This is a genomic window from Flavobacterium pectinovorum, assembly GCF_022802975.1.
In the GTDB taxonomy this organism is placed as follows: domain Bacteria; phylum Bacteroidota; class Bacteroidia; order Flavobacteriales; family Flavobacteriaceae; genus Flavobacterium; species Flavobacterium pectinovorum_B.
Genome location: NZ_JAFEVZ010000018.1, coordinates 1 through 55,147, shown reverse-complemented (window position 1 = coordinate 55,147; position 55,147 = coordinate 1). Strand labels below are relative to the sequence as shown.

Annotated in this window: 40 protein-coding genes and 1 tRNA gene; 15 read left to right on the top strand and 26 right to left on the bottom strand. The window is 34.5% G+C overall.

The features are described 5' to 3' along the window. Positions 1-892 precede the first annotated feature (892 nt). From mnmE to FLV_RS18945, 3 genes are all read right to left on the bottom strand, one after another. Positions 893-2,281, bottom strand: a complete 1,389-nt coding sequence (mnmE, locus tag FLV_RS18955; RefSeq protein ID WP_243236287.1) for a tRNA uridine-5-carboxymethylaminomethyl(34) synthesis GTPase MnmE — start codon at positions 2,279-2,281, stop codon at positions 893-895. Between the two features lie 166 nt (positions 2,282-2,447). Then, on the bottom strand, positions 2,448-4,712 hold the full coding sequence (gene katG / locus FLV_RS18950) for a catalase/peroxidase HPI (RefSeq protein ID WP_243236286.1): 2,265 nt from the start codon (positions 4,710-4,712) through the stop codon (positions 2,448-2,450). 309 nt (positions 4,713-5,021) lie between these two features. Then, a complete protein-coding gene (locus tag FLV_RS18945; RefSeq protein WP_243236285.1) occupies positions 5,022-7,382 on the bottom strand; it encodes a TonB-dependent receptor in 2,361 nt (786 codons plus the stop codon). Between the two features lie 200 nt (positions 7,383-7,582). On the opposite strand from FLV_RS18945, the gene FLV_RS18940 reads away from it, so the two are divergent. Both FLV_RS18940 and FLV_RS18935 read left to right on the top strand, forming a co-directional pair. Beyond that, a complete protein-coding gene (locus tag FLV_RS18940) occupies positions 7,583-8,686 on the top strand; it encodes a PepSY-associated TM helix domain-containing protein (RefSeq protein WP_243236284.1) in 1,104 nt (367 codons plus the stop codon). A 128-nt stretch (positions 8,687-8,814) separates the two neighbouring features. Then, positions 8,815-8,887: transfer RNA gene (locus tag FLV_RS18935), tRNA-Met, on the top strand. Between the two features lie 188 nt (positions 8,888-9,075). Here FLV_RS18935 and FLV_RS18930 read toward each other — a convergent pair. The 15 genes from FLV_RS18930 to FLV_RS18860 form a co-directional block, all read right to left on the bottom strand. Further along, entirely contained in the window at positions 9,076-9,246 is a 171-nt protein-coding gene (locus tag FLV_RS18930) for a hypothetical protein (protein WP_243236283.1), read from the bottom strand. A 1,093-nt stretch (positions 9,247-10,339) separates the two neighbouring features. Beyond that, complete coding sequence (locus FLV_RS18925) at positions 10,340-10,801, bottom strand: protein-disulfide reductase DsbD domain-containing protein (protein ID WP_243236282.1); 462 nt, start codon at positions 10,799-10,801, stop codon at positions 10,340-10,342. A 6-nt stretch (positions 10,802-10,807) separates the two neighbouring features. Beyond that, positions 10,808-12,031, bottom strand: coding sequence for a TlpA family protein disulfide reductase (locus tag FLV_RS18920; protein WP_243236281.1), 1,224 nt, complete (start codon positions 12,029-12,031; stop codon positions 10,808-10,810). Positions 12,032-12,050: 19 nt separating this feature from the next. After that, positions 12,051-13,283 (bottom strand): TlpA disulfide reductase family protein, encoded by a 1,233-nt coding sequence (locus FLV_RS18915; RefSeq protein ID WP_243236280.1) that lies wholly within the window; start codon positions 13,281-13,283, stop codon positions 12,051-12,053. A 27-nt stretch (positions 13,284-13,310) separates the two neighbouring features. Next, a complete protein-coding gene (locus tag FLV_RS18910) occupies positions 13,311-14,375 on the bottom strand; it encodes a TlpA disulfide reductase family protein (protein ID WP_243236279.1) in 1,065 nt (354 codons plus the stop codon). Positions 14,376-14,438: 63 nt separating this feature from the next. Further along, the gene (locus tag FLV_RS18905; RefSeq protein WP_243236278.1) at positions 14,439-16,403 is read right to left on the bottom strand and encodes a protein-disulfide reductase DsbD family protein; all 1,965 of its coding nucleotides are present in this window, start codon (positions 16,401-16,403) and stop codon (positions 14,439-14,441) included. 26 nt (positions 16,404-16,429) lie between these two features. Next, positions 16,430-16,879: a protein-disulfide reductase DsbD domain-containing protein gene (locus FLV_RS18900; protein WP_243236277.1), complete on the bottom strand. Its 450-nt coding sequence runs from the start codon at positions 16,877-16,879 to the stop codon at positions 16,430-16,432. A gap of 228 nt (positions 16,880-17,107) precedes the next feature. Beyond that, positions 17,108-19,912 (bottom strand): M16 family metallopeptidase, encoded by a 2,805-nt coding sequence (locus FLV_RS18895; RefSeq protein WP_243236276.1) that lies wholly within the window; start codon positions 19,910-19,912, stop codon positions 17,108-17,110. 170 nt (positions 19,913-20,082) lie between these two features. Continuing rightward, positions 20,083-21,471 (bottom strand): TlpA family protein disulfide reductase, encoded by a 1,389-nt coding sequence (locus FLV_RS18890; RefSeq protein ID WP_243236275.1) that lies wholly within the window; start codon positions 21,469-21,471, stop codon positions 20,083-20,085. Between the two features lie 167 nt (positions 21,472-21,638). Continuing rightward, positions 21,639-22,829, bottom strand: a complete 1,191-nt coding sequence (locus FLV_RS18885; protein ID WP_243236274.1) for a TlpA family protein disulfide reductase — start codon at positions 22,827-22,829, stop codon at positions 21,639-21,641. A 25-nt stretch (positions 22,830-22,854) separates the two neighbouring features. Then, positions 22,855-24,048: a peroxiredoxin family protein gene (locus tag FLV_RS18880; protein ID WP_243236273.1), complete on the bottom strand. Its 1,194-nt coding sequence runs from the start codon at positions 24,046-24,048 to the stop codon at positions 22,855-22,857. 432 nt (positions 24,049-24,480) lie between these two features. Next, positions 24,481-25,929 (bottom strand): RagB/SusD family nutrient uptake outer membrane protein, encoded by a 1,449-nt coding sequence (locus FLV_RS18875; RefSeq protein WP_243236272.1) that lies wholly within the window; start codon positions 25,927-25,929, stop codon positions 24,481-24,483. 20 nt (positions 25,930-25,949) lie between these two features. After that, complete coding sequence (locus tag FLV_RS18870; RefSeq protein WP_243236271.1) at positions 25,950-29,420, bottom strand: SusC/RagA family TonB-linked outer membrane protein; 3,471 nt, start codon at positions 29,418-29,420, stop codon at positions 25,950-25,952. Between the two features lie 262 nt (positions 29,421-29,682). Beyond that, a complete protein-coding gene (locus tag FLV_RS18865) occupies positions 29,683-30,861 on the bottom strand; it encodes a FecR family protein (protein ID WP_243236270.1) in 1,179 nt (392 codons plus the stop codon). Positions 30,862-31,003: 142 nt separating this feature from the next. Next, positions 31,004-31,546: an RNA polymerase sigma-70 factor gene (locus tag FLV_RS18860; RefSeq protein WP_243236269.1), complete on the bottom strand. Its 543-nt coding sequence runs from the start codon at positions 31,544-31,546 to the stop codon at positions 31,004-31,006. Positions 31,547-32,505: 959 nt separating this feature from the next. Between FLV_RS18860 and FLV_RS18855 the strand changes: the two genes are divergently transcribed. The 11 genes from FLV_RS18855 to FLV_RS18805 all read left to right on the top strand — a co-directional run bounded on the left by FLV_RS18855 (position 32,506) and on the right by FLV_RS18805 (position 42,010). After that, complete coding sequence (locus tag FLV_RS18855; RefSeq protein ID WP_243236268.1) at positions 32,506-33,138, top strand: hydrolase; 633 nt, start codon at positions 32,506-32,508, stop codon at positions 33,136-33,138. 126 nt (positions 33,139-33,264) lie between these two features. Continuing rightward, entirely contained in the window at positions 33,265-34,581 is a 1,317-nt protein-coding gene (locus FLV_RS18850; protein WP_243236267.1) for an alginate export family protein, read from the top strand. Between the two features lie 196 nt (positions 34,582-34,777). Beyond that, on the top strand, positions 34,778-35,059 hold the full coding sequence (locus FLV_RS18845) for a hypothetical protein (RefSeq protein WP_243236266.1): 282 nt from the start codon (positions 34,778-34,780) through the stop codon (positions 35,057-35,059). A gap of 18 nt (positions 35,060-35,077) precedes the next feature. After that, positions 35,078-36,964 carry an amidohydrolase gene (locus FLV_RS18840; protein WP_243236265.1) on the top strand — a complete coding sequence of 629 codons (1,887 nt, stop codon included), beginning with the start codon at positions 35,078-35,080 and terminating at the stop codon, positions 36,962-36,964. A 10-nt stretch (positions 36,965-36,974) separates the two neighbouring features. Further along, positions 36,975-37,409, top strand: coding sequence for a DoxX family protein (locus FLV_RS18835; protein WP_243236264.1), 435 nt, complete (start codon positions 36,975-36,977; stop codon positions 37,407-37,409). A gap of 187 nt (positions 37,410-37,596) precedes the next feature. Then, on the top strand, positions 37,597-38,070 hold the full coding sequence (locus tag FLV_RS18830) for a Dps family protein (protein ID WP_243236263.1): 474 nt from the start codon (positions 37,597-37,599) through the stop codon (positions 38,068-38,070). Between the two features lie 7 nt (positions 38,071-38,077). After that, entirely contained in the window at positions 38,078-38,743 is a 666-nt protein-coding gene (locus FLV_RS18825; protein ID WP_243236262.1) for a YoaK family protein, read from the top strand. A 272-nt stretch (positions 38,744-39,015) separates the two neighbouring features. After that, positions 39,016-40,371, top strand: coding sequence for a sigma-54-dependent transcriptional regulator (locus tag FLV_RS18820; RefSeq protein WP_243236261.1), 1,356 nt, complete (start codon positions 39,016-39,018; stop codon positions 40,369-40,371). 111 nt (positions 40,372-40,482) lie between these two features. Beyond that, positions 40,483-40,773, top strand: a complete 291-nt coding sequence (locus FLV_RS18815) for a GNAT family N-acetyltransferase (protein WP_243236260.1) — start codon at positions 40,483-40,485, stop codon at positions 40,771-40,773. Between the two features lie 272 nt (positions 40,774-41,045). Next, complete coding sequence (locus FLV_RS18810) at positions 41,046-41,663, top strand: alpha/beta hydrolase (RefSeq protein WP_243236259.1); 618 nt, start codon at positions 41,046-41,048, stop codon at positions 41,661-41,663. Then, a complete protein-coding gene (locus FLV_RS18805) occupies positions 41,660-42,010 on the top strand; it encodes a hypothetical protein (protein WP_243236258.1) in 351 nt (116 codons plus the stop codon). The genes FLV_RS18810 and FLV_RS18805 overlap by 4 nt, the downstream gene beginning before the upstream one ends. Before the next feature lie 27 nt (positions 42,011-42,037). On the opposite strand, the gene FLV_RS18800 is transcribed toward FLV_RS18805, so the two are convergent. Continuing rightward, positions 42,038-43,621, bottom strand: a complete 1,584-nt coding sequence (locus FLV_RS18800; RefSeq protein ID WP_243236257.1) for a sigma-54 interaction domain-containing protein — start codon at positions 43,619-43,621, stop codon at positions 42,038-42,040. Positions 43,622-43,931: 310 nt separating this feature from the next. Between FLV_RS18800 and FLV_RS18795 the strand changes: the two genes are divergently transcribed. After that, positions 43,932-44,870, top strand: coding sequence for a ring-cleaving dioxygenase (locus tag FLV_RS18795; RefSeq protein ID WP_243236256.1), 939 nt, complete (start codon positions 43,932-43,934; stop codon positions 44,868-44,870). A 102-nt stretch (positions 44,871-44,972) separates the two neighbouring features. Continuing rightward, the gene (locus tag FLV_RS18790) at positions 44,973-45,791 is read left to right on the top strand and encodes an alpha/beta fold hydrolase (protein WP_243236255.1); all 819 of its coding nucleotides are present in this window, start codon (positions 44,973-44,975) and stop codon (positions 45,789-45,791) included. A gap of 90 nt (positions 45,792-45,881) precedes the next feature. Here the strand turns inward: FLV_RS18790 and FLV_RS18785 are convergent, their stop codons facing one another. From FLV_RS18785 to FLV_RS18755, 7 genes are all read right to left on the bottom strand, one after another. Beyond that, the gene (locus FLV_RS18785) at positions 45,882-47,945 is read right to left on the bottom strand and encodes a histidine kinase dimerization/phosphoacceptor domain -containing protein (RefSeq protein WP_243236254.1); all 2,064 of its coding nucleotides are present in this window, start codon (positions 47,943-47,945) and stop codon (positions 45,882-45,884) included. A 443-nt stretch (positions 47,946-48,388) separates the two neighbouring features. After that, complete coding sequence (locus FLV_RS18780) at positions 48,389-49,519, bottom strand: DUF4861 family protein (RefSeq protein WP_243236253.1); 1,131 nt, start codon at positions 49,517-49,519, stop codon at positions 48,389-48,391. 71 nt (positions 49,520-49,590) lie between these two features. Then, positions 49,591-50,373, bottom strand: coding sequence for a gluconate 5-dehydrogenase (locus tag FLV_RS18775; RefSeq protein ID WP_243236288.1), 783 nt, complete (start codon positions 50,371-50,373; stop codon positions 49,591-49,593). Positions 50,374-50,396: 23 nt separating this feature from the next. Then, complete coding sequence (locus FLV_RS18770; RefSeq protein WP_243236252.1) at positions 50,397-51,878, bottom strand: sulfatase; 1,482 nt, start codon at positions 51,876-51,878, stop codon at positions 50,397-50,399. 11 nt (positions 51,879-51,889) lie between these two features. Further along, positions 51,890-53,452, bottom strand: coding sequence for a DUF4955 domain-containing protein (locus FLV_RS18765; protein WP_243236251.1), 1,563 nt, complete (start codon positions 53,450-53,452; stop codon positions 51,890-51,892). Between the two features lie 180 nt (positions 53,453-53,632). Next, positions 53,633-54,757 (bottom strand): glycoside hydrolase family 88 protein, encoded by a 1,125-nt coding sequence (locus tag FLV_RS18760; RefSeq protein ID WP_243236250.1) that lies wholly within the window; start codon positions 54,755-54,757, stop codon positions 53,633-53,635. 166 nt (positions 54,758-54,923) lie between these two features. Further along, a partial coding sequence (locus FLV_RS18755) for a RagB/SusD family nutrient uptake outer membrane protein (RefSeq protein WP_243236249.1) occupies positions 54,924-55,147 on the bottom strand: 224 nt, incomplete at its 5' end.

Genomic DNA, 55,147 nt, shown 5'->3' with positions numbered 1-55,147 from the left:
TTCTATTTAACAAAATCTACCTCCGAAAAAACATACCATAGCAACGATAGAAGCCTAAATCATTTTCTACAGGGGTTCGGCACTAAAGATTCTAGCACATAGAGGGAGTAAGCTTCTTATTAAATTCCAAATTACAATCTTAAAAAAAAAATTAGACTTCCCTGTGCAGGACATCATCTACCTTAAAATGATTTTTTTTCTCCTTTAATATATTATAGTATAATTTTCTAATCATAACCTGTTAGGTGAAATTGATTAAAAAGATTGATTTGATTATAAAAAGTATAAAAAATAGAAGTGATACATCATTTATAACTTAAGGAATTGATGTCATCCTGAGCCCATTCGTCTTCGCTCAGGATAAACTTAGTCGAAGGCTTTTGAACACGAAAGGGCTTCGACTCCGCTCAGCCTGACACTCATTTTTAATTTCACCCAACGAGTTAATTATAATATAGGAGTTAATTATAATATAGTAGGTATAAAAAACAACCTCAATCTACAAAATGGCGAAGAGACGATGAAAATCATAAATCCACAAAGTGTAACACTGAATTTTTCAAATTACCGACAAAATCAAAACACAAAGCAATCATACATGTTTTATCTACTGCGCCATATATAAAGCTTAAACAGCTAAAACAACGAGCAAACAAAATTATTTTACCATAAAAGCTTAAATAAAATTAACAGTATTATCAAAACCTATTAACTGCAATACAAATATGATGTTTTTGAGAAATACAAGTTGTTAACAAAGTAAACATCAGGCAAAATGTTTGGTATCTTTTTTACATAACATAAGTCATTAAAGTTATGCATTTTAAAATATCTAAGCTTTTGTATCCAAAATTCTGTAATACAAATGGGTACAAATGTTTTTTTGTTTTCTTTACTTTCCGATACAGAAATTAGCAAAAATATTCCCCAGTAGTTCATCATTTGAAACCTGACCGGTAATCAATCCAAATTGGTATAAGGCTTCACGAATGTCTAGTGCAATCAAATCACTTGAGAGATTTGTTTCAAGACCAAATTTTACTTTCTGTATTTCATCTAAAGCTTTAAGCAATGAGTCATAATGCCTCGTATTCGTAACAATTGTTTCATTATTCCGTAAAGCCCCTGTGTTTACAAATGAAAGAAGTTGATTTTTTAATTCTTCAACTCCAATATTTTCTTTTGCCGAAAGCATTAAAATTTCCGGTATCTCAGATTTTAAGTTTATGATTTCACTTTCAGTCAGTTTATCAGACTTGTTACCAATGATTACCAATGGTTTTAAAGGAAATTGATTTTTGATTTTCTCTAGTTCTACTTTTAATTTTAAACCTGAAACCTTAAATTCAGAACTGTCAAATAAAAAAATAACCACTTGTGCCTGTTCGATTTTTTCAAAAGTTTTTTTGATTCCGATACTCTCAACGACATCTTTTGTTTCGCGAATTCCTGCTGTATCAATAAATCTAAAACCAATTCCGCCAATAACTAACTCATCTTCAATAGTATCACGTGTAGTACCTGCTATATCAGAAACAATAGCACGTTCTTCATTTAATAATGCATTTAATAAAGTCGATTTACCAACATTTGGTTCTCCAACAATAGCTACCGGAATTCCGTTTTTAATAACATTTCCAACTGCAAACGAATCTATTAATCGTTTCAGTACAAATTCAATTCGGTTTAATAACTCATAAAATTGTGTTCTGTCAGCAAATTCTACATCTTCTTCGGCAAAATCCAATTCGAGTTCAATTAAAGAAGCAAAATTTAAAAGCTCTTCTCTTAATTTGGCTATTTCGTTACTAAATCCTCCACGCATTTGCTGCATTGCAATTTGGTGTGAAGCTTCATTATCAGATGAAATTAAATCTGCAACCGCTTCTGCCTGTGACAAATCCAGTTTTCCATTTAAGAAAGCTCTCAAGGTAAACTCTCCCGCATCAGCCATTCGACAACCTTTTCGCAATAATAACTGAATTATTTGCTGTTGAATATAAGTTGATCCGTGGCAGGAAATTTCGATAGTATTTTCGCCGGTGTACGAATTAGGTCCTTTAAAAACAGAAATCAATACTTCATCAAGTGTTTTATTATCATCAACAATATGACCTAAATGCAAAGTATGTGTTTTTTGCTTTGTTAAGTCTTTATTTTTTATGGATTTAAAAACCGAATTTCCGATAGTAATAGCCTCTGAACCTGAAATTCGAATGATTGCGATAGCTCCTGCTCCCGACGGTGTAGCCAAAGCCACAATAGAATCTTGATTTATCATACGGCAAAGGTATAAAAAAGGGACAAATTTACTAACAGAATATCTATTCTGAAAAAACTGGTAATTTAAACTTAGCAGACTAAAAAAATATTTTTTTATAATAAAAAAAGGAGCCATCAAATCTGGCTCCTTAAGTATTCTTATGAATATTGAAATCAATATTTTTTTAAACTAAATCAAATCGATCGAGATTCATTACTTTATCCCATACAGAAACAAAATCATTTATAAATTTTTCTGTCGCATCACTGCTTGCATAAACCTCCGCAAGAGCCCTTAACTCTGAATTAGATCCAAAAACAAGATCTGCACGTGTTCCTATCCATTTCGGCTGACCGGTAATACGATCATTTCCTGCATAAAGTTCTTTATCATCTGATAAGGCTTGCCATTTTGTATTCATATCAAGTAAATTGACAAAGAAATCATTAGTAAGCTGGCCCGGACGATGTGTAAAAACACCATTTTTACTTCCGTCAGTATTGATATCCAGCACACGCAATCCTCCTAAAAGCACAGTTAATTCTGGTGCTGTAAGTGTCAGTAAATTTGCTTTATCAATAAGAAGTTCCTCTGTAGAAACTGACGATTTTGTTTTTCGGTAATTACGGAATCCGTCTGATTTAGGTTCCAGATATCCAAATGATTCAGCATCTGTTTGTTCTAAAGAAGCATCCATACGACCCGGAGTAAAAGGAACTATAACTGAATATCCTGCTTCTTTGGCAGCTTGCTCCACTCCTGCACTACCAGCTAAAACTATTAAATCTGCGAGTGAAACTTTTTTTCCACTTTGTAAAAATTCAGTTTGGATACTTTCAAGTTTATCTAAAACCAGTTTAAGCTGAACCGGATTATTTACCTGCCAGTCTTTTTGCGGCGCTAATCTTATACGTGCTCCATTGGCACCTCCGCGTTTATCAGAACCTCTAAAAGTAGAAGCCGATGCCCATGCAGTTCCTACCAATTGTGAAATACTTAAACCTGAATTTAGTATTTTTTCTTTTAATTGAGCTGTTTCGTTCTCATCAATTAACGTATGGTTTACCTCTGGAATAGGATCCTGCCATAATAATTCTTCCTGAGGAACATCAGCTCCGAGATAACGGGAGCGTGGCCCCATGTCCCTATGTGTAAGTTTAAACCATGCACGTGCAAAAGCATCTGCAAAATCATCCGGATTTTCAAGAAATCGGCGTGATATTTTCTCATAAGCCGGATCTAGTCTTAATGATAAATCAGTGGTAAGCATGGTTGGTAAATGCTTTTTCGAACTATCAAAAGCGTCAGGAATAATAGGTTCTGCATTTTTAGCCACCCATTGGTGTGCACCGGCAGGACTTTTAGAAAGTTCCCATTCAAAACCAAATAAGTTTTCGAAGAAATTATTACTCCATTGTGTAGGTGTTTTTGTCCAGGTAACCTCCAGTCCGCTTGTAATGGTGTCCGGGCCTTTCCCTGAACCAAAACTATTTTGCCAGCCAAATCCCTGCAATTCAATTCCAGATGCTTCCGGCTCATTACCTACATGGTCAGATGAAGCTGCCCCATGCGTTTTTCCAAATGTATGTCCGCCGGCAATTAAAGCTACGGTTTCTTCATCATCCATAGCCATTCGTCCAAAAGTATCTCTTATATCTTTGGCTGCCTTAATAGGATCCGGATTACCATCTGGTCCTTCAGGATTTACATATATCAATCCCATTTGTACTGCTGCCAGAGGTTTTTCAAGGTTTCTGGAATGAACATCACCGTTAGCATTATCATCAGATGAGACAACACCATGGTCTTTTGGCACACCATCTGATCCATCATTATAACGGTCGTCTCCCCCAAGCCAAGTAGTTTCAGCTCCCCAATAAACAGATTCATCAGGCTCCCATACATCAGCTCTTCCTCCTGCAAAACCAAATGTTTTAAAACCCATAGATTCTAAGGCTACATTTCCGGTTAATATCATTAAATCTGCCCAAGAGATTTTTTGTCCGTATTTTTGTTTGATTGGCCATAAAAGTCTTCTTGCTTTATCAAGACTTACATTATCAGGCCAGCTGTTAAGCGGAGCAAAACGCTGCTGACCTGCACCTGCGCCACCACGTCCATCATGAACACGATAAGTTCCTGCACTGTGCCATGCCATTCTAATAAACAGACCTCCATAATGACCAAAATCAGCTGGCCACCAATCCTGTGAATCTGTCATAAGTTCATGCAAATCTTTCTTTACAGCTTCAAGATCAAGACTTTTAAAAGCTTCCGCATAATCAAATTTATTCCCCATTGGGTCTGATAATGGAGAATTCTGTCTCAGGATATTTACTTTTAACTGATTAGGCCACCAGTCTCGATTTTTTGTACCTGAAGCTGCTTCTTTGTCTATACTGCCATTATGAAAAGGGCATTTACTAATGTCATTTGATTGATTTTCCATATTTTACTTTTTTGATTTTTATTATTTAACCGAAATACTAAATTACAAAGTCAACAAAGAAACTTTATATATAATCAATATTATATCAACTTACTCTCATAGATAAAATCTATTATTTCGAAAACGAACAAAAAAAATAAATTTTAAGTCAAAAGAGAAAAAATTATTCTACTAAAAAATAACTAGTGTAATATACAAAAAATATTTTTTTTTATCAGTTGATGTATTCAAAACAGAAATGGCATTATAAAACAAAAAGACCTCTATTTTTTTGAAATAGAGGTCTTTTTTGTTTCTGCTAAAACTAAATCAAAACTTAAACGTCAGACTTGCTAAAACTGTTGTAGGTGCTTGTGGTGCACCCCATGTACTCCAGTATCTTTCATTAGTTAAATTATCTATCTTCACTCCAGCTCTCCATGTTGGCTGCTCATAAAATACTGTAGCACTACAAATAGTATAAGACGGAATGTAGTATATATTATCACTTGACATATAGCTTTCGTCTACGTAATTTACTCCAAAACCTGCACCTAAGCCTTTCAACTTATTTTGCAACTTATAAGAAGCCCAAAAATTCACCACATTTTCAGGTGCATCTGCAGCTTTTTTACCATCAATAGATTTAATAGTGGTTCCGGAAACAGTTGTTCCTTTTATATAACTATTATCATTATATGCATAACCTGCAACTATATCTAAACCTTGAACAGGATTAGCAATAAATTCAAATTCAACCCCTTTACTTTCCTGCTCACCACCTTGTGAAGAATCTATAAATGCACCGTTAGCAAACCTTAATACAGCATTATCGACTGTAATATTATAATAACTAATGGTAGCACTTAATTTTTTGTTGAATAACTCTGCTTTTATACCACTTTCAAATTGATCTGCATAAATTGGGTCTAAAACTAACTGTTCACCAGTACTGGGTTGAATAACAGGAGCTAAATTTTGAAAACCGTTCATATAATTCCCAAAAATAGAAACCTGATCTTTCACTATCTGATACACTACTCCCACTTTAGGTGAAACAGATGTTTGTTTATATGCCGCTACAGTTCCACTTTGCTTACGATCAAAATCATCTAAACGCAAACTTGTCATAATGTGCAGCCTGTCAGCAATGCCTATTACATAAGATGCATACGTACTAATTGTATGTTCGTCCCTTCCTGCTCTGATAAGCGGATTTCCTAATAAAGCATCAATTTCTTTTTTTCGAATTGGATTAAAATTTGTTGTTACATCTATTGTTCTAACCACCCCGGTAGTTTGAGTAGATGAAAAAGTATCTGAATAATATCTATAATTTAGCCCTGCGACTAATTTGTGCGTTAAGATTCCTGTTTTAAACTCGCCATTAATATTTTCCTGAAGATTGGTATAGTTACTGGATATAGGTCCAAAAACGGTAGCACGTGTGGAAACTGTAGTTGGAGAAGTCCAGGTAGGTAAAACCTGATAACTGTACTCAACGTTCTCACCAACATAAGAGAATAAAGTAGTCGATTTCCAGTTGTCTGACATTTGATATTCAGACTGAACAAAAGCTTTGGAAGATGTAGATTTTGCATCGGCATCATCATGAACCAACGATTTTTTATAATCTAATTTTACATCGGCCGGGTTTGTTATTCCTGATGTCGCAGATGCCCCTGGATATAAAGGTTTAGTACTTTTAGCATTATATAATTCTGCATCGATATTGAATGTAAGTTTATCAGTGGCTTTAAAAGTTAGGCTTGGAGTAAAAGACAATGTATTAGAATAACCATAATCAAGAAAACTTTTTGCTTTGTTTACCCCAACATTAAGTCTGAAAAGCACTTTTTTATCTTTGGTAAGCGGTGAATTTATATCTGCAGTAAGCTGATGTGTTCCATAACTTCCTGCAGTATATCCTATTTCTGTAGCGTTAGTTTCAAACGGTTTTTTAGTAACTAAATTGACTACACCTCCAAATGAAGAAGCTGTAGAACCAAATAAAGTTCCCGAAGGGCCTTTCAAAATTTCAATTCGTTCAATATTTGCAATTCCTACTGAAGAACGGCCTGATAAAGTTTCCATTCCGTTTCTGGCATTAATTCCAACAGTAAATCCTCTAAAAATAAGAGCAAAACCTCCTGATGGGTAATTAAGCGGTACCACACCTGGCGCATTTCTCATGGCAGTCGTAATATCAATTGCTAACTGTTCCTGAAAAAGTTCTTTATGTATTACATTATATACTTGTGGATTTTCAAGGTTTTTCAGAGGCATTCTGGCAATCGTTTCTGTTTTTTTAGATAATAAGCTTTTTCTGTTATTAATTACAACCTCTTGTAATTCTTTATTAGAAACTTTTAATTGCAAATTAATTGTTGCTGTTTTATTTTCTTCGACAGTAACATCTAGTTCAGATGTTTCATAGCCTTCTAAAGATATCTGAAGCGTATAAGTATTGGCTTTAACTCTATTTATTTCAAAAACTCCATCATCATTCGTAAAAGTTCCATATTTTGAATTTTTAAGAATAATGTTTACATCCGCTGCAGGTTCTCCGTCAGAAGTTGTAATTTGTCCCTTTATCTTTCCAAGATTTTGTTGTGAAAAAGAAGAAATTGCTATAAATAAAAAGCTAATCGTAAATAAAATATGTGATGTTCTTAAACTAAGATATTTCATTGATTTTTAAATTTGGTTAAATATTTTGTTTTTATTTATTCTGAATAAAAACAAAGCAAAATTAAAAATTAATACTTGTTTAACAAGTAAATATACAGACTTATTTAGATTCGCAATAAAACATTTAAAATTTAGTCTAAATAAGTATAGATTTGCAGAAATAATTTGAACATTACATGAACAAAAAATTGAAGAAAAAATTGAAGAAAAAAATAGGGCAATTACACCTTTGGTTAGGACTTGCTTCCGGTCTTGTTTTATTTATAGTTGCTTTGACAGGCAGTATTTTAGTTTTCGAAAAAGAAATTGATCAATTTATTAACCCTGAATTTTATAATGTATCGAGGATTGGCGATACTAAAAAAACGATTGATTATTGTACTAATGTGATTCAGAAACAATATGGTATTGAAAAAATAAGCCGAATCCTGGTCTATAATGATCCTAAACGTACTATGACAATCACAGGGAAAGACAGTGAAGGTGAAAACCAAATTTTTTCTGTAGATCCTTACACAGGAAAAGTGCTTGGGCTAATCGCACAAGAAAACCGATTTTTCTCAGTTGTTTTAAATATACACAGACATTTATTAATAGATGACATTGGCGAAATTATAACAGGCTGTTCGTGTTTGATCTTTGTTTTTATGCTGATTTCAGGACTCATTTTATGGTGGCCACAAAAGATAAAAAATTTAAAACAGCGTCTGACTGTAAAATGGAAAGCATCCTTCAAAAGAGTTAATTGGGATTTCCATTCGACTTTTGGATTTTACACTTTTCTATTTTTATTGATTATTGCCCTCACAGGATTAACATGGTCTTTTAAATGGTTTGAAAACAGCATGTATTTTATAGCAAACGGCACTTTAGAAAGACCATCTGCTAAAGTAGAAAACCCAACTAAAATAGATTCATTAACAGATAAAACCTCTTTCTTTCAAAGTATATATAGAAAAACAGACAGTATATTTCCTTACAAAGGTAATATACAAATCAGAATGCCGGCAGACACCATCAACAGTATTTTGGTACTAAAAGAAAATTTAGAATTCAGCATCCCAAATCAGTCCAGTGCTATTTATTTTGATAAATACACCGGTAAAGATATTGAGATCAGACCTTATGAATCATTTTCTAGAGGAGATAAATTAAAAAGACTGATTTACCCTATCCATACTGGAAGCATTTATGGTTATCCTACAAAAACACTTGCTTTTCTCGTCTGTCTTTTTGCTGTAACATTGCCGATTACAGGCTTACTTATCTGGTTGGGAAAACGAAAAAAGAAAAAGGTTAACTAAATCTGTAAAATTTTATTTTTCAAACCAATAAAAACCAAGTACTTATTAAAAAATATAGCATTAAATAAAAAAAAACATAATTTTCTTTGCATAACCGTATTTACTGCTTATCTTTGCACCCGAAACATCGCGGGATAGAGCAGTAGGCAGCTCGTCGGGCTCATAACCCGAAGGTCACAGGTTCGAGTCCTGTTCCCGCTACAGAGAATGACCCATCAAAATTTTGATGGGTTTTTTGTTTTTTACTACCTCTCTCAACTCTTGAAAATGTTGAGACTAAGCTAAAAATCAGGTTAACTTTTTTGGTTAGATACTGCCTGTTTTCAGCCCTAATTGAGCCCCCCCCTCTTAACACGATCTTTTTATAATAAACGGTTCCATGTAAGGAATTAACCTGAAAAATCTAAAAAATCATCAACTGTAGTGTTTACATTCTCTACATCGCTATCGGTAACAAAAGTGATGGGTTCTTTGTTTTTATATTTCAAATAAGCTTGTTCTAACAAATCTCTAATACCTTTTGGCTTGGAACTATTTTCAACACGGTATCTTATAATCATTTTAGAATAATAATCCATTAAAAATGAATATAGTATTTTTTATCATCTAAAGTTTTCAGAATCGTTACATCGGCACACCATATTTCATTGGGTCTATAACTCATCAACGAGCCATATAATTTCTTAGGATACGGGGTCTTGTTGTACTATATCCTAATAATTTGAAATATTTATACCAAGTGGTCAAACCAAAAGAGATTTCTTTGTTTCGTAATGCCTACAAGTAAACCGAAGATTTTGACCAATGCAGATCGTCTTCATTTTCCATATATTTTTTGATTTGCAGGCAAAACAAACCAAAATAGAAAAACCCAATACTAAAAACCCTAGCATTTGAATTTCCATTTACTATTACAAAAATATTGAACATCTTTAATTATTCAACAGCATCGTAACAAACTCATTTTTAATTGCAATCCTTATATGGTACACTTTTTTATAAAAGAATGGTGTGAAGAGCAGCGCAGAAGTATCGTTTGTTGTTGGTTGTAATGTTTAAATTTAATATATAATTCACTATTAATCAGTACTTAAATACACAAAATTCAATATAAAAAACAAACTAAATGTCCCCAAAAAAAAAGAAGCTATCTCAGTATTGATACAGCTTCTTTTGGTCTTTCAATGAATAAATCAATAATAACTCCTAAAATAAAATATATGAAAGACTAACTATCAAATAGTAACAAGAACTGTTAATCCATTAATCCTCTTCTTTATAAAACTGTAAATTAATTATGATGTTCATTGTACTCGTTTTATAAATATCGAATTATTGACAACCGAGGATTCCTGACGGATTATTTGCAGTATTTCACTTTTAGTAAATTGTCTGAAATTCTTCTGCTTTCTCCAATATTTTTTAAATAATTTCAACGCTTTCATGTTAATTATATTTAAGAACTTAAACCTTTTTTTTACAATTTCCTGTTTATACATCAAAGCTGCAATTACATAATAATTTATATGAATTCCTGTAACATTGGAACAAGGCATGTCAATGTAAGGTAAAAAAACTAAAAATTAAACGAATAAAACTGATGATTTTATATCAGTTTAATTTGAGAAAAAACTGTTTATTCTTTTAGGTCAATTATTCTTTTTTAAAATCCTTCTCTGTAAATTCAACTGTAAATTGTTTTGTAGTTGGCGGTAAACACATTGCATTTGTACATGCCATATATCTTACTTTGAAATTTAATTTTGAAGCTGTTTTAGTTTTGAGTTTTAACTTTTGAATAAAAACGGCTCCCTTAGAAAAATAAGGTGCGTTTGGCTTACTGCCCTCGCCAGCCGCTTTTCCTTCTGTTTCTCCAATTAATTCTATAGTATCGTTTTCTTCAAAAGTAATCTGTGTGGGCATTCCAAGGGCTCCACCTGAAGTCTTCTGTGGATAAATGTGCCAGAGTTCTTTAATTTCTGCTTTTATTATCAAATTAAAAACATTAGAATCTACAGCCTTTGTTTCAAAAGTCCAAGTAACTGGATGATTTGATTGAGAAAAACCTGAAAATACGCCAGAAACCAGCATAAATATTACTATTAAATGTTTCATCTTAATTTATTTATTAATGATCCCGTATTTCTTTTTAGTGAATTCGATCATCGCTTTAACTTTATAAAACTCTTTATCATCAGAACCTGCATAACCAATACCTGTCAAATGGATTAAACCGTCAGGGCCGATTATAAATTTCTGAGGTGTTCCTATTGCTTTAAGTCCGTTGAAGTAACCTTCATTATTGTCAAAAAGTATTTCTAATTTGTAATCTTTTTTAGCTTTGAATCGTTTTACTTCTGTAGTAGTTTCTCCTTCATTTAGTACAAACAAATTAAAAGGCTCCTTTTTATAAAATTCATTTATACGTTCAAAAGCTGGGAAAGCTGCAATACAGGGTTTGCAGGTTGTACTCCAGAAGTCAATAACGACAATTTTTCCTTTGAAATCTTTGGCTAAATTTATCTGCTTACCCGCCATATCAGTTAATAAAACAGCCGGCAGGGACATGCCTTTATTTTTCCAGTCTTTTTCGACAGTTTTATAAACACTTTGATAAGCCTGCTCTTTAAGATTCGCTACAATCTTTGAAATACCAGTAGAATCACCTTTTACTTTTGCATATATTTCTCGAAACGTTTTGTCTGTTACAGCGGTAGATGTTCCTGTTTTTAACGCTTTTGTAAGCGTATCTAATGCTCTTTGATTTTCTCCTGAAACGGATAGAATAACGGCATATCGGTTTAAATAATTAGCACGGGAATTTCTAAAATAAGCAAACGAGCGGAAAGACGCTTTTTCATCCGATTTTTTAATCATCTTATTTGCTACATCAACATTACCCAATTTAGCATTTGCTACTGCGTTAATCTCCAATAAAATCGTACTTCTTCCAAAGCTGTCAGCATCCGGATTACGTTCTAATTCCTTTAAAAGCTGACCGGAAATCTTTTCAATCTCTGTAATATATCTGTCATTATCTACCCAATCCTCTAATTTGTTGGAGATATCAAATAATTGGATAGCAGAAAATGTAGGCTGCTTTTCCATATAAAATTGAAATTTTTTAATATCTCCTTTCAGAAGCCAATCTGCAGCCAGTTGCGCTTGAAAATCATTGTATTGAATGCTCTTATTCTGAAAATTTTCACTCAGCATTTTATTAAAAAACGCTTCTTTTTCTTCAACAGATTCAATATTGTAGAATGTATCTTTTGCTTTATCCAAGTCCAATTGTGCATAAACTGAAGTTGAGATAAGCATGACAAAAAAAATCAGCTTCTTCATAATCCTGTATTTTTATTTATTATTTTTTCTGATGCTTATTCTTGATGATTTCTACCATCGATTTGAGCTTATAATATTCTCTATGCGTTGAACCCTGATATCCGCTGGAATCAAATCTTATATTTCCATCATAGTCAAAAACAATTTTTGTTGGCGTTCCTTTTGTTTGGATACTATAGGTATCGCCTGCTATACTTGCTTCATCATGCAATACATCAAGTGTGATATGTTTTTTGGTCACAAAAGTCTTTACCGTCTCCTGGGTTTCAAATAAATCAATAACAAATAGCTGGAAAGGTTCGTTTTTATACTCGTCAACCACAAGTTCGAAACCTGAAAAAGCAGCTACGCAAGGTTTGCATAACGTAGCCCAAAAATCTATTACCAGTATTTTACCTCTATAATCTGCCAGATTTGTATTCTTGCCGTTTAGATCAGTAATAATCGTTTTTGGCATAGGTTTGATTGTTTTGATATATTCTTTTTCGACTTTTTTGTAAACATTTTGATAAGCTTCGTTTTGTAAATCGGTGATGTATTTACTGCTTCCTTCACTATTTCCTTTAACCTTTGCATAAAGTTTTTTTAAGGTTTCCAGTAATAATGGATTTGAATCAGCATCTCGCACTGCCTTTGTCAACAAATCGAAAGCTTTTTGATCTTGACCTGCGGCAGATAAAATCACAGCATATCTATTAAGATAATTTGCTTTAGTATCTTTGAAATATTTGGCATCTCTTAACCCATCTTTATCCAAAGAAGTAGATTTTTCAATATTTTTCATTGCCAGATCAATATTGCCTAATCTTGCATTTGCAACGGCATTCACTTCATATAGAATCTGGGTTCTCCCTATGCCATCAGATAGGGTTCCCTTATTTATTTCATTCAAAAGATCTGAAGAAATTTTCTCAACCAACGCTGTATTTTTATCCTCATCAGTCCATGATTCTAATACATTGCATAAGTCTAAAAGATGCACTGCAGAAAAATCCGGGTTTAAACTTTTATAATAATTGTATTTTTCCAGACTACCGGCAGCCAGCCAGTCTGCTGCTAACTGTGCCTGGAACGGACTGAGCTGTTCTTTATCTAATTTATCTGACGAATTTTCCTGAAGGAATTCGTTATAATAGACCTCAGCGTTATTGACATCAGTAATAAAACTAAATACTTCATAATTTTTTTTACTGCTGGTCTGCGCCCAAAAAGATTGAGAAACTAGCAGTAAAATCATAATCGTTTTTTTCATCTTTATATTGTTTTAATGTAACGGTTGTTACTTTAATAATTCGGAAAGTCTCTTTTCTAATTCTTCACCTCTTAATCCTCTGTCAACGATATTTCCATTCGGGTCAATTAAAAAATTATCGGGAACCATGCTGACTTTATAGAGTACTGCCGCTGCATTTTCACCACCTTTTAAATCGCATAATTGTAACCACGGCAGTTTATCTTCTTTTATAGCTTTCAACCAATCTGCTTTTTTCTCATCAAGTGAAACCGCCAAAATGGTGAAGTTTTTGTCTTTAAACTTATTATAAGCAGCCAGTACATTTGGATTTTCAGCTCTGCAAGGCACACACCAGCTTGCCCAAAAATCAAGTAATACATATTGTCCTTTATATTTTGACAAGGTTACAGGATTACCATTGGCATCATTCATTGTGAAATCCTGCGCTTTAATTGTCCCCGATTGAAAGGATAGTGCTTCGTCTAAACGTTTTTTCCATGCAACTACCTTTGGTTCGCTTTTCATACGGCTGCTCAAAGCATCATACATTGGTTTTACAACGTTTGGTCGTATAGCACCCTGCACAAAAAGATCCATTAAATCTACACTTACGTAACAGTCCGGGTTCTCGAGAACAAAACCATTAATAACCTTTTCAAAAAAACTCATTTCAGCAGGTTTACCATTTAATAGTTTTTGGTCACCAAGAAGTTTTGTTTGATATTTCTCCCAATACTTTTGTTCCGTTCCTCCTCCTTGATACGTTGCCATACCATCCTTATCAAAAATCACTTTGATGTCTCCATCTAAATAAACAAGACCTACATTTTTCATATTGTTTGCAGGATCTTCCTTAGCTGGTTTAGTTTGGATTAAATTTATTTCTGCCAACTGTGGCCTGCGAATCTTTCCCTTGAATTCAAACTCACCGTTTACCACTTTAACGGTATCAGATATATATTCAAATCCTTCGTCTGGCGGATAAGCCATTACCGCTTTTACAGCCTTGATATTTGAAGGAATACTCCCTTTAATGATATAAGAGGATTGTGCACTTAAACCTGAAGTCTTCAAAATAATTCCAAGTAGTACTATTACTGTTTTTTTCATGATTTTTATGATTTAAAATATATTACAGAACGCTGCTCTAAACTTAAAAGCAGGGATTCATTTTTACTTTTTGAATTTATTGATACCCGTATTTAGCCAATTTAGATACTCCTCAACATCTGGAGTGTAGGCAATGGGTTCTATAAGTTTTTTTTCGTTACTATCCATCAGTACATAAAAAGGTTGCGAATTGGCTTTGTACCTTAGGGTCTGCATTTCACTCCATTTCTGTCCGATATATTTGAGTTTTTTTCCAGGATTAAGTTGCGAATCGACAATTTCATCGGCTTCCAATTTTCTTTTATCATCCACGTAAAGTGAAATCAAAACCACATCGCTTTTTAGTATTTTTAAAACTTTTGGATCCGGCCAGACATTCTGTTCCATCTTTCTGCAGTTTACGCATGCCCATCCTGTAAAATCGATCATTACCGGTTTACCCACTTTTTTAGCGTACGCCATTCCCTTATCATAATCATCAAAAGCCATGATGTCATGAGGAGCAAGTAAATGCGCCCCATCAGGAAGATCACCATGCGACTGTGGGCCATCTATTGTTCCTGATCCCTTTGATCCGCCAACTCCGTATGGAGATTCGCTGTATTGCTGCGGAGGCGGAAAAGCACTTATCAAATTAAGTGGTGCGCCCCAAAGTCCCGGAATCATATAAATGGTAAAGGATAAAACTACAAGTCCAAGACTTAGTCTTCCCACCGAAATATGATTCAATGGAGAATCGTGAGGTAAAGTGATTTTTCCGAAAAGATAAAAAGCAAGTGCTCCGAAAATAGTAATCCAAAGCGCCAAAAACACTTCACGTTCCAAAAGGTGAGTTTGTACAACCAAATCAGCATTCGATAAAAATTTAAACGCAAGAGCTAATTCTAAAAATCCTAAAACCACTTTTACCGTATTTAGCCATCCCCCAGATTTAGGAAGCGCATTAAGCCAGCCCGGAAAAGCTGCAAACAAAGAAAACGGAAGCGCAATTGCTGTCGAAAAACCCAGCATTCCAACTATTGGTGCAATGCCGCCTTTTGAAGCCGCCTGAACTAAAAGTGTTCCCACAATTGGTCCTGTACAAGAAAAGGATACGATGGCTAAGGCCAAAGCCATGAAGAAAATCCCTATCATTCCTCCCCTGTCTGCCTGAGAATCTACTTTGTTTGCGAGAGAACTCGGCAATACAATTTCGAATGCTCCTAAGAAAGAAACTGCAAAAAATACTAAAATGAGAAAAAAGATTACATTAAACCATACGTTCGTAGAAAGTGCATTTAATGAATCAGCACCAAAAACTGCCGTTACAATGGATCCCAACAGCACGTAAATAATGATAATCGAAAGACCATAAATCACTGCATTGCGGATACCTTGCGCTTTATTTTTACTCTGTTTGGTAAAAAAACTTACCGTCATTGGAATCATCGGAAAAACACACGGCGTCAGAAGTGCTGCAAAACCGGATAGAAAGGCTAAAAAGAAAATAGTCCATAAACCTTTTTCTGCTTCTGCTCCCTTATCTTCAGAATCTACAGTAGTTGTCTTATCTGCTGCTGTTTCTTGTTTGGCAGAAGCACCAGAAGCCAGATCAAAGGTCAGTTCTGCTTCTGTGGGAGGCAGGCATTTTGTGTCATCACAGGCCATAAATTCAACCAAGGCTGTCAGGCTGTTTTTGGTTCCGGATACCTCAATTTTCTGTTCAAAAACAGCGGTATTTTCAAAATATTTTATCGTTTTTTTAAAGACAGGATCCATAGCAGTATGCCCTTCTCCTTCGACTGTATTACCGATAATTTTAAACGCTCCGCCTTGATCGTCAAATATGAAACTTGTGGCTACTGGTCCATCTTCAGGGACATTTTGTGAATACACATGCCAGCCAGAATCTATGGTCGCTTTTGCGGTTAATTTATATTCGGTATCAGCTATTTTCTCAACCGAAGTTGTCCATTTTACAGGCTCCAGAATTTGGGCACTGCATAAGGAAACCAAAAGAAAAGAAAATACAAATAATAGTTTTTTCATGTGACTACTGCTAGTTATAATTTGATTTATTTAATATCGAATACCAGATCAACTTCTTTTGGAGGAAGACACTGCGAATCGTTGCAGGTCATATATTCTACCACAGCATTTACTTTGAATTTGCTGTTTGGTTTTTTAAGTTTAATGCGTTGCTTAAAAACGGCTTTTCCTTCAAAAAAGGTAATCTTCATTTTAAAAACCGGATCGTTAACGGTGTGCCCGGCACCTTCATTAGTATTTCCTTTTTTTAGGTAATTTGCATTAGATTCAAATGTAAAAGTTGTTGGCGAAGGCCCGCCTTTAGGCACATTTTGGGAATAAAGGTGCCAGTTTCCACTTATTGTTGCAGAAGCTATTAATTCATACTCTGTGGCGGATATCTTTTTTACTGCCGTTGTCCATTTTACCGGATTCATGATCTGCGAAAAACCATTGGCGCTTATTGCTAATAATAGAAATAGAAATATTTTTTTCATGAGAATATTTTATGTTATACCTGTTGGGTTTAATTATTTTAAACACATAGAAACATAGTTTTAAAAAAAATTAAAGAAGGCGTTTCACTTATTTAAATGCACATAGTTTGTCTATGTGTGGAAACTTGTTTCTTTTAATCTCTTCTTTAGAAATAATAATCTATGTTTCTATGTGTTAAAATTTATTTTAAAAAAAAATCACCCAACGAGTTATATTAATTTGATTGTTTATAATTGTGGTTTGAATACAATTTGATAGGACCTCGCTTTCTTTAACAGTTTTGAAGTAAAATCAGCAATGTCTTTCTTCGTTACAGACTTCACTATATTTTCAAAATTCTCCGCCTTATCCATATTGTAACCTTCTTTGTAAAAATTGGTTAACAGTTCAAGATCGTAGGCATTTACATCTTTATCCTGCTTTCTGGCTTTTAAATAATTAGTCAATATTTTGTCCAGGTCTTTTTGATCAATATCTCCAGCGGCCATTTTATTGATTTCTTTATGTACAATCGATATAAGTTTGTCTGTTTTTTCAGGATTACAATCAAACTTTACGAATAAAACAGCTTCCTGTACCGGTCTCTTTACAACACCTCCGTAAGTACTGGCGCCATAAGTACCGCCTTCTTCTTCTCTTAAGGTTTCGTCATATCTTAGTTGTAACATATCAGCTAAAATGCTAGCCAGCATCTGATTTTTCAAGTTATAGGTAAACTCCTTTTTAAAACAGATACTTACTGATGATTTAGGATCCGACATTTTCAGATACATGGTTTTATCCGTATTTGCTTTAAGCCAGTTCACAGAATTATCTTTCCATTGTTCTCTCGCAGATGTTGTATTTATTCCTGCCACATATTTTTCCAATAATGGTTTTAGTTTATCTTTCTCAATATCACCTACAAGAAAAAATTCAAAATCTGCAGCATTTCCAAAGCGGGCATTATACACAGATTTAATTTTATCAAAAGTTATAGCCTCAACATATTCCTTGTTAAACAAACGTTTTTTCGGATTGTTAAGTCCGTATAAAGTCACAACGGTACTGTCTTCCATTTTTTCCTGAATGTCTTCACTTCTGCTTAAAACTTTATTGTTGAAGTTTTCCATAACAACATTGTAGGCATCCTGATCAAATCGTGGTTTTGTAAATTGCAGATATACCATCTGAAGCATTGTTTCTACATCTTTTGTCACAGCAGATCCGTTTACGTTCTCTGTTAATGCACCGATATTTGCTGAAACCTGAGCTGTTTTTCCGGCCATCACTTTTTGAAGATTGGCAGCCGTATAATCACCTAAACCAGAATATTGCATAACAGCTCCGAGTGCAGAAGATGAAGGGAGATCTTCATCAGCAAGTAATGAGTTTCCTCCATAACTTACCGCCTTAAGCTGGACATCATTTTTATTTTTATTGGCATATTTATAGTACACTTTTATACCATTACTCAGAGTAAATTCTGTAGCACCTACTTCATCATTTTGTTTTTCTGAAACGATAGTTCCTTCCTTGATGACAGTATCTCCAATCAGGCTTTTTCCTTCAAACGCATCTTTATAAGGCTGAAGATTTTTATCATTTTCAATATCATAAAGAATTCCTGATGCTTCTGCTTTTGTTAGATTATTTTCGCCTTTTACACCATTGACTACCAGAAATCTATTTTTGGTTGTAAATAACTTCTTTAACCCGTCCTGAATTTCCGTACTACTTAGTGTGCTCAGAATTGACTTCACAAGATCATACTCTTGCTCAATATCAGTCATCGTCTCATTAAAAAGATAATTCATCTGGATGACACTTTCAATTTCTTCATGAGTTGCATCATCTCTTGAAATGATTTTATTCTGATAGGAGTTTTCAAACTCAGCGACAGTACGGCTGATTTCAGAATCAGTAAATCCAAATTTTACAGCCTTATAAACTTCAGTCATAGCAACTTTAAATGCTTCTTTCTGTTGATTTTGTTTTGGCTGAATGTAAACATTAAAGTTTTTCGTAGTTCTCGCATCAATATTATAATCCACAGCTGCATCTAAAAATGGAGCGGTCTTATCCTGACTTTTTTCGCTCAATCTTTTGTGCAGCATATTCATTGCCATAGCATTAATAAGATCTTGTTTTAATGTGGCTGTTGTTTGATTTTCTAAATTTCTATGATGTCTTATTCCGAATGAAATTGAGGAAGTTGTAATTTCGTCATCCGTCCCCAAACCATACAAAAGTTCATCGTTTTCAGCGATTTCAACTACCTCACGTTTTTTTGGATTCTTCACAGCAGGTATTCCGGAAAACAAAGCTTTAATTTTGTTTTCTATCACAGTAGGGTCTACGTCTCCAATAATAGCTATTGCCTGCAAATCAGTCCTGTACCAGTCGTGGTAAAAATCACGGATGGCATTATATTTAAAATTTTCAACAATATCCATCGTACCAATTGGTAATCTGTAAGCGTACTTTGAATTATTATACAAAACACCAATGGTCTGTTCAAGCATACGCATATTTCCATTTTGACGGGTACGCCATTCCTCTTTTATCACGCCTCTTTCGGCATCTATTTCCTTATCGGTAAGTAAAAGATAATGCGACCAGTCGTGTAAAACCAATAATCCCTTGTCTATCATTTCATTTGTGTTTGGGATGTTATTAATATTATATACCGTTTCATCAAAACTGGTATAAGCATTAATGTCCCTTCCAAAAGACAAACCATGTTTTTGCATGGTATTTAAAATCCCTTTACCCTCAAAATTTTTGGTTCCGTTAAAAGCCATGTGTTCTAAAAAATGTGCCAATCCCTTCTGGTTGTCATTTTCAAGAGTTGATCCCACATTTTGAATAATATAATAACTTGCAACTCCCTTTGTTACGTCCGTTTTCTTAATATAATACGTCATACCGTTGCCCAAAACACCTTTTATAATTGTCTTATCAGAAGGCAACGGCTCACTTAAATTGTTTTTTTGAGCCTTCAGCGTCAAAGAAGAGACGCCAACAAACAGATATAATATGATTCTTTTCATTTTTCGATTGATTGATTCAATTTGATTATTTTTTTGTTTTTATAATTACACAATCACTTGTGACTATTTTTTAAAGGGTTGTAGAAACAACCCTCTCACATCATTTACGGTTGCTTACTAATTCAAAATGGTAAATAATGAAACTTTTATTTTGTATATTCTTAAAAGAATTAAAGAATGCCGTTAATTTCTTCTATTATCGACTCTGAATCAGATGGATGTGGTGCTGTTGCATTAACCACTCTGCCTTCTTTATCAAAAAGAAGAAAACGAGGAATCATTTCAATACCGTAATTCACACATAAATCAGACTTAAGGTTGTTGTCGACTATTAGCTGTTTCCAATCATGGGAATCTTTGGTTATCATTTTATTCCACGCATTTTTATCGGAATCCACAGAAACACTGATAAATTCAATTCTGTTATCTCCTTTATACTTTTCAACTAGTTTCTTAAAATGCGGCGTTTCTTTGATGCAAGGTGCACACCAGGTTGCCCATACGTCGATATAAACCGCTTTTCCTTTAAAATCAGATAATTTAAAGACTTTACCGCTGCTGTCTTTCATTTCAAAATCCATTGCCATTGCTCCTTTACGAAGCGCCTTGGCTCTCATTCTTTCCTTGTCAATTGCTGCCACTGAAGATACATCAGTGCATATTTTTTTATAAAAATCAAAAGAAGCATCAAGGTCGCCAGTACCTCCTCTGGAGTAAAAATCCTTCATAATCATGGTAGCCATTCCGTTGCGCGCACTTTGATGCGGCACTACTTTATTTAAAGTCTTCAGAATTTCTATCATATCAATGTCTTTGTATGGCCCCATTAAAAAGAAAATAAAACTCTGACCAATATTGGTAAACAACTTTGAATCTGTCGAAGTCCATGCTGTAGACTTTAAAAATGCATCATATTGTGCATCGCCTTTATAAATTGATACGTCGCCATTATTTTTAACAATTTTCTCTTTCGCAGTAAACTCGTATAAAAAATTATTAAAGAGCCATTCCTGTTTAATTTTAGTTTTATAATTAGCTATAAAACCTGGATTTTTTGTATCTAAAAGTTCTTTGTTTAGTGGATCAACTATACTGTTAATAAAACTTGAATATGGTGCATAGGTTTCAAAAGAATGAAGTTTCTCAGTAATCAGATAGTGCTTCTGCAGTTTATTTACATAATTCTTAATCAAAAGATTTTCCTTGGCATTACTTCCGGAAACCGCATACTTACTGTCATCCTCCTTATCCGTAATATCCACAGTTATATTATACTTCCCTCCTGGTTTAAAATAAAGTTTATAAGAGGTCTGATCTATATAAAGATTAGCATCATAAAGAGGTTTTGCTGAAGCAAATTCTGTTTTAAAAGAACCATCTTTCGATACTTTTAAGTTCAGGTCTTTGCCTTGCTCATCGTAGGCATCTTTAACAATAAAAACATCTTCGCCCTGATATCCTTTTATTGAACCTGAAACCGTTATTTTGCCTTGCGAAAATGAAGTCATGCTTACCAGAAGCAAAACTGCACTTATTGTATTTATAATTTTATATTTCATCTTTTTGTTGAAATTTAAGTTGTATTGTTTTTGGCGTAAATAGTTTTTCTATGAAAAGTCAAACCTGATAATTCCTAAAAGCGATTGTGAAAGCTTTGTTTTCTTACCTGCTGTTTTTTTTGATAAACAACAGCAGGTAAAAGAAACAATAACAGTTTTATGAAATCTTACTTAGTTACTTCTGCAACCTTATCATGAAGAGCTTCTCCGATTAAATTTTTGCCAACAATATTTCCAGCCGGATCAATTAAAAAATTACTTGGCACAAACGTAACACCATAGGCTTTGCCTGTTGATTTTTCATATTCTTGATCATCAATCAAATTAAGCCATGGAAGTTTGTCTTCTTTTACTGCTTTTAACCATTCATTTCTTTCATGGTCTATTGAAACAGAGATGATATCAAAATTTTTGTCCTTAAATTTATTATATACCTTAATTACATTTGGGTTTTCTGCTCGGCAAGGACCGCACCATGATGCCCAGAAATCAACCAAAACAAACTTTCCTTTGTAAGCTGCCAGCTCTTTTTTAACTCCGTTTACATCTTCTAATGAAAATAAAATAGCTGGTTTTCCAATTGCATTTCTGATCGTTTTTTCAGCTATGCCTTTTAAATCCTTCGCCATTTTTCCAGCTTTCACCTCTTTAGATAATCCATCTACGGTTTTAGAAAGTTTCTCTGCATCAAAATCCACAAGATTTGCATTTAAAGCCAAAAGAGAAATTTTGCTGTCTGGGTGTTTTGCGGCAAATTCATATGGATAATCCAAAAACTGCTTTTCTTTTACTTTGAACTGAGCTGCTAATGCTGTACTTTTTGCATCAGTTGAACCAATACTATCAGCAATGTGTTTCTTTTCCTTTAATTGATAATACTCTTCCTGTAAGTCTTTATACTGACTACTGTACTCTTTAAAAAGATCCTGGCTTTTACTATCGGTTTCCAGTGTTGCTGTTTCCAGATTATTATCGCCTGAAATTTCATAAGTTCCACCTTCTAAAAAGAAATTTTTCATTTTATCAAATGGCAGTTTGCCTATTAAGTTTCCTACTTTATTAAGATAATCAATATTCACTTCAGTAAATCCTTCTACGTAGGGCATAAAAAATACACTGGCAGCTGATCCAAAGGAGCTTCCCTTGAATTCAAATTCCCCATTTTTTGAGATGAATTCTTCTTTATGCGATTTACCTTTATCATCCTCATAGGTGAAATAAACTATTACAGGACTTGTAATTTTTGTGAATTTTCCCTTTACAACAAATTCGTTTCCTACCGTTTTCTTTTCTGAACAGCCTACTAAGGCTGAAGCACACAAAATCACCATTAGCGCTTTAAAAATTATTTTTTTCATTTTTTTTATTGTTATTCGTTAAAAATTATTTTAAAATTTCTGCAAGTTTTGTATGAAGTTCAATTCCTCTTAGGTTCTTGGCTACAATTTTTCCAGAAGGATCAATCAAGAAATTACTTGGAATTCCGAGAACTCCGTAAGCCACCCATGTAGCTTTGCTTCTTTCTTTTTTATCTATTAAATTTACCCACGGAAGTTTATCCTCTGCAACGGCTTTTAACCAGGGTTCTTTTTTTATATCAGTTGAAATAGATATAATGTCAAAATTTTTACTTTTAAATTTATTGTAAGCTTTAACCACGTTTGGGTTTTCTGCTCGGCATGGAGCACAGCCCGAAGCCCAAAAATCAACCAAAACATATTTACCGCGATACGATTGAAGTGATATTTCTTTACCATTTGGGTCTTCTAATGAAAAATCAACTGCCTCTTTCCCTATGTTATTGCTATTTTCTTTTGTTATTCTCTCACGTAAGAGTGATGCAATCTTTACAGTCTGAAGATCTTTTGACAATTGATCTAAAGCCACAGAAAGCTTATCAAAATCATAACTAAAGCCATCTGCTTGCAGCGCTATCAGTGAAACTTTGCTCTCTGGATACTTAGCAGAAAACTCATAGGCATAGTCCACAAATTGTTTTCTTTTTAATTCATATTCAGCATTTATCTTATCACTTTTCTGATCTTTAATTCCTATACTGTCTGAAACTGCTTTTTGCCCAACCAAGGGAACGTACTCTTTTTTAACCTTTTCTAATCCTTGAACATATTCAGTAAAAATCTCCTGATTCTCGCTGTCCGTTTGCAGTTTGGCAGTTTCTAAATTATCATCGCCGGTAAATTCAAAAGTGCCGCCTTCTAAAAAGAAACCTCTGCTCTTCTCAAAATAAGGCTTGGACTTCATTTCTTTTGCTGCTACTGTCCAATATTCAGGCTGGTCGATAGTATATCCTTCTACATATGGTGTAAAAAAAATAGACGCTGAAGATGCAAATGCATTTCCTTTGAATTCAAACTCCCCATTTTTTGAGACAAACTCTTCTTTATGAGATTCATTCTTGTCATCCTGATAAGTCAGATATACTATTACAGGGCTTGTGATTTTTGAAAATTTTCCCTTAACAACAAATTCATTTCCTACCGTTTTCTTTTCTGAACAACTTGATAAAGCTGAAGCGAACAGAATAACCATCAACGCTTTAAAAATTATTTTTTTCATTTTTTTATTGTTTTTTATTCTAATTCATTACTGAAAATTTGTTCCAGTTTTTTCTACAGTTTCTCGCTGTTTAAATTTTTATTTGCCATCACCACTGAGGATCTATAAGAAAATTTGTTGTAACCATAGCTATTACATAAGCCACAACTACAGATATATCTCTTCAAATTTTCTTTCACTACACGCCATCACTAAAATGGCAATAAGCAATACTATTTTTAAGGCAGATCACACAGTTAACATTGCAAGAAAAACACAGTATTTCTTGTGCAGCAATACAGCTCCTTTGAGTAAGAAAGTTTTTTTAAATGATTATAGATTATCCAGACAGAAATCGCTGAATAAAAAATGTTATTCCAAAATAGATCGTTTATTTGAGAACCGGCTGCCGGGCAGAACTACTAACCGACAGCACGCTGTTCTCAATAAAACTTATGGATTGTCAATCAAATTAGGATTTTGCGCTTTTACTTTTTGACCAAATCTTAACACCAGACGTTCCGGTTTAAGTTGGTGTGATTTTATCAGATTTCCTTCCTCATCGTAAACATCATGGGTATAATTTACAAGATTACTGTATTTGGCATCAACCGAAAGTCTTCTCATATCCAACCATCTGTAACCGCATACAGAAAATTCACGGATACGCTCTTCAAAAATATATTTGACAAGTTTATCCTGGTCTGCAGCTACATCCGCAGGAATCGAAGCATCATCAACAGGCATTCTGTTTGCTCTGAAACTTTCAAGATCAGCTACTGCACTCTCCTGACTTCCTAACCTTGCTTTTGCTTCGATTGACAGCAGTATTAGATCCGGAATTGTCACTCCAATTTGATTATTAAATGGACCGTATCTTCTTAACATACCTTTCGTATAAACCGGCTCAAAACCAAATGCCTGCATATTGGTGAAAAAATTCAGCCTAAAATCTGAACTGTTATACAACTGTGCCGTTTCCGGCTTGATAACAATTTCATTTTGTATAAAGGCCCAAATATTATTAGAAGCTTTGTCGTAAATAATTTCCTTATTGTCTTTTGGAATTGGGTATGTCGGGCCAAAAAAGAAGTTTATTGGCATAAACGCTCCCTCATCTGAAAAGGTATCATTGTAATTGTATAATTCCACTGGCAGATTCGAGCTGCTCATCAGGTCAATTGCCGACTGCAGATGATTTGATGCTTCTGTAAATTCACCTTTAAACATCAAAACTTTGCCTAGTAAAGCCTCGCCAATTATTTTTGAAGCTCTGTTTCTCTTATATAGTACTACAGGAAGATCAGGAATAGCCTCTGTAATATCCGACAATATAAAATCGTACACTTCTTCTACAGTGTTTCTGGTGAAATTCGTCAGCGTAATGTCTGACTGCGTAATAATCGGATAACCTAAATCCGTTGCAGCCGTTGCAGCATTATAAGGTTTCCCATAATAATTAATCAGTGCAAAATAACTTGTTGCACGGCCAATTTTTGCCTCAGCCAACAAAGCTCTTTTCTGAGCATCAGTACCCTCTGTAGCATTCATTACCTCTGCTATAACTTTATTATATGTATAGACCGCATTTAAGTTTGTTAATTCATCTGGTGTCTGACCAGCATTATAAATTTCATCATCCCATCTGAACAATCTCTGGTTACGGATATCAGTATTCGAGAAAAAAGGTTCTACAGCAGCAACCTCATCCCCCATAGGTATTAGCGCATTCGAAAGAGTGTTTAATGCCGGGTCATCAAGCAGGCGGTCATAGTCTGATACTTTACTGGCTATTAAGCTTCCTTTTGGCACAACTTCCAGATAGTCATCGCTGCAGGAGAATGTAATAACAGCAAGTATTAATAAAACAGATGATTTTATATATTGTTTCTTAATTTTCATGATACTTCTTTTTATAATTTTTAAAGAGAAAGATGAAGTCCTAATGCGATAGCATTTTGACCTATTTTTGGCATTCTAATCTCATCTGCCTGAAACTCCGGATCTATACCTTCTTTATTCGCTTTCCACAACATTACATTCGACATTGATATTCTAAAAGAAAGACTGCTGATGTTGGCCTTGTCCAATACTGATTTTGGAAGACTGTAAGCCAATGTAATATCCCTGAATTTGATGTAAGAAGCATCTAAAACATTAGTACTGGCCAAAGTATAATAGTTTGTACTTCTGTCGTCACCATCTACAGTTGACTGAGGTACATATCTCGGTATATCTGTTACCTGTTCGTCTCCCGGATTTTTCCATCGGTCAGCAAAATCAGAATGCAGATTAGCTCTTCTAAAACCTAAATTTCCTTGAAAAAGCGGTCCATTATAAAAAGTGTTCACGTCTTTACGCATTACATGCCCTAAATTATACACTGCTGTACCGCTTAAAGTTAATCCCTTATAAGTAAACACATTGGTAAGTCCTCCGTTCCATACAGGTACTAAAGTTCCTTTGTACACAATATCATCTGCAGTAGTAATATTTGGTGTCTTGGTAATGGTACCGTCTGCTAATTTTATCAGCGGATCTCCGCTGGAATCCAATCCTTGATAATCGTAAGCAAAAACTGCATAAGCCGGGTATCCTTTCATGTAAGCCATGCTAACCTTCTGGTCTCCAGTATTTATAACGCTTGGTTGCTCCAGCTCGGTAATGGTGTTTTTATTGTAAGCCATTACAAACTGTGTGGTCCATGAAAAATCTTTTGTTTCTACATTTAAAGTCTTAAGAGTTACCTCAACTCCTTTATTTTCCATAGAGCCGAAATTTCCGATAGCCGAAACATATCCTGTGAAAATGTTTAGAGGAAGCTGCCCGATCATATTTTCAGTATTCTTTCTGTAAAAATCTATAGATCCGTCGATTCTATTTCTAAAAAGAGTAAAATCCAAACCAAGGTTGATATTTTTAGTGCTTTCCCAAGTCAATTTTTTATTTCCCGGAGTTGCAATAGTCAATGGTATCACATTGCCTGTAAGTGCATATTCTGTCTGAGGACTTAGGATATCGTACGAAGCTGCTGTACCCGGAGAAGGAGCATTTCCTGTTACCCCATAAGTGGCTCGCAAAGCTAAATTGGATATAACTGATGAATCATATAAAAAAGATTCTCCGGAAATCTGCCATTTTCCTCCCACACTCCATACCGGTTTACTCTGGCTGGATTTGTCAAGTGCAAAAAGGTTACTTTGGTCTTTTCTTAAACTTCCATTTAAACTGTATTTATTGTTTAGCGTATAAGAAGCGTTTGAAAAATAAGACATAAATCGGCTTAAAATATCCGTCTGAACAAAATCTCTCGGCTGATCGATTCCCAAAAAGCTCCTGTTTCCTGAATTTGGCATAACAGGATTTTCTATACCGTCATTTATCAGAGTCTCATAATTTATATAAGAATACGTCTGAAGAAGCGGATCGTATCCTCTAACCAAAGTAGTAGTACTTTGTGTATAATTCTCCTGTGCTTCCTGACCCAATAAAATATTGATATGATGTTTGTCTTCATTCCATCCTTTATCATATTCAAACTGATTTCTGATGGTGTAGTTTTTCTGAGTAGCATTTGCTTCGCTATAGCGTCCTCCGTTACTTGGCAAATAATAAACAGGTGTATCGCCCGGATTATCGGCAACCGTAAATTCAGCAAGCTCTTTTCTTACTGTATAACTGTCTTGTGAATCAAACATTGAAGTTTTATTACTTCCTGTAATATAGCCATAAGTACCTGTAAATTTAAGTCCGTCAATGATATCAACATTAATACCTGTTATGATTCTGCTCATAAAACCATCCGTATCAGTTGATCCTCTATTAAACTCATCCAAAGGATTATAATCAAGACTTATTCTGCTTCGTCCCTCAAAATCAGTACGAACTTCATCTGATAAATTGGTCATGTAAGACATAGACAAGTTTTTGCCGTCTTTATCGCGGAAAAGCTGATAAGGAAAAAATCCATAATCTACAAGAAGATTTCTTTTAGACGAAAGTTTTGATTTTGTAAAATCTGTAATAGCATAGGCACTAATAAATTTATTGATCTTATAATCCTGTCTGGCATTTAATTTAAACAATTCATCTTCGTCCCCTGGTGTATTATTCTGATTATTCGTATAAGTCGCCGACGTATAAAAAGAATAATTATCAGTACCTCCTGAAAGCGAAAGTGTATGATTAGACAAAATAGCACTTCTGTAGAACAAATTTGAAATCTGACTTCTGTTGTCTGTACTTGCCAGAGCTGCTAATCTGCTGTCGGCCTCAGCCTGAGAAATAAGACCTCTTGACTGATCGTATAAAATTCTTAAATGCGGAGGTACTCCAGCACCTCCATAATTGTACGCAATAGCCTGTTCCCATGAATATTCATCAGGGAAAAAGGTTTCTTTTGACGCCTGTATAAATTGAGGGCTGTTTAAATATTTACTATAACCAAGATCAGGTCTGCCTTCAAAATTACTAAATGCATCATATTCTATACTTAATTTACTTCCTTTCTTTCCTTTTTTCGTAGTAAGAACGATTACTCCATTGGCCGCTCTTGCCCCCCATATAGATGATGCAGTTGCATCCTTTAATACAGTAACATTCTGAATATCCTGAGGATTAATTGACGATATATTTTCAATTGGTATTCCGTCTACTACATATAATGGATTTCTATTAGTCCCGCCGGTAACATTACCAAACTGATCAAAAGTACCGATTGTTGTTAAACCCCGGACTAAAAAAGGATTTGCAGAAACATTCTTATTATTGTTAACAGTAAAACCAGCGACAATCCCGTCTAAGCGCTGTAGAATATTCATAGAATAAGATCTGCTTTCTACTATTTTCATATCCGCTTTTGAAAATGCACCTGCATTTCTAGCCTTAGAAAGTGTCTGATAACCTGTATTCACCACTTTTACAGATTCCAGCTCCACTTGACTTTCTTCCATTATAACGTTAATGACAGCTTTATTGTCTTTAATCGTAATCTCTTGTTTTTTATAACCAAGAAAGGCAAAAATAATAACGTTCCCTTTTCGAACGTTTAGTTCATAATGTCCTTTTGTATCAGTGATAACACCTACAAGATCGTCTTTAATAGAAACTATAACTCCCGGAAGCGGATTTCCTTTTACATCAGAAACAATTCCTTCAATTTTTATTTCCTGTACTGCTTCTACAGTCTTTGGGGCTGTAACCACCTCAATGGCTATAACATTTTGATCTACAAAAACTGCCCTGTAATTTGAGCCTATCAAACGATTAACAACATCTAATACGTCTGAATTTGAAGCATTATAAGATATCGTTCTTGTATCATCAAAGACAGTGTTATTGTAAAAGAAATTCACACCAGTCTTTCTGGTAATTTCTTTTAATACATCTGCCATTTTTTTGTTTTTAACTTCAAATGTAACTTTCTGCGCAGACGCAAATATGCTTGCATTGAAGCAAAATACTGTTAAAATAAATGATAGTTTCAAATTAAATAACAATTTTGGTTTAACGTAAAAATACTTTTTAGTATTCCATGAAAATAATTTATTTTTCATACTTTTACTGGGTTTGGTTATGGTTAATAGGTGTCAGAATTTATTTACTTGTAACTGAAAACTTTAGCCGGGGAAATGCGTCAACATTTTTCCGGTTTTTTTATTTACTGCTTATAATTACTTCATTTACATTGTTTTTAGAGTTAATACTATATTTGATATTGGAGGTTCTGCTTATAATATTCAGAATATCTTCTAAATTTTTTCTTTTCTTAATAAGTCCTGTAAAACGGCTGTTTTTCAATGTTTCTGATTTGAATCTATACTCGAAATCGTACCATCTGGACATTGTTCTTAAGATATTTTCAATAGATTCGTCTTCGAAGTAAAATACTCCTTCTTTCCACGCTATTGATCTTGATACATCTACATTGCTAATTTTGAAAGTACTGGTAGTAAGATCCATATTAAACTGCTGATTTGGAACAAGATTTACTTTCTTTCCTCCTGATGAAACAGCTACCTTACCTTCAACAAGCGTAGTATAAACATGAGATTCATTATTGTAAGCCTTTATATTAAACTCCGTTCCAACAACTTCAACCTCTTGTTTATCATGATGCACCTTAAAATGGGAACCTTTATGTCTGGTGCTGGGAGATACATCAAAATAAGCCTCACCATAGATAAGGTCCACTTTTCTTTCTTCTCCATCAGAAAACGCTACAGGAAATTTAAGTTTCGACTCTGAATTCAGCCAGACTTTTGTTCCGTCTGCAAGATTAATACTGAAATTCCCTCCTCTTGGAACAATCAGATAATTATATTCAGTTGCATTTTTACTGCTATTTGAATTGTTATAAAAAATCTGCTCATTATTGCTCTTCACATTTTGTCCGGCATAATTGACTCCATTGCCTAAAGTCACTTTCTCTCCATTGGCAAGAACCAAAACAGCTTTGTCAGTACCGGGTTCTATTCTGCTCTTTACTGCTACCGTTACATTTTGCTGCGGGTTATCTGTAAGAGTATCTTTGAAAAAATAAGTGGAAGCAAGAAGTAAAATTACTGCAGCTGCAGAAGCATATCTCCAGTTATAAATTTTTCTTACCGGAACATTTATTTTTGAATGAACTTTTTTTAAGTCTTTATTAATATCAATTTGACTGATTAATTTTCGTCTTTGATTGATATGCTCTTTAGTTAAATGCTCTAAAATATACTGCTTATCATTTTCATCGAATAAGTCAGAATTCTTAAAAGCATGCGGCTCTTCATTTCGAAGGATTGAAGCAGCAAGTTCTTTTGATATTAATACGATTTTGCTAAAATTAGACATCTTATAATAGGGTTAATTATTACTAAGACAACAAAAATTAAATGAGGAGGTAAAAAAAATCAAAAAAAAAATACTTTTTTTCACACAATCATCCAAAACACTAAATTTTCCTCAATATTAACATGAATTTTCAGGTAAAAATCTAATTATTGATTTCAAAAACAAATGCAATAATTACAAAAGATTCCTTCAATAAAGGTTTAAGACGTTTGTAAGCAATTTTTTTCTGCGCTTTTATGGTATGCAGTGTCAGCCCTAGTTCTTCTGCTATTTCAGCATTAGTTAAACCTTGAAGGCTTAATTTTATGATAAGTGCACATTTCGCCGGCAGTGTATTTACAGCCTTTTCTACAAGTTTTACCGTTTCAGAAATTGCAACCTCCCGAAAATAAAAAGGGTCTGTTTCCAATTCTGCAATATCTTTAGAAGGAAAAGATTCAGTAGCCTTGAACTGTTTGCTCTTAAGGTAATTAAGAGATTTATTTTTTACAGATGTGTAAAGGTAGGATTTAATGGTATTATCGTCCTGAAACTCTATTTGATCTTCCCAAATTTTTATAAAAACCTCCTGAACAATATCCTTTGAAACTTCTAAATTATCAATATACGTGTTGGAGAATGTACATAAGGTTGGATACTGCTTCTTGAAAACATTGTTATATTCTTTTAATGTTAGCTTATGCATATCCTTTATTTTCTAATGATACTTTTAACTAAAGTTTTTTTTTGCCTGACAGGAAGTCTTTACAGGTAAAATCAAATAATAGCATTCTTAATTTGTAATTAACACGATGCTAATATATAAAAACAAATTGTTAACTATAACAAACTACAAGTTCGGGCAGTAATTAATAAATGAATTTAAGTAAGCTCCAAAACTTCTTAATCAATAATTTTCAAACTAATTATGAGTAGTGATTCTATACAAATGATAATAAACATAGTTCAAATTTATGAGATATTTAAAAAGTTTATTTTGAAAATTATTTAAATTTTATTTTTACGTATCAATATAATATTACATTTATCTATGGAATTAATAGATTAAATAATAAAATTTTCTCTTAGAAAATGTATTAAAAATTATGTTACATAACGTTGCAGCTGATATTTCTAATATTCTTGCTCTATTTCTTATCCCTAAGCCTTCTTTGGTTAATTAGATGATATTTTGATTTAAATTTTTAATCATTTTAATTCTTTTAAGGCAATATTTTTTAAAAAAGATGAGCATTACTGCTCATCTTTAAATTACTTTTTGTTGATATTTATTCTATTTCAATAGGTTAGAAATCTAAAATCTCATATCACTAACTGTGAAAATTACCTTAGAATTATGCTGAATAGAACAATCAAATTAAATCCCTAATGATTTAAATAATTCTAAAAGCGACTTTTCTGATGGTCTGGGCGCATTAGCCGAAATAATACATCCTTTTGGATCTATAAGAATAAAGTAAGAAAAGGCTACGTACTGGTATTTTACCCAAAACCTAATAAATACTAAATATTCCGCAGGTATAAAATTACGATATATCGTAAGCTTTAGTATCGTTCATTTTCACAAACACCTTGCTCAATAACAAATTAAGAGTTTGGCACTTCATTCGATTAATAAATCGTAAATTTTAAAAATTAAAACTTATGAAACCATCAGCTAACTTATTATCACCGGATAATCATGCTTTAGTATTAATCGATTTTGAAGGACAAATGGCCTTTGCAACCAGCAATATTGCAATCAGTGAATTGCGTAACAATGTTGCCATCATCAGTGGCGCTTCTAAAATTTTTAATGTTGCTACGATTGTAACAACTGTTGCAGAAGAAAGCTTTTCAGGCCCCGTTTTTCCGGAGGTTGAAGAATTTTACCCAATCGCTACTTCGGGATATATCGACCGTACAACCATGAATACCTGGGAAGATGAAAACGCTTACAAAGCAATTACAGGTACAAATAAGAAAAAATTAGTTCTTGCAGGATTATGGACAGGAGTTTGTATCGTTGGACCAGCTTTATCTGCTATTGAAGAAGGCTACGAAGTGTACGTTATCACAGATGCCTGCGGAGATGTTAGCGCTGAAGCTCATGAGCGTTCTATACAAAGAATGATTCAGGTTGGAGTTCAGCCCATCACATCAATTCAATATTTATTAGAACTTCAGAGAGACTGGGCACGTGAAGAAACTTATGGACCGGTTACAACATTAATGAAAAAACATGGCGGCGCATACGGTTTAGGTATTCACTATGCACACAATATGCTGAAACACTAATCAGGTAGTTTCATCTGTACTATTATAAATTCCTTATCCTTCATTATGTTGGAATCATCAAAATCCATATCCGTAAAAATTAAGTTTCTAAGGATCTTTATCATTTTTCTTTTAAAAGGGAGTATTGTGTCGGCTCAAAGTTTTAAGCTTTTGCGGTATGATGAAAATTATGAAATTCTAAAAGATTCAAACCGAAATTTTTATGAAGGATTAAAATTTATTCCGTTAAATGAAAAGAAAAACAGTTACATGTCTCTTGGAGGCGAAGCGCGATATGAATATGTTGATTTCAACAATGAAGACTGGGGAAGATTAAATATAGGTCAAAATAATTTCCTGTTGCAGCGCTATGATCTTCATGCCGATATTCATTTTGGAAAAACTTTTAGAGTGTTTGCACAATTAAGAAGTGCCTTAGAAGACGGCCGTACCAATGGAGCCCGTGGCATTGATGAAGATCAGCTAAATGTTCAGAATTTATTTTTGGATGTGAATGTATGGAAGCAACAAGACAAAAAAATAACAGTACGTGCTGGGAGACAGGAATTAGATTATGGATCAGGAAGATTAATTTCAGTAAGAGAAGGCCCAAATGCGAGACTGTATTTTACAGGAGGAAAAGTAATGTATTGGTCTGCAAAATTATCGGTTGATGTATTTGCTGTAATGGCAGATGATATTTATACCGGTGTTTTCGATAATAAAATATCTGAACAACTCAATCTTTGGGGAGCTTATTCTAAAATGATATTTCCAAAAACAGGAAATTTTGATTTTTATTATCTCGGATTTCGAAAAGATACCTCTCTTTTTGAAGAAGGAATTGAAGCTGAAAGAAGACATACTCTGGGAACAAGATTTTGGAAATACGGTAACGGTTTTATTTACAATCTTGAAGCAGCATATCAGTTTGGAACCTTCGGTTCAGGAAATATAAATGCCTGGACAGGATCTATTGATATTGGTTATTCTTTTGAAAATATAAAATTCAAACCGACCATAAATCTGCGAAATGATTATATCTCAGGAGATAAAAATCAAGGCAACGGAAATCTCCAAACGTTCAATCCGCTGTATCCGAAAGGAGGTTATTTTGGCTTTAGTCCTCAGATTGGTCCGGTAAACCTTATCGATATTCATCCGTATGCTACTGTAGACTTGATTCCGAAGCTTAAAATGCAGATCGATGTGGTTTTTAACTGGAGATATTCAGTACAGGACGGAGTTTACAGACCCAGCGGAATGCTGAACCTCCGCGGAAGCGATTCTGAAGAAAGATATATCGGAACTGCCTATTTAGCCAATTTTACGTATAGCGCAAACCGATTTATTTCGGTTGTAAGCGGTATCCAGTATTTTAAAACAGGTGCTTTTATCAACGACGTTATTCCAAATTCTAAAGACGGTGTTTTCTTTAATACCAGACTCGGATTCAAATTTTAAAAACAAAATTATTTAAACACATAGAAACATAGCTTGTTTTTAACCTATAGATAAGCGTTTCACTTGCATCAATACACATAGCTATGTGTGAGAAACTAGTTTCCTTTCATATTCTTTTTTATTTATTTCATGTAAATCTATGTCTATCTATGTGTTTAAACATTATATGATTAAATGCTAATCAAAAAAATTACCAATGAAAACAAATACTTCAGTGTACAGATTCAAATATTCTTATCTGTTTCTTTTGATTATGACATTCGCAGGCTTACAGACTAATATTGCTTCTGCTAAAACTGCTTCAATTGGTTCTGCTGTTAATTGGGGAAACGTAGACATAATTGTAGTAAACAGAAAGGTTCACGAACCGTCTGTAACAGAAGCATCTTTAAAGTTAGCCTGCGTTTTTCATTATACAGAAAGTTACATCTGTATCCCTCCTGCCCTGCTTCTTACAAATCTAAAATCACAAATCTAAAACTTAAATAATCAAATTATGAAAGCAGATTTAATCTTATTCAACGGTAAAATTCACAGTTTCAATGCTGAAACTCCAAATGTTACTGCGGTCGCAATCAAAGACGGAAAATTTATTGCTGTTGGAGATGACAGCGACATTATGACTTTTGCTTCTGAAGAAACCAAAATAATCGACCTTCAAAACAAAAGAGTCGTTCCCGGAATCAACGATTCGCACATTCACCTTATTCGCGGTGGTTTAAATTACAATTTGGAATTACGCTGGGACGGTGTTCCTTCTTTGGCAGATGCGCTTCGAATGCTGAAAGAGCAGGTCGATCGTACTCCAAATCCGCAATGGGTTCGTGTCGTTGGAGGCTGGTCTGAATTTCAGTTTGCTGAACGCAGAATGCCAACTTTAGAAGAAATCAATGCCATTGCTCCGGAAACTCCTGTTTTTATTCTGCATTTGTATGACAGAGCAATTATGAACAGAGCTGCGTTAAGGGCAGTTGGCTACAACAAAAATACGCCTGCGCCTCCCGGAGGACATATCGAACGCGATTCGAACGGAGAACCAACCGGGCTTATTATTGCCACTCCAAATGCGATGATTTTGTATTCGACTTTAGCAAAAGGGCCAACGCTTTCTTACGAACATCAAATCAATTCGACACGTCATTTTATGAAAGAACTAAACCGTTTCGGAATCACCAGTGTGATTGATGCGGGAGGCGGATTTCAGAACTTTCCGGATGATTATAAAGTAGTGAATGAATTAAACGAAAAGAAACAATTAACTGTAAGAATCGCCTATAATCTTTTCACTCAAAAACCAAAACACGAATTTGAAGATTTCAACGACTGGATTGATACCGTAAAATTATATCAGGGAGACGATATGTACCGTCATAATGGAGCGGGCGAAATGCTGGTTTTTTCTGCTGCAGATTTCGAAGATTTCCTTCAGCCAAGACCCGATCTTCCTGAAAACATGGAAGCTGAATTAGAGAAAGTAGTCCGCCTTTTAGTAGAAAATCGATGGCCATTCAGACTTCACGCAACGTACAACGAAAGCATTACCCGATTTTTGAATGTTTTTGAGAAAATAAATCAGGATGTTCCTTTCAACGGACTTCCGTGGATTTTTGACCACGCCGAAACTATTGACGAAAGAAACATCGAACGTGTAAAAGCCCTGGGAGGCGGAATTGCAGTACAAAGCAGAATGGCCTATCAGGGAGAATATTTTACAGACCGCTACGGAGCAAAAGCAGCTGAAAATACACCGCCAATTAAAAAAATGATCGAAATGGAAGTTCCTGTTGGTGCAGGTTCAGACGCTACACGTGTGAGCAGTTACAATCCTTGGGTTTCTATGTACTGGATGACGGTTGGAAAAACTATTGGAGGTTTACAATTATACACTGAAACGAGATTGAACAGACAAACCGCTTTAGAACTCTACACCAGAGGAAGTGCCTGGTTTTCGCAGGAACAAGCAAAAAAAGGAGACATTAAAGTAGGAATGTTTGCCGATTTAGTGGTTCTGGATCGCGATTATTTTACAATTAACGATGAAGACATCAAAAAAATCGAAGCTGATTTAACCATTGTAGATGGAAAAATTGTGTATGCTAATGGAGATTTTTCATCATTCTCACCTCCTCATATCCCAATTTTACCGGACTGGTCACCAACAAACATTTACAACGGTTATCCGGTAAGAAGCAGTTTGCAAAGTGCTATTGAAAAAAATGCAAAAGCTGATGCAAAACCAAAACTTACTGCTCAAATTCACAGCTGCAGCGGAAGTTGTGATGTTCATGCGCATAGTCACGATATTGCCAGAATGAGCAATGTACCGGTAAATAATTATAACGCATTCTGGGGCGCATTGGGCTGCTCTTGTTTTGCCTTCTAAATTTAAAGAAATGATTGAAATTATAAAACAAATTCTGTATTCCGATTTAGGAAATTCATTCAATAATGGAGCACTTTTAGTATTTAGAGTTTTACTTGCAATTGAGTTATTCAGAGTACACGGAATGAAGAAGTTCAGAATTCAAAATGGACAAAAAGAACAGGTTCCGAATCCGTTGCATCTTCCGGAAAAATTAAACGCATTAGTCGCCACTTTTTCAGATACTGTAATTCCGTTTTTTATCATCCTTGGACTCGGAACACGTCTTGCTGTTTTGCCAACAATTGGCGTAACAGCGATTGGCTATTTTGTCGTTCATAGAAACGATTCTCCCGAAGTGCGAGATGTTCCGTACATGTACACTTTATCTCTATTACTCCTTCTTGCACTTGGCGCAGGAACTTATTCACTTGATTATTATTTATTAACATTAATAAACAATTAATTTAAACACATAGAAACATAGATTTTTGGGCGTATAATTAGGCGTTTCACTTTATTTAAATAAACATAAGATCTATGCGTGAGAAACTAGTTTTTTTCTGTAGCCTTGTTCAAAATAAAAGAAAAACTATGTTTCTATGTGTTTGATTTATTAACGATTACACTTAATTTATTAAACCTACTTTAAAATGAAAGCAAACATCGGAATTACACAAGAAAACATCTCAAAAGTTGCAGATGTATTAGCAAAAGTTCTTGCAGACGAATTTGTACTTTACACAAAAACAAAAAGAGCACACTGGAACGTTGAAGGTCCTGATTTTTATAACAAACATCTTTTCTTTGAACAGCAATATGATACGATTGATGAAATTGTAGATAATGTGGCAGAAAGAATCAGATCTTTAGGGCATTATGCGCCTGCAACACTCAAAGATTTTTTAGCGCTTACACATCTTACAGAAGAACTAAAAGAGAAAAACGACAGCGATGGCTTCATAAAGGAATTACTTCTGGATCATGAGAGTATCATTATTTACCTGCGCGAAAACATTAACAGTATCGCAAATGAATTACAAGATGCCGGAACAAGCGATTTTATAACCGGACTTTTAGAAAATCACGAAAAAATGGCATGGATGCTTCGTGCACACCTGAAATAAAAAAATTATGGAAATTAAAACAAATATCTGGTACGTTACCCTGCTGCTGACCATCATAGCAGGGTATTGTGATACCGTAACTTTTGTAGCTGCCGATTCGATATTTTCAGCACATGTTACGGGGAACTTTATTGTCTTTGCTTATCAAATCATCAAAGGTTCAGACATTCATGCGTGGGTGAAACTGCTTACTTTTCCAATTTTTATAATAGCTGTAATTACCGGAGGAAGAATTGCGTTAAAAGCAACAAACCGTTACACCATTCTGTTTTGGGAAGGTATTCTACTGGTTTTAAGCGGAATTGCTTCGTATGTTTTCGGTTATTTGGAGCATTTTTCAGAATGGACAATGTATTCAGTTGCTATGACAACCGTATTCGCTATGGGACTTCAGAATGCTTTTGGAAAGCTTTACGCAAAAGAAACACACGGACCGACTACCATGATGACCGGAAACGTAACTCAGGCTTCTCTGGATTTAGGAAATTTATTAAAAAATGGATTAAAGGATGTTGATGTATTGCTTAGTTTTAAAAAGCAATTAGTAACCATTATCGGATTTCTTACGGGCTGTTTTTTAGGAGCTGTTGCAGGAAAGTTTTTTGGATTGGGAACTTTAATTCTTCCGGGAGCAGCCATGATTATTTGCTATTTATTCCACCGGAAGCCTTAGACAAACGGGGATTTCGAATTGCAGATTTCTGATAATATAGTATCTTTAAATGCTAAAATCAGTCTTATTTTTTCTATCAAAAATAAAATGCTTTTTCTGTTTTTTTATGATGGCGAAAAAAAATTCCCTGAATGAAATTTAATAATTATGTAAATTGGTAATATTCACGTAATTATTGAAATAAATAGTAGTAATATACTGAAAATCATATAAAATTGAATATAATTTAGATTTTAAACTTACCTGAAATTCGTAAAAAGACAAAGAACATAATGAAGGAGAAAATTTTAATAGTTGAGGATGAATTTATTGTAGCAAATGATTTAAAAATCATGCTGCAAAAAGCGGATTATCAGGTAATCGGAATTGCTTCTTCTGTGGTTCAGGCTCGAAAATTAATAGAGGATAAAAGACCTGACTGGATTTTGCTTGACATTATGTTAAAAGGTACTTTGACAGGAATTGATTTAGCCTGGGAACTCCGTGAAATGCAACTGCCTTTTCTTTATATTTCGGCAAACACCAACCAGACTACTCTTGAAGCGGTTAAAGCAACACATCCCTACGGATTTATGGTGAAACCTTTTCGGGAAAGAGATCTTATTGTCATGCTTGATATTGCCAAATACCGATTTAATGAAGAAAAAGGAACTTTAAGTAAGCAAACAATTGATACTGAAATTCAGGAAATTGACGGAATCATAGGCGGAAGCCCGCTTTTAAAAGAAGTAATTGAAAAAATAAAAATTGTAGCTCCTGCAGAAACTTCTGTTCTTATTTTAGGCGAAAGCGGAACAGGTAAAGAAAGGGTCGCACATTCGATTCATGAACATTCTAAGCATAAATCTAAGCCGATTGTTGTGGTTAATTGTGCTGCTCTACCACATTCCTTAATAGAATCTGAACTTTTTGGACATGAAAAAGGAGCTTTTACAGGTGCCAATTCACTCCGAATCGGAAAATTTGAACAAGCAAATGACGGAACTATTTTTCTGGATGAAATAGGTGAATTACCACTAGATTCTCAGGTAAAGTTATTACGAGTGTTGCAGGAAAAAGAAATTCAGCGGCTTGGAGGCAATAAAACCATTAAAATCAATGTTCGTATTGTAGCGGCAACCAACAGATGCCTGGAGAAAGAAGTTGCAGAAGGACGTTTCAGACTTGATTTGTATTATCGTTTGAATGTATTTCCAATACAATTGCCAACATTAAAAGAGCGTAAGGAAGATATTGAAGCGCTGGCTAATCATTTTTTAAGAAAGTACGCAGCAAGTTCAAGAAAAAACATCAATGGTATCAGTCCTTTAGCCTTAGAACAATTAACAGGTTACGATTGGCCGGGAAATATTCGGGAACTGGAACATTTGATTGAAAGACACGTACTGCTTGCCAAAACAAATGAAATTGAAAAGTTTGATCTCCCTTCAAACCCAAATCCTTCAGTTCAGCATACCGGAAAAATGAAGTCTATGGAAGAAATGGAAAAAGAACATATCATGAATGCGCTCTTTCTTTGTGACGGCAAAGTTTCCGGTTCGGGAGGTGCAGCAGAATTATTAAAAATGCAGCCACAAACGTTGTATTCAAAAATGAAAAAATTAGGTATAAAACAAGGATATAATTAATTTTTTTTGATTTAAAATAGAGAAAAGAAGAAAGAAAAAAGACTTAGCGAACTTTGCGCTGAACTTGCGCCTTTGCGGTTAAATGTCACAAAATATAGAAAACAAAATATTATGGAAATAATCAAACTGGAATTAGACGAGAAAAAACACGGTGCATTTAATCTCTATGTTGATGATAAAAAATTGGGCGAAATGACCGTAAGCATAAAACCTGATCTATTGACGGTTTATCACACAGGAGTTGAACTGGAAGCAGAAGGAAAAGGTTACGCTAAAAAACTTCTGGACGAAATGGTATCCTATGTCCGCGCCAACAATTTAATGGTTTTACCGCTTTGCCCGTATGTTCACGCACAATTTAAAAGACATCCGGATGAATATGAAGATATCTGGAAGAAGTAATCCACTTTGATTTATCGTTCCAGTTTGTCATTTCGACCGGAGGGAGAAATCACACTAGTAGCTCCACAAAGTGAATCCAATCTTTGTCGAATCCCGCTTGTGATTTCTCCCTCCGGTCGAAATGACAAGATTGTGTAAATCTGCTAAAATCCATTTAAATCTGCGAGAAAAAATCTATGCGTAAAATTATCTCTCGCAGATTTGACAGATAATGCAGATTTTTAGTATTGAAAAATTAATTCATCAAACTAAGTAATTAAAATATAAAAGTCATGAATACAGAAATTTTAACAGACGGTATTCCTTTAAACGAAGCGAAAAAAGCTTTAATCTTGATTCATGGTCGTGGTGCCGGCGCTCATGATATTCTTTCGATTGCGAAACATCTTAAGGTTGAAAAATTTGCATTAATTGCTCCTCAGGCCGAAAACAGAACCTGGTATCCGTATTCATTTTTAGCGCCTCTGAACGAAAATGAACCTTCGTTTTCCAAATCATTAGAAGCAATACATCAGATTGTGGTAGCGATACAGCAAAACGGAATCGAAAAAGAAAATATTTATTTCTTAGGCTTTTCACAAGGAGCTTGCCTTGCATTGGAGTTTACAACCAGAAACGCAGCCAAATATGGCGGAATTGTAGCTTTTACAGGCGGCCTTATCGGTGATCAGGTTTATGAGAACCACTATTCCGGAAATTTCGAAAACACTCCGGTTTTCATCGGAACAAGTGATCCTGATTTTCATGTTCCTGTAGAAAGAGTCAATGATACTGAAGTGCTTATGACAAAAATGGGCGCAGATGTTACTAAAAAAATCTACCCAAATATGGGGCATACCATCAGTCAGGACGAAATAAATTGTGCCAACGCATTAATTTTCAATAAATGATTACAATCACCCGTGTCTACAGCGACTCCAATGGAGAAAGTCATTTTGAAGACTTCGAAGTTCCGTTGAAAAATAATGGTGATATTGGCTTTTTATCTGAGGATGAGCCTGTAAAATCTATTGTTTTTAGAGAAGTCAGCCCTTCTTATGATTACGATTTTCATAATGCTCCGGACCGTCAATATATCGTTTTACTGGATGGCGGTGTAGAAATCGAAACTTCATTGGGAGAAAAAAGAACATTTAATACCGGTTCCATTTTATTGGTAGAAGATACTACCGGAAAAGGTCACAAAACAAAAAATAGTGAACCCAAACCACGAAAGTCAATATTTATAAAATTATAAAGGACCAAAAAGGAGTTTCGAAATAAACTAATCAATAAAATGTTCTTTTTTAATACCCAATTTCTGCATTCGGGATATCAAGGTTGTTGATGGAAGCCCCAGAAGAACAGCAGCACCTTGTGGCCCTGAAATTCTTCCGTTGCATTTTTTTACGATTTTCAGTATATATTCTTTCTCTACCTCCTGTAATGTTTTAGTGCAAAAATCCGTTTCTGAAATAGTAGATTCTGTTGTAAAAATCTCCGAAAAAGTCATTTCTTTGATTGTCTCTTCTTGTGCAAACAAAATACTTCTTTCAATCATATTTTCTAATTCCCTTACATTTCCCGGCCATTCATTAGCAATCATACTGTTCAGGATTTTTTTAGAAAAACCTTTCACTTTTTTTCCGATTTTTTCAGCATGTATTGCCAGGAAAAAATCAGCTAAAACCGGAATGTCTTCTTTTCGATCACGCAATGCCGGCAACAGAATTGGAAAAACATTTAAACGATAATATAAATCACTTCTAAATCTTTTTTCGGCAACTTCATTTTCAAGCGATTTATTGGTCGCAGCAATTATTCTTGCATTCACCTTTATTGTTTTATTTCCACCTACTCTTTCTATTTCTTTTTCCTGTAAAACCCGGAGTAATTTCCCCTGCAATTCTAAAGGCAGCTCCCCTATTTCATCCAAAAACAATGTGCTGTTTTCTGCCTGTTCAAACTTCCCTATTCTTTGTGCTGTTGCTCCTGTAAAAGCACCTTTTTCATGTCCGAATAATTCGCTTTCAATTAAATTTTCAGGAATGGAAGCACAATTAACCTTAATCATTGTATTTTTTGAAACCGGCGATAAATTATGTATGGCACTTGCCACAAGTTCTTTTCCTGTTCCCGTTTCTCCGAAAATCAAAACAGTAGACTCAGACGGTGCAACTTGTGCAATCAATTCGTAAACGCTTTGCATAGCGTCACTGATGCCTATAATTCCTTGAAAGCCTTCATTTTTTACTGGCTCTTCTGTTTTTGGTAAATCAGTATTTTTAAAGGTTTTTAATTCTGTTTTAAGATGTTCAAATTCCTGAGTCAGCATAATATTCCTAACCATAATGGAAAGCTGTAATGCAATTCCATTTAAAATTCGATTAGATTCCCTGCTAAAAATTTTAACGTTTTTGAAGAAAAGAAAAAGGACATTTCTGTTTCCTTTAATGTAAGGAAGACAAATTCCTATTCCTTCTTTAAAACCTTTGCCGATGACCTCAACAATATAATCAGGAAACTGATTTTTTTTATCGGTAGATTTTAAATCAAAAAGAACAGTATCAGCAGAATCCATACAGACATCAAAAAAACCATCCTTCAAAATATATCTTTTTGAAGCAACATTCTTCTTTGAAAATTGATAGAAAATTTCATATTCGGTTTCATTTTCACTGGAAGATGCCAAAAGAAAATCATCAAACTGAAATTGTTCTTTTAGAGCATCAATTACAATAGCACTAAATTCTTCTTTGTTTAAAGCCTGAGAAAGTGTTTTACAAATCGATAAAATCAGCATTTGTTCTCTTTCTCTTTCCTGCAGCCGGTTCATCATGATGGCAGTTTTATCAGTTGGCTTTTCCATAAGTAGTAATTGGTGTAATATTTAGTAACAGCAGGGTAAATTTAAGAAATAGCTTCTGTTAAACGGCAATCATTTTTGTAATTCTGTAAACTTTAAATTTATAAAATTACGATATATCGTATAATTTAAATAATGATTTCGTACTAAAAAACCTGATAAATAAGCCATTGAAACAAATGGAATATTATTTGGCTATTAGCATGCCTGTAGAAAATATTGCAGTTTTTATTTCTTAATCCAGATTAATCGACAGGCAGCTGTAACCGAAGTAATTTTGTAAAAGAAATTAATAACAATTAAAAAACATACCATGGAAAATACAATTTTAGGCTTACACCATATTACCGCAATCGCAGGTGACGCCAAACGCAATTTTGACTTTTACTCAAAAATTTTAGGATTACGATTTATCAAAAAAACGGTGAATTTTGACGATCCGGGAACCTATCATTTTTACTTTGGTGATGAAGTAGGAAGCGCAGGAACAATTTTAACCTTTTTTCCTTGGGGAGAAGGAATCCAGCAAGGCAGAAAAGGTTCCGGAATGGCTACTGAAATCGGATATTCTGTTCCAAAAGGAAGTCTTGATTTCTGGCAGAAACGTTTTGAGCAATACAATGTGATCTACAATAAACCGTCTGAAAAATTTGGAGAAAAATACCTGACTTTCTTAGATCCGGACGGATTAAAATTAGAGCTAATTGAATCTAAAACAGATGATAACAGAAAAGCCTGGGAAACTGATGAAGTAAAAGCAGCTGTGGCAACAAAAGGTTTTCATAACATTACGCTGACATTAAACGATATTAAACCAACTGCTGCTGTCTTAACTGAAATATTTGGTTATAAACTGATTGATCAGGATGTAAACCGTTATCGTTACGCAACAGATGCTGTAGAAAATGCCGCTATTGTTGACTTGGTAGAATTACCTGAAGAAAAACGTGGTTTAAATGCTAACGGAACTGTTCATCACGTAGCTTTCCGTGTACCGAATGACGAAGTTTTAATGAAATTTAGAGAAAAAATCGAAGAATACGGATTGCAGATTACTCCGCAAATCGACAGACAATATTTTCACTCCCTATATTTTAGAGAACCGGGCGGTGTTTTGTTTGAAATTGCAACAGATAATCCCGGATTTACTGTAGATGAAAGTCTGGAAGAATTAGGTCTGAACTTAAAGCTTCCTGCACAGTATGAATCCCAAAGAGCTGCTATTGAAGCTCATTTAGTTAAAATTAACTGATTTCAATATTTCGAGACATCTTAAAATAGAATGCTTACATAATTCATTATATCGTTGGTTTAAAATCTAAACCATAAAATTATTAATCTAAAATCAAAAACCATGAGTACGATTACAGTAAAAGACGGAACTGAGATTTATTACAAAGACTGGGGAACAGGACAGCCAATTGTTTTTCACCACGGATGGCCTTTATCGAGTGATGATTGGGATGCACAAATGCTGTTTTTTCTTCAGAAAGGATACAGGGTAATTGCGCATGACCGCAGAGGACATGGACGTTCAGGTCAAAGCTCTGAAGGGAATGACATGGAAACTTATGCAGCAGATGTTGCAGAGCTGGCTGAAGCACTTGACTTAAAAGATGCTATTCACATTGGACATTCAACTGGTGGCGGTGAAGTTATTCGCTATACGGCAAAATATGGAAAAGACCGTGTTGCCAAAGCTGTTTTAATTAGTGCAGTAACACCTATAATGATTCAAAATGATAATAATCCTGATGGTGTTCCTTTGTCTGTTTTTGATGAAATCCGTCAGAATGCCGGTTTTAACAGAACGCAGTATTATTATGATTTTCCAATTCCGTTTTACGGATGGAACCGTGAAGGTGCAGTTATATCAGAAGGAATCAGGCACAACTGGTGGCGCCAGGGAATGATGGGTTCTGTATTGGCTCATTATAAAGGAGTTAAAGCTTTCTCTGAATCTGATTTTACAGAAGATCTTAAAAGTGTCGAAATTCCTGTCCTTGTTTTACATGGCGAAGATGATCAGATCGTACCTTTCGCACAGGCACCCAAAGCGGTTAAACTCTTGAAAAACGGAAAGTTAATTGGCTACCCGGGCTTCTCACACGGAATGCCTACTACTGAGGCTTCAACAATCAATAATGATATTTTGGAATTTATCCGTTCTTAAATTTTAAATACTAATATCCATCAAAGCTGTCTATCCTTTAGGCAGCTTTTTTTACGCTAGAAATCGACTGTTTCAGGTCTCAAAAATTAGTTATTGTTTCAAAACAAGACTTCTAATAAATTCAACCCGCACTGTCAATCCATTATCATTAATAAAAGACACTTCCCCATCCAGTTGTTCGGCTAATCCTTTAATTAAGCTGATACCTAATGTTGAAGAAGCATCAAAACAAAAGTCTTCCGGCAATCCAATACCATTATCGCTAATTTGAAATAGTATTTTATTACTATCCTGAGATTTAAATACAATAGCAATAGTTCCCTGGTTCTTGTCAGGAAAAGCGTGTTTAATACTGTTCGTAACCGTTTCGTTTAAAATTAATCCGACAGATACAGCCTGGGCTTCATCCAGCTCTATAGCCTCAACCTCTATTTCAAAATGGATACGATTTTCCAGATCAAAAGTATCTGCGAAATTATGTAGTAAATCATCAATATAATTTTTCATTTCGATTTCGCGCACAATATCAGTCTTATATAATTTTTGATGTAAAAGAGAGATCGCGTACAATCTTTGCTGACTTTTTTGAATGGCATCAAAAGCTTCCTTGTTTTTTAAGGTATTAGACTGGGAACTCAAAAGACTCATTACGATCTGCAGATTGTTTTTTACCCTGTGATGAATCTCTTTCATAAGCGATTCTTTCTCGGATACTAACTTCTGAAGCGCACTGTTTTTTTGATCAATTTCGTTTTTTTGACTTATGAGAAGTTTGTTATTCTTTTGTTTAGACTGATAACCTTTCCAGAAAACAACAATACAAGCCAAAAGAAGCAGTACAATACCAGCTCCAAATTTTATCATGTTTTGAGCCTGGGTGGTTTTTTCTTTTTCAGCATCCATGGCAAGTTTTAGATTAGAAAATTCTTTTTCTTTTTTTTCTAAACCGTATAAAATTTGCAGTTCTTCTATTTGCTTGTTCTTTTTTTCATTAAAAATAGAATCATTAAGATTTTTATATTTTTGAAAATATTTTATTGCCGAAAAATATTTTCCCTGAACGGAATCTATCTTGAATAAGTATAGATTAGCTTCTTTTACTTGATTAAGTTCTACAATTCCTTTTGAAAAATTAAGTGATTTTTCAAAATTGTTTTTTGCCTTTTCATATTTTTTATGCTCCTGATAAAACTTTCCCAATTGAAAATAAGCCTCGGATAAATTAATGATATAAAACCCATGGCCTTTCTTTTCATACAAGTGAATCATTTTTAAATAATTAGACTCAGCCAGTTCAACTTGCTTATTCTTATTATAACAATAAGCCAACGATCCTAAAATGCGGGCTTTATGTACATTTTCCTTAGGAGGATATTCTTTGATAATTTTTTGAACCTGATGTAAGGCTTCTTTATGTTGATTTACTTCGCACAGTTCTTTGCTTAGTAGGTCTGTAAACTCATATAGATTAGCAAAGTCTGCTTCTTTATCAGATTTTAAAATGGATATGGCTTTTTTTAATAATTCTATACTGAGTTGATGATTACCCAAATCTTTGTAAGCCACCGCTAATTGTTCATAAAAATCGGGGGCAAATCTATAATCGCCTGTACTCTCCATGCTTTTAACACAGAGCAATGAGTAGTTAAGACTTTTACCAAGATCACCTTTAAGACGTTGCGTATCGGCAAGAAGATCGTATGTAAAATGCAGTTTTTTATATCCAATTTTATTGTAAATATCCAAAACCTGAAGCAGCTCTTTCTCTGCTAAATCCAGCCTTCCCTGATTTAAATGTGCATCTGCTTTACTTTTTACGGCATAAGCATACTTTTCCTGAAGCCCAAGATTCTTATAAAGCAGACTTGCCTTATCAAAATAATTTGCTGATTTTTCTAAAGTGTTAAAGGATCGGGGGAATTTCCAGAATAATCGTGCTCCCAATACTTCCCACATTTTTGCTTCTTTTTCGAACCGATTGTTTTTTTGGTAGAACGCTATAATTTTATCAAAGTTTTTTATAGCCATGGTGTAATTATTTTCTTCAAATAAAACTTCACCATAATAAAATAAACATTCATGTATTAAATCCTGATTTTTAATTTTTTGACTTAGAATAGAAGCTTTATTAAAATTAAATCTTGCACTGTCCATATCTGCTTTGAAACTCTCAGGTTTATACAGAAAATGGGTACCACGCTGCAGAAAATATTTAATTTTTGACGTCACCTGAAAAGAACTTCCCTGATTTTTTAAAGAGTTATTACTATAAGCATACCTATTCGAATAGCAATTCCAATTTAGTATGAAGAACAACAAAAAACAAGCTAAAATATAACGCAGGGTCATGTGTTAAGTATAAATCATTAAAATAAAAAAGCTTTTGAAAAACTGATTACAAAAGTAATACGTTTTAAAGGTTCTGTTGCATCAGTCAGAATCAAATAAAAGTTTTTAAGCAATTTAAAATTTATTTTTATCTAATAACTTTTTTAGAACAATACATATCAAAGAATTTATCTCTTTTATTTTCATTAATTGAAGCTTATCCAACAAAAGACAATATAGTTTTCGATTTCTAATAACAATAACTCCCTTTATTTCAAACTTACCAACATAGGATTTTTCAACTCTTGTGAAAAACGATTCAGGTACTCAAACCATTGAACTGAGTTTGTGATTTTACCTGCTTTATCCCACGCAGCACCTGTGTAATAAACGATTGGTTCATTGTTTGTTACTTCTGTAACTGCTAATATCTGCTCGTTATTTACAAGCATATTTTTTACAGGAGTAGTCAGAATTGAGCCAACACCTGTTGTGCCGTCTTCTTTAACCGTTGGTTCCCAATAACCTGTAATTCCTTTTTGTTCATCTAATGAAATAATACCAGGTCCTGGTCTTTTAATAATTCCGACCACAACCGGCATAGGCTTATTGTCTTCAAAAGTATATACGTTTTCTACGCGATTTAGCTGAGATCCGGCATCGAGAGAAATGGTTTTTACCGCTTTTACTTTTATACCGCCTGCATTCCATTCGTCATAAACAAGCTGAAAAGTAGTGCGTAACGGACCGTTGTCTAATACTTTCCATTGATGATAATTGGCAGAATAGCGAATCGTATCTTTAATATAAGGAGCCATGTTGCCGGCACCTAATGTGTGACCAACATGGTAATAATCCATTCCGTTGCCATTGTCTTTGTGGTAATTCCCTATTTTGTAACGTTCGTTAATCACCATTTTATCGGTTCTTTTTACCCAAACATCAAAACCATAAGCATCTTCGTTGGTATTTTCAATAGCTTTTCCGTAGGTTCGAAAAGCTATTTTATCATTTTCCCATGCAAAATCATCCTTACGTTCGGGTACAAAACGGGCATAGGTTTTCGTTTCAACCAAATTAGGTTTTCCTTTTTGTACAAAAAGACGAAGAGTGGTTTTTGCTTTAACACTTACCTGTACCAATAAATTTTGAATTCCCCGAAGCCCTTTATGTTCTAATTGATACGGAATCTGTTTTTTTGTCGCAGCATTAATTACCACAAAATTTGAAGTATCTATTTGAGGAAAATGAGATAAGACTGTTTCCCATTTAACAGCCACTACCGTTTCATTTCTTTCTAAATCTGAGTTATTTTGGATTTCGATAGCTGCTTTATTTTGGGACAAAAGTATTAATGGCAACAAAAGGAAAAATAAAGAAATGCATTTAGTGTTTTTCATGATATAAAGGTGAAATTTTGAGATAATTTCTACTGCTATTTTAAAGTAATATCAGTAGAAACTGAGGTTTATTATTCATTAGAAGGTTTCCCAATGGTTGCAAGAATTCCTCCGTCTACATAAATAACCTGTCCGTTAACAAAGTTACTTGCGTCTGAAGCTAAAAACACAGCTGTTCCGGCAAGGTCTTCCGGATCTCCCCAACGCCCTGCAGGTGTTCTGCTGATAATAAACTCATTAAACGGATGACCATCAACACGAATTGGTTCTGTCTGTGAGGTTGCAAAATAACCAGGGCCAATTCCGTTAACCTGAATATTATGTCTTGCCCATTCAGTAGCAAGGCTTCTTGTCAGCATTTTTAAACCTCCTTTTGCAGAAGCATACGCGCTCACATTATCACGCCCCAGTTCGCTCATCATAGAACAAATATTGATAATTTTTCCTGCCTTTCTTGCAATCATTCCTTTGGCAACCAATTTTGACATGATGAATACACCAACCAAATCAACATCAATTACTTTTCGGAAATCTTCCACTTTCATATCAATAGCCATTACACGCATGATAATTCCGGCATTGTTAACCAAAATATCTATTTGACCGTGTGCAGCTTCCATGGCTTCTACTTGCTTTTCAGCTTCGACTTCATCCGTTACATCAAAAACATAACCTGTCGCTTTATACCCTTTACTTTTATAATATTCAATTGCAGTTTCCAGAGGCTCCAAAGTATTATTGGTTATAATTAATTCGGCTCCTGCTTGTGCCAATCCTTCTGCCATAGCCATTCCTAAACCATGGATTCCGCCTGTAATTACTGCTTTCTTTCCTTTTAAATCAAATAAATTCATTGTAGTTGTTATTATTGTTTGCATTATTTATCTATCACAAAGCCGTCTTTTGTTTTTTCAATCCATTGAAATAAAACAGGCTGTAATTTTTTCACAATTGGTAAATCCGGTTTATAAATATTAGTCAGTTCAAAAGGATCTGCTTTTAAATCGTATAATACATATTCGCCTTTACCTTTTTTCTTCACAAAAGCCAGTTTGTAATCGTTTGTACGAATCCCTCTGAAACCGGTATTCATATCAACATTATTACTGACAATCGCTCCCAAAATATATTGTTCTTTTGGTTTTTCTCCTTTTCCGTTCAGGTAGTATTTTGCGAAGCTTTTACCATCTAAATTTTTAGGTATTTTGCCTTTCATTCCCATTAATTCCAGAAGGGTTGGATAAATGTCGGGAAGACTTCCTAAGAATACATTGTCCTTTCTTGGCTGAATATGACCTTTCCAATTAACGATAAAGGGAATTCTTAATGACTCTTCAAAAATGTTATTTTTGGATATTTCGGAATGTTTCCCGAGACAATTTCCATGGTCGGCCATAATAACCACAATAGTATTTTCATCCAGTTTCTGATCTTTTAAGCCCTGCAGAATTCGGCCTATCTGTTCATCAACTCCCGTGATATTGGCATAGTAATAACGAACATCTTTTCGGTACTGATCGCCTAATTCTGTTCCTGCTGGCGGAATATTAGGATCTTTTACTAAATCTTCCAAAGGAACATCCTTGTATAAATCATAATAGTTTTTTGGAACAGTCTGGTATTCCGAATGTGGTGGATTCATTGAAACGACTAGTGAAAAAGGAGCATCCGTTTTACGGATATTCCCGCTTTCATTTTTGAAAAAAGCCAGTGCTTTATCCGCTTCATGAATGGGCCCCCATTGATTCACGTATTTAAAATCATCTCTTTTATCATTGGTATCCCAATACATTGGCCTGTCATGTTCATCATACGTTCCATAAGCATACCAATAGTCAAAACCATGTCTTTTATCCGGCGAAGTCCATTCGTTCCAGGCTACCGGGCCAATATTGTTTGATGTCGGGATATAAGGTTTGTAAGGAGAATCAAGATGCCATTTTCCAATATATCCGTTAGAATATCCATTTGCCTTTAAAACATCAGACCAACAAACAGCGTCATGTTGTAATTCAATTCCAAAAGGCGCTGATGAAGAATTTACATTACTGTACACATGGTTTTTTATCGGATACTGGCCTGTCATGAGCATCGCCCTTGCCGGAGAACAAACCGGATAGTTACTCACCATTTGTCCCAGCACCAGACTTTCTTTAGCATAATCATCCAAAAAAGGAGTCATAACCGGCTCTTTTCCTTCAAATCCCAATGCCTGACCTCTCCATTGATCAGCTAAAATAATCAGCAAATTGGGTGCTTTTTTAGACTTAGATTTATTTTGTGCAAAAGCCGAAAGCCCAAATACGATTGCACCTAAAAAGAAAAATTTAGTATAAAAACTGTATTTTATCTGTTTCATAATTATCTTTTTTATTGAATTTCCTGAATCCATTTTGGCAGCTTTTTCAGTCTTAATTTCAGTTGAGCCAAATATAATGAAGCGGGTTCAACAGCTTGACCAATTGATTCTGACTGTCCGATCTGTTCCATTTTAAAAGTCGTACCCTTGCTTGTAAAACCAACCACTATTGGATTAAGAATTCTCCACCATTCAAATACTTCCGGAGAAGGCCAAAACTCAAAATCTTTTACAGCTTCATTCGTTTGTTTGTAATTCCACAGCACCAGACCCTGCATATGATTGGGCATATTTTCTTTTGCACCATCTGCACGGCCATTCATTAAACCGCCTTCGACATTATCCAGTAATGTATTTCTGGGCTGGCTCGAATGTGACTCAAAACAAGTAGTCGAAGGATATTTACATCTCCAAATTACCGTATTCATAGCTCCATGTGATGAACCAAAAGAATGCCATTGTGAAGCCTCATCAACACAATTTGCAATCAACACATTTGTAGATCCATTCGAATTTATCGCCTGATGGCCTGCGTTTCCATCAATTTTACAATTTAAAACAGAAATATTAGCGCTTTGTGCAATTGTTGCTGCGACACTACAATCTGTAAAACGGCAATTTTTCATCCATGAATTAGTGTTTCTTCTAATATTCAGCATCGTAAAACCGCTATCGTCTTTCCAGGAACGGTGGTGAACAAATTTTTCTGTCCAGTTACCCACAAATGCAATATCTTCGATCCCAACCTCTTCACTGTTGGCGAATTTGTAAACTTCCCATTTGTATTTCGGATCAATTGTATACGAAACAGGTGCAAAAAGTGTTACTGCATCTTTCTCTATATTTTTAATCTGATAAAAAACTTTGACATCGATTCCTTTCTCTAGAAGATAAGTCCATTCCGGTTCAACTTTATTGTTTTTTAATTCTGATGCAATTAAGTCTTTATTGTTATCAAGTAATTTTATAACAATCCAATCACCTTCTGCCAGACCTTCGGTGGTATTTAATTTTATAGTGAATTCCCCAATAGAAGCTGCCTGCGTAACCTCACCTATTTTTTTATCAGAACCACCACTGCCAAAAATAAATAACGGCGGAACTGTCCACATTTTAGAAGGATCAGCGGGTGGAAGAGCGTTTTTCATATACAACTCTGTTCCTCCTTTCCTGGAGCCGCTTCCTCTGAAAACAATATGCCCTTTTTTTGAAATAATAGAATTAGCAGGATCGCCATCTTCATTAACTAAGAATCTCCCTTTCGGAAAAAAAACAATTCCCGAACCGTTTTTATTCGCAGCGTCAATTGCTTTTTGAATGGCTGCTTTATCAGAAATCCTGTCATCTGGTTTTGCTCCAAAAGAAGTAACATCAAAGATTTTATAGTTAGTTACATTCGGAATTGCCTTTTCGCCATGGTGGTAACCCGCATAAGAGAAATCAGGCAAAAGGGTCTTGTCTTTCTTGTAATCTTCAAATATTTTGGATTCTTGCTGAGCCGATAATGTGACAGCAAACAAATTCAAAGCTGCAATAAACCCTGTTCGAATATGTTTTTTATTAAAATTATACATCTTATCGTTTTTAGTATAAACCGTACATCCTTTAAAACAGCATAATGCAATTTATTCAACACATAGAAGATAGCTTTAAATTATAATTTTCAGCTAAAATTATAGATAGATTGAGACCAGCAAAAAACCTTTAGCAATTTAAAAGCTATCCTTATGTATTGAAATAGTTAACCAAACAATTTATAAATACCACTTTTTATAACGTAATAATGCTTCCAGGAAATAATAATCGGCATACGTTAACGGAACATCAATTTCGCTTTTATGCGGAATCGAACCGACACTATGCATCAATAAAAATCCGCCATTCGTACCTAACTGAGCACGATATTTTGAGCCCGATAATGATTTCAGAATGGTTTTGGCAACATCGACGTAATTTTGTTTTTCTTCTCCTGAAGTATATTGCCCTAACTCTAACAATGCTGATGCATAAACTGATGCAGCAGATACATCACGCAAAGCATTAGGAATTTCCGTAGCATCAAAATCCCAGTACGGAACTTTATCAGCAGGTAAATTTGGATGATTCAGTATAAATTTTGCAATTCCCTGTGCCTGTTTTAAATAAGTCGGATCTTTTGTAAAACGGTACATCATCGTGTAACCATATAATGCCCATCCTTGTCCCCTGCTCCATGCACTCGAATCTGAAAAACCTTGTGCTGTAACTTTCTTGCGGACTTCTCCTGTGGTTAAATCATAATCCAGTACATGATAACTGCTGTAATCAGGCCTGAAATGATTTTTTATGGTGCTGTTTGCATGATTTCTGGCTATGTCTGCAAAACTTTTATCGGTACTGTTCTGGCTTGCCCATTCCAGCATTTCAATATTCATCATATTGTCAATAATAACCGGGCCAACAAAACCTTTTTGCCTCAATCCGCCATCGGTAATTTCCCAGGACTGGATCACCTTGGCATCCGGACGATATCGGGTTGCCAGTGATTTTGAAGATTCCAGAATTACTTTTTTATATTCTTCATTTTTTGTCAGGCGATAAGCGTTTCCGAAACTGCAAAACATCATAAAACCTAAATCATGGTTTTTAGTAAAATATTTTACCGTATCTAAAATTGCCAGTCTTTTTTTGGCTTCATCCAGAATCAAGGGCTTTTTAGTATACTCATAAATATATAGAAGTGTTCCCGGGTAAAAACCACTACACCACCAATAAACATCCGAATTAACATGACGATTATCTTTAAACGTTTTGGGCATGGAATCTACAGGCGTAGCCTTCTCCAGATATTGGTATTGCTTTGCAGCAAAAGCAAAATTATTAGCAATTATTTTTTTCATTGCAGCATAATCCTTTGACTTTTGAGCAAAACTGAAAAGGCTAAAAAAACACAGGAATACTAATATGATTTTTTTCATTTTTTAATTGTTATGAGTTTGTTTCTTTCAAAATGCAATTTCGGGAATTATTTAAAAAACCGGAAGAAATGCTCTTCCGGATTTATTTTTATTGTAACCAGAGTTCACTTTGCGTTAATGCTTTATTAGACAATATTTCTAAAGAAGGAATAGGAAACAACAAATTTCTTGCTGTAACACTTTTACCTCCTAAACCGCCATATTGCTGCGCAGTTGCATTTGTATTGGCGCCTATTTCGGCACCTACTGAATTCATTGTTGCAACAAACTTATTCCAACGAATTAAATCCATTTTACGCAATCCTTCAAAAC

Bases quoted from the DNA above. Each gene is read 5' to 3' on its own strand.
- mnmE (WP_243236287.1), bottom strand. From the start codon at position 2,281: ATGATAAATCAAGATTCTATTGTGGCTTTGGCTACACCGTCGGGAGCA.
- katG (WP_243236286.1), bottom strand. From the start codon at position 4,712: ATGGAAAATCAATCAAATGACATTAGTAAATGCCCTTTTCATAATGGC.
- FLV_RS18945 (WP_243236285.1), bottom strand. From the start codon at position 7,382: ATGAAATATCTTAGTTTAAGAACATCACATATTTTATTTACGATTAGC.
- FLV_RS18930 (WP_243236283.1), bottom strand. From the start codon at position 9,246: ATGATTATAAGATACCGTGTTGAAAATAGTTCCAAGCCAAAAGGTATT.
- FLV_RS18925 (WP_243236282.1), bottom strand. From the start codon at position 10,801: ATGAAACATTTAATAGTAATATTTATGCTGGTTTCTGGCGTATTTTCA.
- FLV_RS18920 (WP_243236281.1), bottom strand. From the start codon at position 12,031: ATGAAGAAGCTGATTTTTTTTGTCATGCTTATCTCAACTTCAGTTTAT.
- FLV_RS18915 (WP_243236280.1), bottom strand. From the start codon at position 13,283: ATGAAAAAAACGATTATGATTTTACTGCTAGTTTCTCAATCTTTTTGG.
- FLV_RS18910 (WP_243236279.1), bottom strand. From the start codon at position 14,375: ATGAAAAAAACAGTAATAGTACTACTTGGAATTATTTTGAAGACTTCA.
- FLV_RS18905 (WP_243236278.1), bottom strand. From the start codon at position 16,403: ATGAAAAAACTATTATTTGTATTTTCTTTTCTTTTGGTTTCCTTATGC.
- FLV_RS18900 (WP_243236277.1), bottom strand. From the start codon at position 16,879: ATGAAAAAAATATTTCTATTTCTATTATTAGCAATAAGCGCCAATGGT.
- FLV_RS18895 (WP_243236276.1), bottom strand. From the start codon at position 19,912: ATGAAAAGAATCATATTATATCTGTTTGTTGGCGTCTCTTCTTTGACG.
- FLV_RS18890 (WP_243236275.1), bottom strand. From the start codon at position 21,471: ATGAAATATAAAATTATAAATACAATAAGTGCAGTTTTGCTTCTGGTA.
- FLV_RS18885 (WP_243236274.1), bottom strand. From the start codon at position 22,829: ATGAAAAAAATAATTTTTAAAGCGCTAATGGTGATTTTGTGTGCTTCA.
- FLV_RS18880 (WP_243236273.1), bottom strand. From the start codon at position 24,048: ATGAAAAAAATAATTTTTAAAGCGTTGATGGTTATTCTGTTCGCTTCA.
- FLV_RS18875 (WP_243236272.1), bottom strand. From the start codon at position 25,929: ATGAAAATTAAGAAACAATATATAAAATCATCTGTTTTATTAATACTT.
- FLV_RS18870 (WP_243236271.1), bottom strand. From the start codon at position 29,420: ATGGCAGATGTATTAAAAGAAATTACCAGAAAGACTGGTGTGAATTTC.
- FLV_RS18865 (WP_243236270.1), bottom strand. From the start codon at position 30,861: ATGTCTAATTTTAGCAAAATCGTATTAATATCAAAAGAACTTGCTGCT.
- FLV_RS18860 (WP_243236269.1), bottom strand. From the start codon at position 31,546: ATGCATAAGCTAACATTAAAAGAATATAACAATGTTTTCAAGAAGCAG.
- FLV_RS18855 (WP_243236268.1), top strand. From the start codon at position 32,506: ATGAAACCATCAGCTAACTTATTATCACCGGATAATCATGCTTTAGTA.
- FLV_RS18845 (WP_243236266.1), top strand. From the start codon at position 34,778: ATGAAAACAAATACTTCAGTGTACAGATTCAAATATTCTTATCTGTTT.
- FLV_RS18840 (WP_243236265.1), top strand. From the start codon at position 35,078: ATGAAAGCAGATTTAATCTTATTCAACGGTAAAATTCACAGTTTCAAT.
- FLV_RS18835 (WP_243236264.1), top strand. From the start codon at position 36,975: ATGATTGAAATTATAAAACAAATTCTGTATTCCGATTTAGGAAATTCA.
- FLV_RS18830 (WP_243236263.1), top strand. From the start codon at position 37,597: ATGAAAGCAAACATCGGAATTACACAAGAAAACATCTCAAAAGTTGCA.
- FLV_RS18825 (WP_243236262.1), top strand. From the start codon at position 38,078: ATGGAAATTAAAACAAATATCTGGTACGTTACCCTGCTGCTGACCATC.
- FLV_RS18820 (WP_243236261.1), top strand. From the start codon at position 39,016: ATGAAGGAGAAAATTTTAATAGTTGAGGATGAATTTATTGTAGCAAAT.
- FLV_RS18815 (WP_243236260.1), top strand. From the start codon at position 40,483: ATGGAAATAATCAAACTGGAATTAGACGAGAAAAAACACGGTGCATTT.
- FLV_RS18810 (WP_243236259.1), top strand. From the start codon at position 41,046: ATGAATACAGAAATTTTAACAGACGGTATTCCTTTAAACGAAGCGAAA.
- FLV_RS18805 (WP_243236258.1), top strand. From the start codon at position 41,660: ATGATTACAATCACCCGTGTCTACAGCGACTCCAATGGAGAAAGTCAT.
- FLV_RS18800 (WP_243236257.1), bottom strand. From the start codon at position 43,621: ATGGAAAAGCCAACTGATAAAACTGCCATCATGATGAACCGGCTGCAG.
- FLV_RS18795 (WP_243236256.1), top strand. From the start codon at position 43,932: ATGGAAAATACAATTTTAGGCTTACACCATATTACCGCAATCGCAGGT.
- FLV_RS18790 (WP_243236255.1), top strand. From the start codon at position 44,973: ATGAGTACGATTACAGTAAAAGACGGAACTGAGATTTATTACAAAGAC.
- FLV_RS18785 (WP_243236254.1), bottom strand. From the start codon at position 47,945: ATGGACAGTGCAAGATTTAATTTTAATAAAGCTTCTATTCTAAGTCAA.
- FLV_RS18780 (WP_243236253.1), bottom strand. From the start codon at position 49,519: ATGAAAAACACTAAATGCATTTCTTTATTTTTCCTTTTGTTGCCATTA.
- FLV_RS18775 (WP_243236288.1), bottom strand. From the start codon at position 50,373: ATGAATTTATTTGATTTAAAAGGAAAGAAAGCAGTAATTACAGGCGGA.
- FLV_RS18770 (WP_243236252.1), bottom strand. From the start codon at position 51,878: ATGAAACAGATAAAATACAGTTTTTATACTAAATTTTTCTTTTTAGGT.
- FLV_RS18765 (WP_243236251.1), bottom strand. From the start codon at position 53,452: ATGTATAATTTTAATAAAAAACATATTCGAACAGGGTTTATTGCAGCT.
- FLV_RS18760 (WP_243236250.1), bottom strand. From the start codon at position 54,757: ATGAAAAAAATAATTGCTAATAATTTTGCTTTTGCTGCAAAGCAATAC.